This is a genomic window from Micromonospora sp. NPDC005252 (assembly GCF_042872475.1).
Lineage (GTDB): Bacteria > Actinomycetota > Actinomycetes > Mycobacteriales > Micromonosporaceae > Micromonospora.
Window position 1 is genome coordinate 1 of sequence record NZ_JBIAKN010000022.1, and the last position, 50,467, is coordinate 50,467.

The 50,467-nt window shown below is 72.5% G+C and carries 54 protein-coding genes, 2 tRNA genes and 1 pseudogene; 32 read left to right on the plus strand and 25 right to left on the minus strand.

The annotated features are described in order from the left end of the window. Positions 1-135: 135 nt before the first annotated feature. Entirely contained in the window at positions 136-303 is a 168-nt protein-coding gene (locus tag ACFYPH_RS29930; protein ID WP_007464795.1) for a DUF5679 domain-containing protein, read from the minus strand. 515 nt (positions 304-818) lie between these two features. On the opposite strand from ACFYPH_RS29930, the gene ACFYPH_RS29935 reads away from it, so the two are divergent. Both ACFYPH_RS29935 and ACFYPH_RS29940 read left to right on the plus strand, forming a co-directional pair. After that, positions 819-1,349: a M48 family metallopeptidase gene (locus ACFYPH_RS29935; RefSeq protein ID WP_354862708.1), complete on the plus strand. Its 531-nt coding sequence runs from the start codon at positions 819-821 to the stop codon at positions 1,347-1,349. A 156-nt stretch (positions 1,350-1,505) separates the two neighbouring features. Next, a complete protein-coding gene (locus ACFYPH_RS29940; RefSeq protein ID WP_387186443.1) occupies positions 1,506-2,114 on the plus strand; it encodes a hypothetical protein in 609 nt (202 codons plus the stop codon). A 172-nt stretch (positions 2,115-2,286) separates the two neighbouring features. Here the strand turns inward: ACFYPH_RS29940 and ACFYPH_RS29945 are convergent, their stop codons facing one another. Beyond that, a complete protein-coding gene (locus tag ACFYPH_RS29945) occupies positions 2,287-3,588 on the minus strand; it encodes a zinc-dependent metalloprotease (protein WP_354862710.1) in 1,302 nt (433 codons plus the stop codon). Positions 3,589-3,703: 115 nt separating this feature from the next. On the opposite strand from ACFYPH_RS29945, the gene ACFYPH_RS29950 reads away from it, so the two are divergent. The 6 genes from ACFYPH_RS29950 to ACFYPH_RS29975 all read left to right on the plus strand — a co-directional run bounded on the left by ACFYPH_RS29950 (position 3,704) and on the right by ACFYPH_RS29975 (position 9,839). Beyond that, on the plus strand, positions 3,704-4,717 hold the full coding sequence (locus ACFYPH_RS29950; RefSeq protein WP_355063692.1) for a PDZ domain-containing protein: 1,014 nt from the start codon (positions 3,704-3,706) through the stop codon (positions 4,715-4,717). A 96-nt stretch (positions 4,718-4,813) separates the two neighbouring features. After that, positions 4,814-7,813 carry a UPF0182 family protein gene (locus ACFYPH_RS29955; RefSeq protein WP_355063690.1) on the plus strand — a complete coding sequence of 1,000 codons (3,000 nt, stop codon included), beginning with the start codon at positions 4,814-4,816 and terminating at the stop codon, positions 7,811-7,813. A 280-nt stretch (positions 7,814-8,093) separates the two neighbouring features. Continuing rightward, positions 8,094-9,041, plus strand: coding sequence for a hypothetical protein (locus ACFYPH_RS29960; RefSeq protein ID WP_387186446.1), 948 nt, complete (start codon positions 8,094-8,096; stop codon positions 9,039-9,041). Positions 9,042-9,101: 60 nt separating this feature from the next. Further along, positions 9,102-9,175 (plus strand) — tRNA-Met (locus tag ACFYPH_RS29965). A gap of 124 nt (positions 9,176-9,299) precedes the next feature. Next, positions 9,300-9,376 (plus strand) — tRNA-Met (locus ACFYPH_RS29970). A 211-nt stretch (positions 9,377-9,587) separates the two neighbouring features. Continuing rightward, positions 9,588-9,839 (plus strand): hypothetical protein, encoded by a 252-nt coding sequence (locus ACFYPH_RS29975; protein WP_354862718.1) that lies wholly within the window; start codon positions 9,588-9,590, stop codon positions 9,837-9,839. 97 nt (positions 9,840-9,936) lie between these two features. On the opposite strand, the gene ACFYPH_RS29980 is transcribed toward ACFYPH_RS29975, so the two are convergent. After that, positions 9,937-11,268: an extracellular solute-binding protein gene (locus ACFYPH_RS29980; RefSeq protein ID WP_354861369.1), complete on the minus strand. Its 1,332-nt coding sequence runs from the start codon at positions 11,266-11,268 to the stop codon at positions 9,937-9,939. A gap of 145 nt (positions 11,269-11,413) precedes the next feature. Here ACFYPH_RS29980 and ACFYPH_RS29985 point away from each other — a divergent pair, with 145 nt between their 5' ends. Then, positions 11,414-12,247, plus strand: a complete 834-nt coding sequence (locus tag ACFYPH_RS29985) for a phosphoribosylaminoimidazolesuccinocarboxamide synthase (RefSeq protein ID WP_354861367.1) — start codon at positions 11,414-11,416, stop codon at positions 12,245-12,247. A gap of 34 nt (positions 12,248-12,281) precedes the next feature. Here ACFYPH_RS29985 and ACFYPH_RS29990 read toward each other — a convergent pair whose 3' ends face one another. Continuing rightward, positions 12,282-13,178: a hypothetical protein gene (locus ACFYPH_RS29990; RefSeq protein ID WP_355063686.1), complete on the minus strand. Its 897-nt coding sequence runs from the start codon at positions 13,176-13,178 to the stop codon at positions 12,282-12,284. A 17-nt stretch (positions 13,179-13,195) separates the two neighbouring features. Continuing rightward, entirely contained in the window at positions 13,196-13,489 is a 294-nt protein-coding gene (locus tag ACFYPH_RS29995; protein WP_354861363.1) for a hypothetical protein, read from the minus strand. Between the two features lie 104 nt (positions 13,490-13,593). On the opposite strand from ACFYPH_RS29995, the gene ACFYPH_RS30000 reads away from it, so the two are divergent. Next, complete coding sequence (locus ACFYPH_RS30000) at positions 13,594-14,043, plus strand: hypothetical protein (RefSeq protein WP_387186449.1); 450 nt, start codon at positions 13,594-13,596, stop codon at positions 14,041-14,043. 21 nt (positions 14,044-14,064) lie between these two features. Here the strand turns inward: ACFYPH_RS30000 and ACFYPH_RS30005 are convergent, their stop codons facing one another. The 3 genes from ACFYPH_RS30005 to ACFYPH_RS30015 all read right to left on the minus strand — a co-directional run bounded on the left by ACFYPH_RS30005 (position 14,065) and on the right by ACFYPH_RS30015 (position 15,122). After that, the gene (locus ACFYPH_RS30005) at positions 14,065-14,514 is read right to left on the minus strand and encodes a YbaB/EbfC family nucleoid-associated protein (RefSeq protein WP_354861359.1); all 450 of its coding nucleotides are present in this window, start codon (positions 14,512-14,514) and stop codon (positions 14,065-14,067) included. Positions 14,515-14,586: 72 nt separating this feature from the next. After that, a complete protein-coding gene (locus ACFYPH_RS30010; RefSeq protein ID WP_354861357.1) occupies positions 14,587-15,009 on the minus strand; it encodes a DUF3592 domain-containing protein in 423 nt (140 codons plus the stop codon). Further along, positions 14,991-15,122: a hypothetical protein gene (locus tag ACFYPH_RS30015; RefSeq protein ID WP_355063682.1), complete on the minus strand. Its 132-nt coding sequence runs from the start codon at positions 15,120-15,122 to the stop codon at positions 14,991-14,993. Before ACFYPH_RS30015 ends, ACFYPH_RS30010 begins: the two co-directional genes overlap by 19 nt. A 77-nt stretch (positions 15,123-15,199) precedes the next feature. Between ACFYPH_RS30015 and ACFYPH_RS30020 the strand changes: the two genes are divergently transcribed. Then, the gene (locus ACFYPH_RS30020) at positions 15,200-16,138 is read left to right on the plus strand and encodes a ribose-phosphate pyrophosphokinase (RefSeq protein WP_354861355.1); all 939 of its coding nucleotides are present in this window, start codon (positions 15,200-15,202) and stop codon (positions 16,136-16,138) included. Between the two features lie 24 nt (positions 16,139-16,162). Here ACFYPH_RS30020 and ACFYPH_RS30025 read toward each other — a convergent pair whose 3' ends face one another. Then, positions 16,163-16,618: an ATP-binding protein gene (locus tag ACFYPH_RS30025; protein ID WP_354861354.1), complete on the minus strand. Its 456-nt coding sequence runs from the start codon at positions 16,616-16,618 to the stop codon at positions 16,163-16,165. 117 nt (positions 16,619-16,735) lie between these two features. Here ACFYPH_RS30025 and macS point away from each other — a divergent pair, with 117 nt between their 5' ends. Together macS and ACFYPH_RS30035 are read left to right on the plus strand one after the other, a co-directional pair. Further along, the gene (gene macS / locus ACFYPH_RS30030; protein ID WP_387186452.1) at positions 16,736-17,857 is read left to right on the plus strand and encodes a MacS family sensor histidine kinase; all 1,122 of its coding nucleotides are present in this window, start codon (positions 16,736-16,738) and stop codon (positions 17,855-17,857) included. Positions 17,858-17,871: 14 nt separating this feature from the next. Then, on the plus strand, positions 17,872-18,519 hold the full coding sequence (locus tag ACFYPH_RS30035) for a response regulator transcription factor (protein ID WP_355138235.1): 648 nt from the start codon (positions 17,872-17,874) through the stop codon (positions 18,517-18,519). 4 nt (positions 18,520-18,523) lie between these two features. On the opposite strand, the gene ACFYPH_RS30040 is transcribed toward ACFYPH_RS30035, so the two are convergent. The 3 genes from ACFYPH_RS30040 to ACFYPH_RS30050 all read right to left on the minus strand — a co-directional run bounded on the left by ACFYPH_RS30040 (position 18,524) and on the right by ACFYPH_RS30050 (position 20,983). Then, positions 18,524-19,096, minus strand: a complete 573-nt coding sequence (locus tag ACFYPH_RS30040; protein ID WP_354861350.1) for a DUF5709 domain-containing protein — start codon at positions 19,094-19,096, stop codon at positions 18,524-18,526. A gap of 88 nt (positions 19,097-19,184) precedes the next feature. Next, positions 19,185-19,988, minus strand: coding sequence for an ATP-binding protein (locus ACFYPH_RS30045; protein ID WP_354861348.1), 804 nt, complete (start codon positions 19,986-19,988; stop codon positions 19,185-19,187). Then, entirely contained in the window at positions 19,988-20,983 is a 996-nt protein-coding gene (locus ACFYPH_RS30050; protein WP_355138079.1) for an SDR family oxidoreductase, read from the minus strand. The genes ACFYPH_RS30045 and ACFYPH_RS30050 overlap by 1 nt, the downstream gene beginning before the upstream one ends. Before the next feature lie 229 nt (positions 20,984-21,212). Here ACFYPH_RS30050 and ACFYPH_RS30055 point away from each other — a divergent pair, with 229 nt between their 5' ends. Then, positions 21,213-22,412 (plus strand): glycosyltransferase, encoded by a 1,200-nt coding sequence (locus ACFYPH_RS30055; RefSeq protein ID WP_354861345.1) that lies wholly within the window; start codon positions 21,213-21,215, stop codon positions 22,410-22,412. Here the strand turns inward: ACFYPH_RS30055 and ACFYPH_RS30060 are convergent. The 4 genes and pseudogenes from ACFYPH_RS30060 to aroA form a co-directional block, all read right to left on the minus strand. Next, positions 22,370-23,313: pseudogene (locus ACFYPH_RS30060) on the minus strand (hypothetical protein). The gene ACFYPH_RS30055 and the pseudogene ACFYPH_RS30060 overlap by 43 nt on opposite strands. A gap of 59 nt (positions 23,314-23,372) precedes the next feature. Next, entirely contained in the window at positions 23,373-24,191 is an 819-nt protein-coding gene (gene hisN, locus ACFYPH_RS30065) for a histidinol-phosphatase (protein WP_387186456.1), read from the minus strand. A 28-nt stretch (positions 24,192-24,219) separates the two neighbouring features. Beyond that, the gene (gene rsgA / locus ACFYPH_RS30070; RefSeq protein ID WP_387186459.1) at positions 24,220-25,230 is read right to left on the minus strand and encodes a ribosome small subunit-dependent GTPase A; all 1,011 of its coding nucleotides are present in this window, start codon (positions 25,228-25,230) and stop codon (positions 24,220-24,222) included. A gap of 121 nt (positions 25,231-25,351) precedes the next feature. Beyond that, positions 25,352-26,653, minus strand: a complete 1,302-nt coding sequence (aroA, locus tag ACFYPH_RS30075) for a 3-phosphoshikimate 1-carboxyvinyltransferase (RefSeq protein WP_354861339.1) — start codon at positions 26,651-26,653, stop codon at positions 25,352-25,354. A 102-nt stretch (positions 26,654-26,755) separates the two neighbouring features. Between aroA and ACFYPH_RS30080 the strand changes: the two genes are divergently transcribed. The 5 genes from ACFYPH_RS30080 (at position 26,756) to rsrA (ending at position 30,059) form a co-directional block, all read left to right on the plus strand. Then, positions 26,756-27,466, plus strand: coding sequence for an SOS response-associated peptidase (locus tag ACFYPH_RS30080; protein WP_354861336.1), 711 nt, complete (start codon positions 26,756-26,758; stop codon positions 27,464-27,466). Between the two features lie 197 nt (positions 27,467-27,663). Then, on the plus strand, positions 27,664-28,056 hold the full coding sequence (locus tag ACFYPH_RS30085; RefSeq protein ID WP_007464737.1) for a WhiB family transcriptional regulator: 393 nt from the start codon (positions 27,664-27,666) through the stop codon (positions 28,054-28,056). A 52-nt stretch (positions 28,057-28,108) separates the two neighbouring features. Next, positions 28,109-28,726: an alpha/beta family hydrolase gene (locus tag ACFYPH_RS30090; protein WP_387186462.1), complete on the plus strand. Its 618-nt coding sequence runs from the start codon at positions 28,109-28,111 to the stop codon at positions 28,724-28,726. Between the two features lie 216 nt (positions 28,727-28,942). Further along, entirely contained in the window at positions 28,943-29,770 is an 828-nt protein-coding gene (locus tag ACFYPH_RS30095) for a sigma-70 family RNA polymerase sigma factor (RefSeq protein WP_354861333.1), read from the plus strand. A gap of 1 nt (position 29,771) precedes the next feature. Beyond that, positions 29,772-30,059: a mycothiol system anti-sigma-R factor gene (gene rsrA / locus ACFYPH_RS30100; RefSeq protein WP_007464731.1), complete on the plus strand. Its 288-nt coding sequence runs from the start codon at positions 29,772-29,774 to the stop codon at positions 30,057-30,059. Between the two features lie 124 nt (positions 30,060-30,183). Here the strand turns inward: rsrA and ACFYPH_RS30105 are convergent, their stop codons facing one another. Beyond that, positions 30,184-30,258 carry a 50S ribosomal protein bL37 gene (locus ACFYPH_RS30105; RefSeq protein WP_369814844.1) on the minus strand — a complete coding sequence of 25 codons (75 nt, stop codon included), beginning with the start codon at positions 30,256-30,258 and terminating at the stop codon, positions 30,184-30,186. A 223-nt stretch (positions 30,259-30,481) separates the two neighbouring features. On the opposite strand from ACFYPH_RS30105, the gene ACFYPH_RS30110 reads away from it, so the two are divergent. Both ACFYPH_RS30110 and ACFYPH_RS30115 read left to right on the plus strand, forming a co-directional pair. After that, positions 30,482-30,703 carry a biotin/lipoyl-binding carrier protein gene (locus ACFYPH_RS30110; protein ID WP_007464729.1) on the plus strand — a complete coding sequence of 74 codons (222 nt, stop codon included), beginning with the start codon at positions 30,482-30,484 and terminating at the stop codon, positions 30,701-30,703. Next, positions 30,700-31,209 (plus strand): GNAT family N-acetyltransferase, encoded by a 510-nt coding sequence (locus ACFYPH_RS30115; protein WP_354858454.1) that lies wholly within the window; start codon positions 30,700-30,702, stop codon positions 31,207-31,209. Before ACFYPH_RS30110 ends, ACFYPH_RS30115 begins: the two co-directional genes overlap by 4 nt. A gap of 10 nt (positions 31,210-31,219) precedes the next feature. On the opposite strand, the gene ACFYPH_RS30120 is transcribed toward ACFYPH_RS30115, so the two are convergent. Further along, the gene (locus tag ACFYPH_RS30120; RefSeq protein ID WP_354858456.1) at positions 31,220-31,822 is read right to left on the minus strand and encodes a helix-turn-helix domain-containing protein; all 603 of its coding nucleotides are present in this window, start codon (positions 31,820-31,822) and stop codon (positions 31,220-31,222) included. A gap of 112 nt (positions 31,823-31,934) precedes the next feature. Here ACFYPH_RS30120 and ACFYPH_RS30125 point away from each other — a divergent pair, with 112 nt between their 5' ends. Beyond that, a complete protein-coding gene (locus ACFYPH_RS30125; RefSeq protein ID WP_354858458.1) occupies positions 31,935-33,515 on the plus strand; it encodes an MDR family MFS transporter in 1,581 nt (526 codons plus the stop codon). A gap of 58 nt (positions 33,516-33,573) precedes the next feature. On the opposite strand, the gene ACFYPH_RS30130 is transcribed toward ACFYPH_RS30125, so the two are convergent. Next, complete coding sequence (locus ACFYPH_RS30130; RefSeq protein WP_387186466.1) at positions 33,574-35,403, minus strand: tetratricopeptide repeat protein; 1,830 nt, start codon at positions 35,401-35,403, stop codon at positions 33,574-33,576. Between the two features lie 183 nt (positions 35,404-35,586). Here ACFYPH_RS30130 and ACFYPH_RS30135 point away from each other — a divergent pair, with 183 nt between their 5' ends. Beyond that, positions 35,587-36,618 carry an SIS domain-containing protein gene (locus ACFYPH_RS30135; protein WP_355063794.1) on the plus strand — a complete coding sequence of 344 codons (1,032 nt, stop codon included), beginning with the start codon at positions 35,587-35,589 and terminating at the stop codon, positions 36,616-36,618. 30 nt (positions 36,619-36,648) lie between these two features. After that, positions 36,649-38,241: a histidine kinase N-terminal domain-containing protein gene (locus ACFYPH_RS30140; RefSeq protein ID WP_355063659.1), complete on the plus strand. Its 1,593-nt coding sequence runs from the start codon at positions 36,649-36,651 to the stop codon at positions 38,239-38,241. A gap of 286 nt (positions 38,242-38,527) precedes the next feature. Here ACFYPH_RS30140 and ACFYPH_RS30145 read toward each other — a convergent pair whose 3' ends face one another. Further along, positions 38,528-40,123 carry a glycosyltransferase family 39 protein gene (locus ACFYPH_RS30145; RefSeq protein ID WP_387186468.1) on the minus strand — a complete coding sequence of 532 codons (1,596 nt, stop codon included), beginning with the start codon at positions 40,121-40,123 and terminating at the stop codon, positions 38,528-38,530. 311 nt (positions 40,124-40,434) lie between these two features. Between ACFYPH_RS30145 and ACFYPH_RS30150 the strand changes: the two genes are divergently transcribed. Genes ACFYPH_RS30150 through ACFYPH_RS30165 form a run of 4 tightly spaced genes read left to right on the plus strand, consistent with a single transcriptional unit; the run spans position 40,435 to position 43,848 of the window. Beyond that, a complete protein-coding gene (locus tag ACFYPH_RS30150) occupies positions 40,435-42,147 on the plus strand; it encodes a nitrite/sulfite reductase (RefSeq protein ID WP_354858472.1) in 1,713 nt (570 codons plus the stop codon). After that, positions 42,144-42,305, plus strand: a complete 162-nt coding sequence (locus tag ACFYPH_RS30155) for a hypothetical protein (protein ID WP_167517323.1) — start codon at positions 42,144-42,146, stop codon at positions 42,303-42,305. The genes ACFYPH_RS30150 and ACFYPH_RS30155 overlap by 4 nt, the downstream gene beginning before the upstream one ends. After that, entirely contained in the window at positions 42,302-43,063 is a 762-nt protein-coding gene (locus ACFYPH_RS30160; protein ID WP_354858475.1) for a phosphoadenylyl-sulfate reductase, read from the plus strand. Before ACFYPH_RS30155 ends, ACFYPH_RS30160 begins: the two co-directional genes overlap by 4 nt. Next, on the plus strand, positions 43,060-43,848 hold the full coding sequence (locus ACFYPH_RS30165) for a sirohydrochlorin chelatase (RefSeq protein ID WP_387186477.1): 789 nt from the start codon (positions 43,060-43,062) through the stop codon (positions 43,846-43,848). Before ACFYPH_RS30160 ends, ACFYPH_RS30165 begins: the two co-directional genes overlap by 4 nt. A gap of 166 nt (positions 43,849-44,014) precedes the next feature. Here the strand turns inward: ACFYPH_RS30165 and ACFYPH_RS30170 are convergent, their stop codons facing one another. Together ACFYPH_RS30170 and ACFYPH_RS30175 are read right to left on the minus strand one after the other, a co-directional pair. Next, complete coding sequence (locus ACFYPH_RS30170) at positions 44,015-44,272, minus strand: WhiB family transcriptional regulator (RefSeq protein ID WP_007072794.1); 258 nt, start codon at positions 44,270-44,272, stop codon at positions 44,015-44,017. A 447-nt stretch (positions 44,273-44,719) separates the two neighbouring features. Then, positions 44,720-45,670 carry a diacylglycerol kinase family protein gene (locus ACFYPH_RS30175; RefSeq protein WP_363937230.1) on the minus strand — a complete coding sequence of 317 codons (951 nt, stop codon included), beginning with the start codon at positions 45,668-45,670 and terminating at the stop codon, positions 44,720-44,722. Between ACFYPH_RS30175 and ACFYPH_RS30180 the strand changes: the two genes are divergently transcribed. Continuing rightward, positions 45,669-46,103 carry a hypothetical protein gene (locus ACFYPH_RS30180; RefSeq protein ID WP_387186472.1) on the plus strand — a complete coding sequence of 145 codons (435 nt, stop codon included), beginning with the start codon at positions 45,669-45,671 and terminating at the stop codon, positions 46,101-46,103. The two genes, ACFYPH_RS30175 and ACFYPH_RS30180, sit on opposite strands and share 2 nt — an antisense overlap. 72 nt (positions 46,104-46,175) lie before the next feature. Here the strand turns inward: ACFYPH_RS30180 and ACFYPH_RS30185 are convergent, their stop codons facing one another. The 3 genes from ACFYPH_RS30185 to sodN form a co-directional block, all read right to left on the minus strand. Continuing rightward, positions 46,176-46,583, minus strand: a complete 408-nt coding sequence (locus ACFYPH_RS30185; protein WP_266245852.1) for an ATP-binding protein — start codon at positions 46,581-46,583, stop codon at positions 46,176-46,178. Positions 46,584-46,615: 32 nt separating this feature from the next. Continuing rightward, positions 46,616-47,071: a GNAT family N-acetyltransferase gene (locus ACFYPH_RS30190; protein WP_354858530.1), complete on the minus strand. Its 456-nt coding sequence runs from the start codon at positions 47,069-47,071 to the stop codon at positions 46,616-46,618. A gap of 62 nt (positions 47,072-47,133) precedes the next feature. Continuing rightward, positions 47,134-47,538 (minus strand): superoxide dismutase, Ni, encoded by a 405-nt coding sequence (gene sodN, locus ACFYPH_RS30195; RefSeq protein WP_007464694.1) that lies wholly within the window; start codon positions 47,536-47,538, stop codon positions 47,134-47,136. Between the two features lie 84 nt (positions 47,539-47,622). Here sodN and ACFYPH_RS30200 point away from each other — a divergent pair, with 84 nt between their 5' ends. From ACFYPH_RS30200 to ACFYPH_RS30210, 3 genes are all read left to right on the plus strand, one after another. After that, positions 47,623-47,973 carry a S26 family signal peptidase gene (locus tag ACFYPH_RS30200; protein ID WP_355138053.1) on the plus strand — a complete coding sequence of 117 codons (351 nt, stop codon included), beginning with the start codon at positions 47,623-47,625 and terminating at the stop codon, positions 47,971-47,973. A 143-nt stretch (positions 47,974-48,116) separates the two neighbouring features. After that, on the plus strand, positions 48,117-49,295 hold the full coding sequence (locus ACFYPH_RS30205) for an NADP-dependent malic enzyme (protein ID WP_355063651.1): 1,179 nt from the start codon (positions 48,117-48,119) through the stop codon (positions 49,293-49,295). Positions 49,296-49,331: 36 nt separating this feature from the next. Further along, positions 49,332-50,294: a zinc-binding dehydrogenase gene (locus ACFYPH_RS30210; protein ID WP_354858483.1), complete on the plus strand. Its 963-nt coding sequence runs from the start codon at positions 49,332-49,334 to the stop codon at positions 50,292-50,294. Positions 50,295-50,467 lie beyond the last annotated feature (173 nt).

The window sequence follows — 50,467 nt, forward strand, 5'->3', positions numbered from 1 at the left end:
TTAACCACCGGCCGGGGGGGGTTGGGGGGGGGCCCCCCCCCCGCGGGCCGGGGGGGGGGGGGGGGCGGGCCCCCCCCCGGGGGGGGGGGGGGCCCCCCCCCCCCGGCCCCCCCCCCCCCCCGTCGATCCGTACGGTCAGACCTTGGCCTTGCCGAGAATCCGGTTCACTGTTGTGCCGCAAACCGGACACTTGCCCTTGGCCATGTTCATTCCGGTCTTCGAGACCTCGACGTGCCCCTCGAAGTCCCGCTTCTCCTTGCACTTCACGCAGTAACCGTTGTAGGTCTGGGCCTGGTCGGCCACGGTAGCCCTCCTCGTCTCGTCCGCCGGTCAATACGGTCCCGGCGGGGTGCCCGGCGGCGGGCCACACGGGGCGCCGGCGCTGGGTCTCACTCCACGGCCACCCTCGTGACCGCTGGTCCGCGGACCCTACCCAGGTCTGGGCAGTTCCATGTCAGCTGTGCATCGGCCTGTGAGCAAGTCGACGTCGAGAGTGTGCATGGCGAATTAGGTCGGATAAGTCAGTTTGGCGGGGACACGCCGACCAAACCCTCACAGCCACCCGTGCGAGTGCCCCCGCGGCAGCGCCGAGCACGGTGATCACCTACGGTGGAGGGAGCCCGCGCGCTGCCGCGCCGTCGACGTACACGGTGGGTGACGAGACGTCCCGGCGACGACCGGCCCAAGAAATTTTCGGGACGCGGGGCGACCAAACACCATTTTTTGGGCGCGTGTCGTGCGGTTGACTCTTGCGGACTCCTGGTCAGTACGCATTAGCTTTCCTTCGTGACACGTAGCCGAGGCTGCGCGGGCCAGTGATGGCGGGGACGCGTAAGCCGGTCGTCGAGGTGCGGCGCAGCCAGCGTCGGCGACGCACGGTGTCTGCGTACCGTGACGGTGAGCGGGTGGTCGTCCTCATCCCGGACCAGTTCTCCCGGGCCGAGGAGAGCGAGTGGGTCGACCGTATGTTGGCGCGACTCGCCGCCCGCGAGGGCCGGCTCGCCCGCTCGGACGACGAACTGGTCGCCCGGGCCAACCGGCTGATCGACCAATACCTCGGCGGGTACGGCGCGAAGGCGGTGCCCGCCAGTGTCCGCTGGGTCACCAACCAGAACGGCCGCTGGGGCTCCTGCACGCCCGCCGACCGCAGCATCCGCATCTCGCACCGCGTCCAGGACATGCCCGACTGGGTGATCGACTACGTGCTGCTGCACGAGCTGACGCACCTCATCGTGCCCAGCCACAACGCCCGCTTCTGGGCGCTGGTCGGCCGCTACCCCAAGTCGGAGCGCGCCCGCGGCTACCTTGAGGGCGTCGCCGCCGCGTCCTGTGCCCCCGTCCCCACCTGATCGCACCCTGCCCGTGCCCTTGATCGGCACCAGGTCGGCGAGGTGGGGGCATCTCCACGACAGGACAGCGCAACATCGCCGACCTGGTGCCGATCATCAGCCGTGCGGGCTGGCCGCGCCGGGCGAGGGGGCGGGCCGGGGCGTTAGGGTCGGGTCATGGCGCGGCGGGTGGTGGTGGTGATGCTCGGGCCGGTGCGCTGGTCGCCGCCCGGGATCGACCGGGTGCAGTGGCGGGCGGCGCTCGCCGAGGACGTCGTCGACCTGGTCGCCACCCTCAACGAGGTGGACGTCGCCGTCGCGGTGACCCCGGCCGACCGTCCACTGGCGGACGCGCTGGTCTGGCCCGGTACCGCCGTCCACGAGGTGGCCGAGCCGACGCCGAACGCAGTGTTCGCCGCGTTGGACGGCTACGACCAGGCGGCCGTGCTCTGCGCTGACGTGCCCGACCTGCCCGCGCTGACCGTCGGCAAGCTGCTGCGCCCGCTCACCACCCGGTCGGTCGCCGTGGCGCCGGTGGAGGGGGGTGGGCCGGGTCTGCTCGGAGTGGCCGTACGACTGCCCGTGCCGGAGTGGTTGCCCCCGCTCGACCTGGACACGGCGACGCCGGCGGACGCCCGAGCCGGTGCTCCCGCGCCCGGGGACGTCGCCGTCACGGCCGGCTGGCGCCGCCAGCGAGGACCGGCCGACTTCGCCACCCTGGACCCGGCCTTCGAGGGTTGGGAGGCCACCCGCGCGCTGCTGTCGGGCTCGGGTCGCCCCGCCTGACCAGGCAATCCTGCGTCCCGCCCGATCAGCCGCTCCGCCGCAACGGCAACGTTCGTCCCGCCGCACCGGCAAGGTTCGCCGCAACGGCAACGTTCGTCCCGCCGCAACGGTGAGGTGGCGCGGACGCGTGCCGGGTGCCCGCCGCCCAGTGGCGCGGGCACCCGGGCTCGCGTCAGGCCTTGGTGTCGCCGTCGGTGTTGGTGTCGCCCTCGGTGTCGTCGGACTGGCCCGGGGCCTTCTCCTCCACCCCACCAGGCGCGGTAAAGTCGAAGCTGTCCAGCTCGCTCAGGTCCGTGTCGTTCATCGCGAAGGCCACCGGGTCGGCGAAGTCGTCGTCCGACGGGAGCAGGTCCGGGTGGCCCCAGACGGCGTCCCGGCCTTCGATGCCGCGGTGCTGGGTGAGTGCCGCCCACAGGGCCGCCGCCTCGCGCAGCCGGCGCGGGCGCAGCTCCAGGCCGACGAGCGCGGCGAAGGTCTGCTCGGCGGGGCCGCCGGCGGCCCGGCGGCGGCGGAACGCCTCGCCCAACCGGACGACGTTGGGCAGGCGGTCACTGGCCGCGCTGTCCACGACGTGGCACACCCAGCCCTCGACCAGGGCCAGCGCGGTCTCCAACCGGGCCAGCGAGGCCTTCTGCGCCGGGCTGTCCTCCGGGGTGAAGATGCCTTCCAGGGCGATCGCCTGCATCGACTCCGGGTCGGTCGGGTCGACCCGGCCCATCGCCTCCTCGATCGCCTCGCGGTTGACCCGGATGCCCGAGGCGTACATCTCCACGGCGCTGAGCACGTGCCCGCGCAACCACGGGACGTGCTGGAACAGCCGCTGGTGGGCGGCCTCGCGCAGCGCCACGTAGAGGCGGACCTCGTCCTCGGGCAGCTCCAGGCCCTCGCCGTACGCGCGGATGTTGGCCGGGATCAGCGCGGCCGTGCCAGCCGGGCCGAGCGGCAGCCCGATGTCACCGGCGGAGAGCACCTCCGCGGCGAGCGAGCCGAGGGCCTGCCCCAGCTGACCGCCGAAGAGCGCGCCACCGAGGGTGGCCACCATCGACTGCATCGGGCCGAGCTGGGCGCGCGCCTCCGGCGGCACCAGGTCGCCCATCGCGCCGACCATGCGGCTGGCCACCGGGTCGCAGAGCTTGCGCCACACGTCGAGCGTCTTGAAGATCCACTCATTGCGGTTCCAGGCGACCGGGGACTGGATGCCCGACGGCCAGGACGAGGCCGGCTCCAACCACAGGTCGGCCAGGCGCAACGCCTCCTCTACCGCGTTGCGCTCGTACGGCGACACCGCCGGGTCGCCGGCGGCGGCGAGCTGGCTGGCCGCCACCTGCCGGGCCAGGTCCCAGTTGACCGGCCCGCTGCCCGGCGCGGAGAGCAGGTGCTGCAACTGCGACATGAACTGCTGCATCTGCGCGGGATCGTTGGGGTCTGGTGGTTGCCCACCCGGGAGCGCGAAACCGAACGGAATATCAGGCACGACGTCTACGGTACGCGGGCCGCGCCCCAGGTAGCCGCCGCTGGCGTTGCGCTGAGGGCGAAGTCGCGCGGCGCATCCGTCGGGTGGGCCCGGAGCAATCGGTACGCTCTGGCGCATGAGACGTCGTGGCCTGACGGTCCTGCTCGGTGCCCTGTTCACCGCCCTGCTGAGCATCGGGGTGCTCCGGGTGCCGATCCCGTACGTGGTGCTCGGCCCGGGCCCGACGGTCAACACCCTCGGCACGGCCGACGGTAAGGAGGTCATCCAGGTCACCGGCCGGGAGACCTCCACCTCCGCCGGCCAGCTCCGGCTGACGACGGTGGGGGTGCAGCCCACGGTGCGGCTCCGCTCGGCGATCGCCGGCTGGTTCTCCCACGACGAGGCCGTGGTGCCGCGCGAGCTGGTCTACCCGCCGGGGGAGTCGACGGAGCAGGTCGAGCAGCGCAACGCCGAGGACTTCAAGGTGTCGCAGACCAGCGCCGAGACCGCCGCGCTGCGTGAGCTGGGCTTCCCCGTGCAGGTGGTGATCAAGACGGTGGCCGCGGACGGCCCGTCCGCCGGCGCGCTCCGGGTCGGCGACGTGGTCACCTCGGTCGACGGTAAGCCGGTGCCGGTGGCCGCCAAGGTCACCGAGCTGATCCGGGCCAAGCCGGCCGGTACGGCCCTGAGCATCGGTTACACGCGCGACGGCACGGCGTCCACCGCGACGGTGACGAGCCGCGAGCAGGACGGCCGGCCGCGGATCGGCGTCGAGATCGACCAGCAGCAGCCGCATCCGTTCACGCTCGGCATCGACCTGGGGGACATTGGTGGCCCGAGCGCCGGCCTGATGTTCGCGCTGGGCATCGTGGACAAGCTGACGCCGGCCGACCTCACCGGCGGAAAGGTCATCGCGGGCACCGGCACCATCGACGACGAGGGCACGGTCGGCCCGATCGGCGGGATCGCCCAGAAGCTGGTGGGCGCGAAGCGTGCGGGGGCCAAGGTCTTCCTGGTGCCGGCGGACAACTGCGCCGAGGCGGTCCGCAATCCGCAGCCCGACCTGCCGTTGCTGAAGGTGGGCTCGCTGGACGAGGCGCTTACCGCTCTGGAGACGTTGCGCGCGGGTGGTCAGCCGACCCGCTGCTGACCGGTGTGACCGTGCCCCGACACGTTCAGAAACACCCCGTACTCTGGGTGCCTGATCGGAGCCGATCACATCGAGCGTGCGGAGCCAACCGTGGTAATGCGTAGCAGCAGCCCCCTGCCGAGGATGAGCCGGCGCGGCCGCGTCACCATCGCTGTCCTGGTCGGGGTGTTCGTGCTCTTCACCCTGCTCGGCTGGGGTGTCCAGGCCTGGACGGACTGGCTCTGGTTCGACGAGGTCCGCTACACCGAGGTCTTCACCGGTGTGCTGGTCACCCGGCTGATGCTGTTCCTCGTCATCGGGCTCGGCATGGCGCTGGTCGTCGGCGGCAACCTGTGGCTGGCCCACCGGCTGCGTCCGCGGCTGCGGCCGCACTCGGTGGAGCAGGCCACCCTGGAGCGTTACCGGATGGTGCTCAGCCCGCGCCTCGGCACCTGGATCGCGCTGACCGCCGCCGTGGTCGGGCTCTTCGCCGGCCTGTCCGCGCAGAGCCGGTGGAACCAGTGGCTGCTCTTTCGCAACGGTGGTGACTTCGGGGTCAAGGACCCGGAGTTCGGGGTGGACATCGGCTTCTACGTCTTCCAGCTGCCGTTCTGGCGCTACCTGCTCGGTGTCGGCTTCACCGCCGTGGTGCTGGCCCTGATCGGCGCGCTGGCGGTGCACTACCTCTTCGGCGGGGTCCGCCTGCAGGGCATCGGCGACCGGATGAGCAACGCGGCCCGCGCTCACCTGAGCACCCTGGTCGCGGTGTTCGTGCTGCTCAAGGCCCTGGCGTACGTGCTGGACCGCCGGGCGATGCTGCTGGAGTACAACGAGGGCGCCAAGTTGTACGGCGCCGGCTACGCCGACGTCAACGCGTTGCTGCCGGCGAAGGAGATCCTGGCGTACATCTCGATCGTCGTGGCGATCGCGATCATCGTGTTCTCCAACGCCTGGATGCGGAACCTGGTGTGGCCGGGCATCTCGCTCGCTCTGCTCGGCGTCTCCGCCGTGGCGATCGGCGGCATCTACCCCTGGGCGGTGCAGACCTTCGAGGTGAAGCCGAGCGCCAAGGACAAGGAGGCGCCGTACATCCAGCGCAGCATCGACGCGACGCGGGCGGCGTTCGGGCTGGGCGCCACCGACACCACCGCGTACGCGGCGAGCAACCTCAAGCCACCGGCGAACCTGGCCACCGACACGTCCGTCGTGTCGAACGTGCGGCTGCTCGACCCGCAGCTGGTCAGCGAGACGTACACCCAGCTCCAGCAGGTGCGGGGCTTCTACGACTTCGGCCCCAAGCTGGACATCGACCGGTACGGGGTGAACGGCAAGACCTCCGACTACGTCGTCGGCGTCCGGGAGATCAACTACGGCGAGCTGACCGACCAGCAGAACACCTGGATCAACCGGCACACCGTCTACACCCACGGGTACGGCCTGGTGGCCGCCCCGGCGAACCAGGTGGTGTGCGGCGGGCAGCCGTTCTTCGTCTCGGGCTTCCTCGGCGAGCGGACGCAGGAGGCGTGCTCCTCGCAGACCGAGCAGATCCCGGCCAAGCAGCCCCGTATCTACTACGGCGAGCGGATGGCACCCGACGACTACGCGATCGTGGGGCAGTCCGACCCGAACAAGAAGGCCGAGTTCGACAGGCCGGTCGGTGAGGGCGGCGGCGAGTCCTACACCTACACCGGCGAGGGCGGCGTCAAGATCGGCTCCTTCACCCGGCGGCTGCTGTACGCCATCAAGGAGCAGGAGTCGAACTTCCTGCTCTCCGAGGCGGTCAACAAGGACTCCAAGCTGCTGTACGTGCGCAACCCGCGGGACCGGGTGGAGAAGGTCGCGCCCTTCCTCACCCTGGACGGCGACCCGTACCCGGCGGTGGTCGACGGCCGGGTGCAGTGGATCGTCGACGGCTACACGACGGCGGCGACCTACCCGTACGCCGAGCGGGTCAACCTCCAGGTCGAGACGACCGACGAGCTGACCAACCGGGGCACCTTCCAGCTGGCCCGGGAGAACGTCAACTACATGCGCAACTCGGTGAAGGCCACCGTCGACGCGTACGACGGCACCGTGACGCTCTACGAGTACGACGACACCGACCCGGTGCTCAAGGCGTGGAACAAGGCGTTCGGCGGGGACCTGATCAAGCCGAAGGCGGACATCCCGGTCGAGCTGACGGAGCATCTGCGCTACCCGGCGGACATGTTCAAGGTGCAGCGCAACCTGCTCACCAAGTTCCACGTGACCAACCCGGGTGACTTCTACTCCGCGCAGGACTTCTGGCAGGTGCCGAACGTGCCGGACGCGCCGGACAGCGGCCAGAAGCAGCCGCCGTACTACCTGTTCACCCAGTTCCCGGGGCAGGAGGGTCCGCGGTTCCAGCTCACCTCGGCGGTCACCCCGAACGGCCGGCAGAACCTGGCCGCGCTGATCTCCGGGTCGTACGTCGACGGGAAGCCGCGGCTGGAGGTGCTGGAGCTGCCGGACCAGACCCGGATCTCCGGGCCGGTGCAGGTGCACCAGCAGATGACCAACAACGCGAACATCCGCCAGCAGCTCAACCTGCTCTCCAGCAACCAGGCGCAGGTGCAGTACGGCAACCTGCTCTCGCTGCCCTTCGCCGACGGCATGCTCTACGTCGAGCCGGTCTACGTGAAGAGCAACCAGCAGGACGCGTACCCGCTGTTGCAGAAGGTGCTGCTCTCCTACGGTGACGGCGGCTCGTTCGTGGCGCTCGCCGACAACATCAACGACGGCATCAAGCAGTTGGTCGAGCAGGGTAAAAAGGCCGGGCAGGGCACCTCGCCGCCGCCGACCACGGGTGGTAACCCGACCAACCCGTCGCCGAGCGCGACGCCGACGCCGGGCAGCACGACTCCGCCGCCGGCCGGCGAGCTGGCCACCGCCGCGGACCGGGTGCAGGCCGCCATCACCGAGGTTCGCGCCGCGCAGACCTCCGGCGACTTCGAGCGGTACGGTCGCGCGCTCAAGGCGTTGGACGAGGCGCTCACCGCGTTCCAGCAGGCGCAGCAGGGCGCCAACCCGACCGGCGCGCCGAGCGGCGGTGCGTCGCCGGCGCCGACCGCCACCCCGAGCGCCGGCACGGGCGGCTGACCGGCCGCCCGAGGAGCACCACGGAGCCCTCGTCGTCGGACCTGTCCGGTCCTGGCGGCGGGGGCTCCGTCGCGTCCGTACGTTATGCCGGCCTGTCGCCTCTCCGACACGCTTTGTCCCGCTGAACCGCAACCCACGACCGCCTCCCGCCGTCCTTGATGCAACGGGGCGCGGACAAGGGGGCAGGCGTGAGGGACGCACAGAGCTTCGACGAGTTCTACCGCAGCACCGCCCGGCGGACTGCTGCCCGACGTCCACATCGAGGAGCTGGAGGCGAACGATGTCAGCTGAACTCTCCGACCTGTACCGGTCGCTCACCGTCGTGGCCGACGGTGTCGAGGTGGCCCACCCCGAGCTGGTCCGTCGGCACGCCGACCGGCGGGCCCGGGTCCGGGTGGCCGGCAGTGCGCTGGCGGTGGCGGTGCTGCTCGGCGGGGTGGCCGTCGGGGGGCGGCTGGCGTTCTCCGCCGACGGGTCCGCGCCGCTGCCACCACCGGCCGGCACGCCGGCCTCCCAGCTGCCCACCGGGTCGGCTCTTCCACCCTCCCCGTCGCCGTCCGCGCCGCCGTCGGCATCCACGGCGCCCTCGTCCCCGACGCCGTCGCGCGCCACGCCGAGCGGTACGCCCTCGGCCGAGCCCACCGGCGCGGCGACCGCCCACCCACCGACCTCGATCCCGGACCGCGCCTTCTTCGTCCTGGCGGCCGCCAACCGGACGGGCCTGGAATCGACCGCGCCGGGCCCGGTCCTGCCGGCGCTGTGCGGGACCCGGTATCCCAGCGACTCGGCCGTGGTGCAGCGCCGCGCCCGGTCGATGGCCTACAAGCGACCGGAGACCCCGACGGGGAGCGTGCCGGACGGCAGTTACCGGCACAGCATCACGATCTACCGTTCCGGCCGCGCCGACGACGCGCTGCGGGAGCTGCGGCAGGCCGTCCGCGCCTGCCCGGAGCAGCGGATGCCCGACGACACCAGGACCTGGCGGCAGCGACTGCTGGACCCGGGGGCGTACGGCGACGAGTCGGTGCTGTTCGAGCTGCGGGCCCCGTACCCGCAGGGCATGGGCGATCCGGGCGCGTACGAGGTGCGACTGGTCCGGGCGGTCCGGGTCGACGACGTGGTGACGGTGCTCTGGGAGCAGGGTTGGGAGTACACCGCCGCCGAGCGCGCGCAGGTCGACGCCGACAGCCGGCGGGCGGTGGCGGCGATCGAGAAATGGCTCGGCTGACGGCGGTATCGGAGTCGTTTTGCGGTGCCCGGGGTCGGTGCGCTACGGTTAACGAGCCGACGCGGGGTGGAGCAGCTCGGTAGCTCGCTGGGCTCATAACCCAGAGGTCGCAGGTTCAAATCCTGTCCCCGCTACGACTGAAAGCCCGTCTCCGGATCTCCGGAGGCGGGCTTTCGCCATCTCCGGGACCCGTGTCCCGGGCCGCCGAGGCCCCCGCTGATCATCGTCGGGGCGGATGGGTTAGGGTTAACCAGTCGACGCGGGGTGGAGCAGCTCGGTAGCTCGCTGGGCTCATAACCCAGAGGTCGCAGGTTCAAATCCTGTCCCCGCTACCACGGAAAGTGCACACCGGAACCCGGTCCCAGATGATGGGGCCGGGTTTTCTGTTTCCCGGCCGGGTGCGGTGCGCGTGGGGGGTCGGCCGGTGGGCGCTGCCGACAAGGGGCAGGGTGCAGAAGGGCGGCGGGCCTGCTCCGGTCGCCCGAACGGCGTGAATTCGGCGTGGACCGACGTGCTGAGGTTGCGTCGTTCGGCGAGGATGGGCGCATGTCTTCATTCGGGAAGTGGTGGGGCCGGCTCAGCGCGGTCCTCGGTGCGGTCGTCCTGGCGGTCTTCGTGCCGGTCGCGGCCTGGGCGTCCACGGGGACCGGCGAGTTGGTGGTGGAGGCCGCCCGGCGGCGCTCCCGTGGCGGCGGCTTCGGTTTCCTCGGTCTGCTCTGCTGCCTCGTGGTGGTGGCGATCATCGTGTTCCTGGTGCTGCGTCTGACGCGCAGCCGACGCGGTGGCCCCCCGCGCTGACCGTGGCCCATCCGGCCGGCCGCCGACGACCACCGGTCGACGGCGGCCGGCCGGGGCGGACGGCGGGCGTGGCTGGCGGCGGTGGGCCGCCGGTGGGTCAGGCCGCCAGGGCGGCGTTGGCCTGGGCGAGGAAACGTGAGGTCGCCGCCCGCGTGCCGGCACGCCGGGCGCGGAGGCTCTCCGCTGCGGTGACCAGCAGGGAACGCACCTTGGGATGGCCCTTCGGCGGTGGCGCGGGGGCCGGCCCCAGCTGGTCGGCGATGCTGGCACCGAACGCGGCGGCGCGCTGCTGAGCCGGGTCGGTGATGCTGCCCTCGGTGTAGCGGCGGACGGCGAGGCTGGCGTTGAGGCCCCGCTCGTGGCCGAGGACGGTGCCCGCCTCCCCGTTCGTGGTCAGGAAGTTGATCACGTCAGCCACCGTGTCCGCGTGGCGGGTGCCCCGGAACCCCGCCCAGTACATCGACGCCCGCGCCCACTGGGCGCCCGGGGGGCCGGGGAAGCCCACCACACCCAGCTCGGAATCGGTGAGTCGTTGCAGCTCCGGCAGCTGGTGGGACCAGGCGAAGGACGCGGCGGTCAACCCGGTGACCACCAACTGCCGGGCCGGCTCCCCGCTGTCGGCCTGGTCGACGAGGGCCGCGCCCGGCGTGGCCCGCCCGGTGCGGGCGCGCTGCCACAGCTCGAACCAGGCGATCAGCTCCTCGGCGCCAAAGCCGAGCTGCCGCCCGCGGTAGAACTCGCCGCCCTGGGACCGTAGCCAGAGCCAGAGGGCGCGGTAGTCGCCGGACGCGTCCATCGTGCCGGCCACCTGGCCGTCGCTCGCCTCGGTGACCTGCTGCGCCCAGGCGAGGTAGTCCACCCAGGACATCCCGCCGCGCGGCTCGGGCACCCGCAGCTCGCGCAGCAGGTCACGGTTGAAGACCACGGCCGCGAGAGTCTGCCCGGCGGCCACCGCCATCGTCCGCCCGTCCACGGTGCCGTAGCGGATCAGACCCTCCGGCAGGCCACGCAGGTCCAACCGGTGATCGGCGGTCGCTTCGGTGAGGTCGAGGGCGATCTGGCGTTCGGTGTACTCGGTCAGCATGGCGTCGTCGAGCTGGATCAGGTCCGGAACGTTGCCGCCGGCCGCCTGGGTGGCCAGCCGCTCGTAGTAACCGTCGGCGCCCTGCCAGGTGATCCGGAAGCTGACCCGCGGGTTGCGCTGCGAATACAGCCGAAGGACCTTTTCCGTCAACTCGGCCCGCTTCGTCCCGCCCCACCAGAAGACCGACAGCTCGATCGGCCCGTCCTGGGTTGAGGTGTCGGCGCCATCGCTGCATCCGGCCAGCCCACCGGTGGCCAGCAGGGGAGCGCCGAGCAGCGCGGTGAGCACTCGACGTCGGCCCGGGTCGGCGCCGAAACGGGCGATCGGGGGACGGACAACGGGCACGGGGTCTCCTGGCACGTACGGACGGGTCGGACCATTCACGCAGGCGGCGCAGGAGGGTGTCAACGTCCGTCCGGTCACCCGGCAGCCCGAGGGCGGTACGGGTGCCGGAACGGGCCCGGCGTCGCCGCGTGGTGTACTAGGGCGCGTGGAACTTCTGCACTCGGGCAAGGTCCGGGACGTGTACGCCGACGGCGACGACCTGATCCTGGTCGCGTCGGACCGCATCTCGATCTACGACGTGGCCCTCCCGACACCGATCCCGGACAAGGGTCGACTGCTCACCGCCCTCTCGCTGTGGTGGTTCGAGCAGCTCGCCGACCTGGTGCCGAACCACGTCATCTCGGCCACCGACGTGCCGGCCGAGTTCGCCGGGCGGGCCATCCGCTGCCAGCGGCTGGACATGGTCCCGGTCGAGTGCGTCGCCCGGGGTTACCTCACCGGCGGCGGCCTGCGGGAGTACGAGCGCACCGGCGCGGTCTCCGGCGTACCGCTGCCGCGCGGGCTCGGCGAGGCGTCGATCCTGCCCGAGCCGATCTTCACGCCGTCGAGCAAGGCGCCGGCGGGCGAGCACGACGAGCCGATCACGTACACCGACGTGGTGGACAAGGTGGGCGAGGCGACCGCCGAGCGGCTGCGACAGATCACCATCGACGTCTACCGGCGTGGCGCCGAGCTGGCCGCCGACCGGGGCATCCTGGTCGCCGACACCAAGATCGAGCTGGGCTGGGCGCCGGACGGCACCCTGGTGCTCGCCGACGAGCTGCTCACCTCCGACTCGTCGCGGTTCTGGCCGGCCGAGTCGTACCAGCCGGGCCGGGTGCAGTTCTCCTACGACAAGCAGTACGTCCGGGACTGGGCCACCGGCAGCGGTTGGAACAAGCTGCCTCCGGCGCCGGACGTGCCCGCCGAGGTCGTCGAGGCGACCCGCGCCCGCTACGTCGAGGTCTACGAGAAGCTCACCGGCAACCGCTGGGAGTGAACGCGGCGCCGGGACGGGTGTCGTCCCGGCTCGCTCAGTGGTTCCAGGCGTCGCCCCCGAACAGCCGTGCCCACAGGTTGTCCACCACGCCCGAGGTGCCCCAGACGGTGTCCCCGTCGCCGTCCGAACCGGCCGGCGCGACCTGGGTCCCACCGCCGTAGATGAGGTAGCCCGGCCCGGTCGGTGAACCCACGGCGTGCCGGGCGCCGCTGTGGATGCCGTAGCCGACGAAGTCGCGCTCCCACTTCGACAGGAACCCGGCGGCCACGTTGTCGAGCCCGTCGACGGTGGCCTGGACCAGATCCTTGAGCACCTCGGTGTCGCCGGTGCCGAGCTGGGTGCCGACGTCGAACGAGGCGGCGCCCGCGATGGCCGCCGCTCCGCCGGTGGCGATCGCCTCGGCCATCGCCTCGATCCCCTTCAGGAAGCTGAGCGCCGAGGCGGCGAACGAGGTCGCCGTCGCCTCGGCGGACGCCGCGGCGGGCGCTCCGACGACGGTCGCCGAGGCCGCCGCGATGAAGGTGGCGAAGACCGCCAGGATGGTGGACACCACCGCGTACGCCACGACGAGGCAGAGCAGGGCGGCGCCGACGCAGAGCATGGTGACGCCCACGGTGATCGCCAGCACCTGGGTGCCGACGACCTGCGCGCCGTAGGCGTTGATGTGCACCCCGAACGCGTCGCGGTCCTGGCCGCTCCACTGGGCCGGTGTCAGGGTCGCGACGGCGTCGTCGAGGTTGTCGTGGGCGGTGCCGAGTTGGTCGTACATGGCGAGCCAGTCGCCGCCCTTGCGCATGATCGTCTCTGGGTCGCACTGGTTGAAGTAGACGATCTGGGCGATGGGCCAGGCGGCGGGGATGACCGCGGCGGCCAGGCTGATCTCCACCAGCGCGATCTTCGCGGCTGCCGCGGGGTAGGTAGGGTCTGCCATGTCGGTCTCCGGCGTCTTCAGCGGGGGACGATGGTGCTGGCGGTCTCCGCGGCCTCCCAGTTGTCCGCGGTGCGGACCAACCGGGACCGGACCTCGGTGAGATGCTCGCGCTTGGTGCGCAGTTGCTCCTCGACGAACTCGACGGCGCCGACGTAGGCGACCGCGAGTTGCGGCACCACCGAGGTGAAGTTGCTGTGTTCGATGGCGCGGGCGGACGTCAGCAGCTCGGCGCAGGCGTCCAGGGGCGGCCCGACCTGACGTTCGATCGTGTCGCCGAGCGCACGGATCGCCGGCGGATCAACCTCGATCATCGACTCTCCCCGTGTACGTGATCGATGTTCATGGTGCCGGAGCGCGGACAGCCTAACAGGATCATGGATGGGCGGGGGTGCCCGTCGCTGGTAGCCTGCGACCCATGGCATCCGGACGGTCCGCGTCGACGCCCCCCGATGACTACGTGACCCGGATGGCCCGCCGGCCGCGCTGGCAGCGGATCCTGGTGCCGATCCTCATGGTCCTGGTCCTCCTGGTGTTGCCCGTCGGCCTCGGCCGCAACCTGATCGGCGCCGAGCGGGTGAGCATCCAGGTCGAGTCGTGCGACCTCGGCGGTCCGAAGGCGACCGAGCGGTGCCGCGGCACCTGGAGCATGGCCGACGGCCGGGTGGTCACCGGCCCGGTGGGCGGCGGCTCCCCGCGCGCGGGGGAGCAGGTCGACGGCTGGGCCAACGGCGAGCGGGCCACCGTCAACCTGATGAGTTGGCTCATCGCCCCGCTGATGGTGGGCTCGGTCCTGTTGGCGGTGATGGTGGCGCTCGCCGTCGTGTTCGTGCGGGCGGCCGCGAAGCGGGCGCGGCAGGGCCGCTGACCCGCTTCGGGCCGGCTCGGGTCAGACCCCCAGTTGACGCCGCAGGCGTTCCAACATCTCCGTGCTCTCCCGGATCGGCCCGCTGACCATGTCGTTGAGCTGCGCCAGCTTGGCCTGCGCCGCCGCCGGGTCGTGCAGGACCGCCGCGGGCCCGGCCGGACCACCGAACTCGCGCATCACCTCGGCGGTGGCCCGCTGGAGGTCGGCCCGCGCCGCCCGAAGGAGGCCGGAGATCAGCTCCGCCAGCTCGGCTGCGGGCATGCGCAGCGCCCGCGGATCGATGTGCAGCTCCTGGGCGGGATCCTCGGCCGTGCAGGTGACCCGCACCAACCCGTTCTCGCTCTCCGCGTGACCGGTCAGGCCGGTCAACCGGCCGCGCAGCTCCTCGCCGCGGCCCAACTGCTCCCGCATCCGCGCCGTTAGCTGCGCCATCACGTCCGGAGTTGGTGTGGTGCCGATCGGCCCGGTCATCGTGCCCCTCCCGCTGTCGTCTGCCTGCGCGGCCGACGGTACCCACCGCGGCCAACCACTGTGGAGGGCGGATCAGCTCAGGACCGAGAAGACCACGATGCCGACGGCCAGCACGGTCGCGCTCACGCCGAACAGCGAGACGAACGGCACGACCACTGAGGACGTTCCCCCCAGAGCCGGCGACTCGACCAGGATCCGGGTCGGACGGGAGGGCTCGTGCACCACGGTGACCGGCCCGGGCGCCGTCGACAGCGGGGTCTGCCGCCAACGCCCCGGCGTCGCGGTGACCACGGAACGGTCGACGGTCTGGTACCGAACGACGGGGTAGTAGGTGCGCGGGCCGTGGCCGAAGGTGACCGGACGGAGCTCCACCACCTCGCCCGGCACCCGGACGCCCCGCCGCAGCAGGCCGAGGTCCCGCCAGAAACGGACGGCCGCGTACGCCATGCCGGCCAGACCGAGGCTCGCCATGATCGTCAGGACCAGGTACGGCATCTCGTCATCCTCTCGGATCGCGCAGCGAGCCCGGCCGCGTCGGTGGAGTCGAAGACGATGCACCGCGAGGAGGTGGTGCCCTGGTCGATGGCGGCGACGTACTCGGGGGTCACGGCAGCACCGTACCCAAAGCGGCGGCGCGGAGCGACCGCCGTCACGTTGGCCTCCTCGTCGCCTACGATGTGCGAACGTGCGCGACATCGCCGTTTTCAGTGGAACCGCCCATCCCGACCTGGCTGCCGAGATCTGCGCCCACCTGGGGGTGCCGCTGCATCCGGTGCGGGTCTCCCGGTTCGCCAACGACTGCCTGGAAGTGCAGTTGCAGGCCAACTGCCGGGAGCGGGACGTCTTCCTGATCCAGCCGCTGGTGCCCCCGGTGCAGGAGAACCTCGTCGAGCTGTTGTTGATGATCGACGCGGCGCGGGGCGCGTCCGCCGGCCGGATCACTGTGGTGCTGCCGCACTACGCGTACGCCCGCTCGGACAAGAAGGACGCGCCGCGGATCTCGATCGGCGCCCGGCTCGTCGCCGACCTGCTCACCTCGGCGGGGGCGGACCGGGTGCTCGCGATGACCCTGCACTCGCCGCAGGTGCACGGCTTCTTCAGCGTCCCGGTGGATCATCTGCACGCGCTGCGCGAGTTGGCCACCCACTTCCGGCGCTACGACCTCAGCAACACCGTGGTGGTCTCGCCCGATCTGGGCAACGCCAAGGAGGCCGCCGCCTTCGCCCGGCTGCTCGGCACGCCGGTGGCGGCCGGTGCGAAGCAGCGGTTCAGCGACGACCTGGTCAAGATCAGCGCGGTGATCGGCGAGGTCGCCGATCGGGACGTCATCGTGCTGGACGACGAGATCGCCAAGGGCAGCACGGTGGTCGAGCTGATGGAGCACCTGCGTGGCCTGAAGGTGCGCTCGATCCGGCTGGCCTGCACGCACGGCCTGTTCTCCGGCGACGCGCTGCGGCGGCTCAGCGAGCAGGACGGCGTGTTGGAGATCGTCTGCACCAACACGGTCCCCATTCCGGCCGCGAAGCGGGTCGGGAAACTCCAGGTCCTCTCGGTGGCTCCCGCCCTGGCCGAGGCCATGCGCCGGATCCACAACGGGGAATCGGTCTCGGCCCTCTTCGGCTGAGCCCGCCCGCGCCCCGGCCCGGTCTCAGCGCTGGGTGCGGTCGGTGGCGGCGAGGGTGGCGGTGATGCGGACGGTGGTCCCGGCGGCGCTGGTGGCGATCTCCATGGCGTCGGTCAGCTCCCGGGCCAGCCAGAGACCCCACCCGCCGGCCGTGTCCGGGGCGGGCCGACTCCGGTCGCCCAGCCGCTGCGGGGTGATGCCCTGCCCGTGGTCCGCCACCTCGCAGAACAGCGCGCTTGGCTCCCGCCAGAGCCGCAGCCACCCGCGCCCACCGCCGTGCCGCACCGCGTTGGTGATCAACTCGTTGACCGCCAGCACGAAGTCGTCCAGCCGTTGGCCGTCGAGGCCGGAGGCGTGCGCGCAAGAGGTGACCGAGTGTCGAATCTCGGTCACCTGGGCCTGCTCGAAGGCCTCGGCGATCAGGAGGGAGGGTTCGATGGGCACAACCGTACGCGGTGCGTGCGGATCTGCATTCGTCATGGCCCGTCCCGACAGCGGATCTCGGAGTATTCGCGGCTTTTCAACCGTACGTCAGGGTTACGTGAGGCGCACTCCGTGACCCCGCGCCGTCGGCCCGGCTGTGGCATCCTGACCGCCATGCCGTCGCCGCCGGGTGGTTTCGAGGTGCCGCTCTGGCGGGCGCTCACGGTGTTCCGGGTGGCCTCCCTCGGGTACGTCTGCGCGCTCGCCGTGCGCGACGCCGACCGGTACGACCACCCGTTCGCCGTCGGCGCCCTGATCCTGGCGATGATCCTCTGGACCGGGGCGACCGCCGTCGGGTACGCCCGGCCCGCCTGGCGCCGCTGGCCGCTGCTGCTGGCCGACCTCGGGGTGGTGGTCGCCATCGTGCTGTCCACCCCCTGGGTGATCGGACGGGAGGCGCTCGCCCACGGCGTACCCACCCTGGGGGTTGCCTGGATGGCCGGCCCGGTGCTGGCCTGGGCCGTCTCCCGCGGCCGGCGGCGGGGCACGGTGGCCGCGCTGCTGGTGGCCGGCGCGGACGTGGCCACCCGGGAACGGATCAGCCAGTCCTCCTTCACCGGGGTGATCCTGCTGCTGCTCGCCGGGGTGGTGGTCGGCCATGTCGCCCGGCTCGCCGTGACCGCCGAGGAACGCCTGCAACACGCGGTGGAGCTGGAGGCGGCCACCCGGGAGCGGGAACGACTGGCACGCGACATCCACGACTCGGTGCTCCAGGTGCTGGCGCTGGTGCAGCGGCGCGGCGCGCACCTGCCCGGCGAGGCCGGCGAACTGGCCCGGCTCGCCGGTGAGCAGGAGGCCGCCCTGCGGGCACTGATCACGGGCATCGCACCGGCCGCCGCCGGGGCGGAAGTGGTGGACCTGCGGAGCCTGCTCGGCCGGTACGCCTCGGCGGCGGTGTCGCTCTCGGCCCCCGCCACGCCGGTGACCCTGCCCCGGCAGGTGGCCGGCGAGTTGGCGGCGGCGGCCGGCGCGGCCCTGGACAACGTGGGCCGCCACGCCGGCGGGCGGGCCTGGGTGTTGATCGAGGATGAGGGGGAGACCGTGACCGTGTCGATCCGCGACGAGGGGCCGGGCATCCCGGACGGCAGACTGGTCGAGGCCGCCGCGCAGGGGCGGCTCGGCGTGGCCCAGTCGATCCGCGGTCGGGTGACCGACCTCGGGGGTACGGTCCGGATCATGTCGACCCCCGACGCGGGCACCGAGATCGAGCTGATCGTGCCGAGGGTGCAGCGGTGACGGCGGTGCGGGTGATGGTGGTCGACGACCATCCGATGTGGCGCGAGGGCGTGGCCCGAGATCTGGCCGAGGCTGGCTTCCTGGTGGTGGCGACCAGCGGCGAGGGGCGGCAGGCGATCCGGGTCGCCGCCGCCGCCCGACCCGACGTGGTGGTCCTCGACCTGCAACTACCGGACATCTCCGGGGTCGAGGTGGTCGTCGGGCTGCGCGCCGCGCTGCCCGAGGTCCGGGTGCTGATGCTCAGCGCCAGCGGCGAGGAGCAGAGCGTGCTCGACGCGGTCAAGGCGGGCGCCACCGGCTACCTGGTGAAGTCGACGGCGCCCGCCGCGTTCCTCGACGCGGTCCGCCGCACCGCCGCCGGTGACCCGGTCTTCACGCCCGGCCTGGCGGGGTTGGTGCTGGGGGAGTACCGGCGGATGGCCGCCGGGCCGGGACAGGGCACGAGCGGGGACGCGGAGCCGGGAATGCCCCGCCTCACCGACCGGGAGACGGAGGTGCTGCGCCTGGTGGCCAAGGGAATGTCGTACAAGCAGATCGCGCAGCGGCTCGGCCTGTCCCACCGCACCGTGCAGAACCACGTGCAGAACACGCTGGGCAAGCTGCAGCTGCACAACCGGGTCGAGTTGACCCGTTACGCGATCGAGCGTGGCCTGGACGACTGATCGTTCAGACCGAGCGCGGCGGCTCGGTCTCGTGGATGGCCAGCTCCTCCGCGGTCGCCCCGCCACCCGCCGACCCGGCGTCGTACGCCACGGAGTCGGTCTCCTGGTCGGTGTGCGCCCCCTCGTCCGGTTCCACGAGCCGGCCCACGGTGGCGTCGGCGACCGTGCCGAGCTGGCCGTGGTCGTAGAGGGAGACCGGCGAGTTGGGATCCGAGGTGGGCCCCGGGTCCATCACGTCGGCGTCCAGCTGGGCCTCCGCCGCGGCGGCCTCGTTCTCCGCCTCGAAGGCGATCTTCGGGTCGACCGGGCCGGCCAGGGGGTCGTCCACCGGGCGCTCGTAGACCTCTCGGTCGAGCTTGTAGTCCAACGACTCCCCGTCCAGTTGCTCCTCGGCGGTCGTCCCGAAGCGGTCCACCGCCACCGGCGTCCGGTCGCCGGGCAGCTGGGCCGGCTCCGGGCCGTCCGCCTCGCGCCCGGTGAGCACGTCGTCGTTGGCGCTCGAGTCGTCATCGGCGGTGTCGGGCAGCCCCTCCGCCTCGGTGTCGGACACGGGGGTCGGGTACTCGTTGTCGCGCATGTCTGATCACTACCCGCTGCCCTCCCGCCGTAACCGGAGCACCGCCGGTCATGCGGCGGCGAACCGGACACCGGGTGCGGGAAGCCCGTCAGCCGTGCGCCGCCTCGTCGTCCGGATGCAGCACGCACCAGACGACCTTGCCGTCCGGCACCATGCTGGTGCCCCACCGGCGGGCCACGGTGTCGATCAGCAGCAGACCCCGGCCACCCACCCGGTTCGGCGGGGACAGACCGGCGAACGTGGGCCGGCGCGACGAGTGGTCACGAACCGCCAGGCGCAGGGTGTGGTCCTGCGGCGCCAACCGGACGCTCATCGGGGTCCGGGCGTGCGTGACCACGTTGTTGACCATCTCGGTGACCGCGATCTGCGCCGGCTCGGTCAGGGCCGGCATGCCCCAGCGCGCACAACCGGTGGCGACCAGCTCGCGGGCCTGCCGGGCGGACTCCGCGGTCGGCGGCAGCTCGGCGGTCAGCACCGCCGCCAGCGCCGCGGCGACCGCGGCCAGCGCGGCGTCGAGGGTGGGCCAGGCCGGCACACCCGCCAGGACGGCGTCGGGGCGACCGGGCCCGGAGACCGCCGGGTCGCACAGCAGCAGGTCCGCGGCCGGCCAGTCGGCGATCTCCCGGCGGACCTCGGCGAAGACGCTCCGTCCGGCCGGGTCGGTGACCCGCAGCCCGGTCACGTCGGCGACCACCGGGCCGGGCCGGTCGCTGAGCCGTGCGAGCAACGCGTCGTGGACCCGGTCGGCCTCGGCGGTGTCGAGCACCCCGCTCAACCGGATGACCGGGGACGACTCGTCGACCTCCACCCGGCAGCGCTCGTCCACCGGGATGGTCGCCTCGGGGCGTGGCCCGCGGACGAACGGCGCGTCCGGTCGATCGACGCCAGCCATCAGTGATCCGACCGGGAGCGGCGGTTGATGGCCATCGTGCCGACGGCGGTGCCGGCCGCGGCGAGACCGAACGCGGCGGTCATCCGCACCAGCTGACGCCGCCGACCGTGCCAGCCACCGCCGCGGCTGGCCTGCCCGTCGGCGTGGAACACGTTTCCGGTGCTGTCCAGCCGCGCACCCGGACCGAACTGGGTGCGGTGGACGTACCAGCCGAGGGTGCGCTCGACCAGCGCCGGCGCCAGCCGCCACTGCAGGCCGAGCAGCCGCGCGGCGCCACCGGCGTACGCCTCGCGACGCGGCCGGCGCAGCAACCGCACGATCGTCTCGGCGACCACCTCCGGCGGGTAGATCGGCGGGGGTGGCACCAGCTCGCGACCGCTGTGGTTGGCCGCGTGCCGGAAGAAGGGGGTGTCGATGGTGGCCGGCAGCACGGTGCAGACGGAGATCTGCCCCCGACCGGTGACCCGCAGCTCCTGCCGGACGGTGTCGGTCAGCCCGCGGATGCCGTGCTTGGCCGCGTTGTACGCCGACTGGTAGGGCATCGCCACCTCGGCCAGCACCGACGCGTTGTTGACCAGCACGCCGCCGCCGGCCGCGCCGAGGTACGGCAACGCGGCCTTGATGCCGTGCACCGTGCCCAGCAGGTTGACCTCCAGCACGCGCCGGAACTCGGCGACGGGGATCTCGTCGAACAGGCCCACCGCGCTCACCGCGGCGTTGTTCACCCAGGCGTCGATGCGGCCGAATTCGCCCACCGCGCGGTCGGCCAGCCGCTGCACCGACTCCAGGTCGGTCACGTCGGTCGGGACGGCCACCGCCCGGCCGCCCAGCTCCCGGCAGCGCTGCGCGACCTGTCGCAGCGCGGGCTCGCTGCGGGCGGCGAGCACCACGGCGGCACCCCGGCGAGCCAGCGCGTACGCGGTGGCGGTGCCGATCCCGCTGGACGCGCCGGTGATCACCACGGTCGAATCGTCGAGGGTGCGGGTCAGCGGCATTCTCCAGCGGTACCCCCGGGCGGGCCCGGTCATACCAGCAGCCGCCCGACGATCATCGGCGATCCGTCCGATACGTCGTCGAATCGGGGCTCATGTGGTTGCCGTGGCGCAAGTGTCGGCGGCACTCGCGGTGACTGTTCCCGATCTGCCAGGTTTCGGCTCGGGGCTCCGAGGTTAATGGGACGCTCTGACCGGGACCGCCGAGGAAAAGATCGCAGGGAGGTGACCCATGCGCGTCGGCCTCGTCTGCGCGCACACCAGCTCGTACCGGCACGCCGACGGCCCGCCGGTCGGCACCCAACAACACATCGCGCGGGTCGCCGCCGAGCTGGCTGGCAGAGGCCACGATGTCCGCATCTACGAGCGCCGGGACGACCCGGACCTGCCGGCGACTGTGGACGTCGGCGGCTACCGGGTGCACCGGGTGCCTGTCGGCCCGGCGACCGCCCTGCCCACCGCCGGTCTGATCCCGCACGTCACCGAGTTCGGGCGCTGGCTGACCGACGAGTGGGGCGGCGCCTGGCGCCCCGAGGTGGTGCACGGGCACTACTGGATCGGTGGCCTGGCCGCCGCGCACGCCGTCCGGGAGACCGACATCCCGGTCGTGCAGACCTTTCATTCGCTCGGTGTGGAGCAGCTGCGCCACCTGGGCGGCGAGTACGACGGCCCGGGGGAGCGGATCCCGCTGGAGCGGGCGCTGACCCGGGCGGTGGACATCGCCGTCGCCCAGTGCAACGACGAGGTGGACGAGCTGACCCGGATGGGTCTGCAACGTACCTCCGTGGCGATGGTGCCGGCCGGGGTGGACACCGCGCAGTTCCACCCCGACGGTGAGGCGGCCCCGCGCGAACAGCGGGCCCGGATCCTCTCCGTCGGCGGACTGTCCCCGGGGCATGGCCAGGACGACCTGATCCGGGCGATGCGGCTGGTCGGCGACGCCGAACTGGTGATCGCCGGTGGCCCACCGGCCGGCCAGCTGGCCAACCACGCGGAGGCGCGTCGCCTCCGCGAGCTGGCCGAGCGGGCCGGGGTGGCCGAGCAGGTGCGCCTGGTCGGGGCGGTGCCGCACGACCAGATGGCCACCTGGTACCGGTCGGCCGACGTGGTGGCCTGCACGCCGCACTACTCCTCGGCGGGACGGGTCTCCCTGGAGGCCATGGCCTGCGGGGTGCCGGTGGTCGGTTACGCGATGGGCGGCCTGGCGGACGCGGTGGTCGACGAGGTAACCGGCCGTCTGGTGCCCCCCGGCGACGTGCGGACGCTCGGGGTCTCCCTGCGCCGGCTGCTCGCCGACAACGCCGGCCGGTTCGCCTACGGTCACGCCGCCGTGGACCGGGTCCGCAGCAGCTACACGTGGGAGCGGACCGCCGGGGCGTTGGAACGTCTCTACGAGCGGGTGGTGAGCCGCCGCAAGCCCGTCGAAGCCTGAGCCGAGAAACCCACGCCGCTCCCTTCGGTGCGGCGTGGGTTTGCGGTCAGACGGGCCGGCCGGCGCCGACCATGGCCCGGTCGTGGCGGTGCGCCACCGAGCGGTGCTGCTGCGGCTGCGCGTAGCGGGTCAGGCCGATCACGGCGGCCAGGGTGACCAGGAAACCGGTGGCGGCCAGCCACTCCCGACCCGGCCAGATCTTGTCGTTGAGCAGCAGCAGGCCGACGATCGCCGCCGGCACCGCTCCGGCGGCGTCCATGGCGGCGACCGCAGCGGTCGTCGAACCGCGCTGCATGGCCAGGCCGAGCAGCAGTTGGCCGACGATCGAGTGGGCGATCAGCAGGTAGAACAGCGGGTTGGCGAGGAACGCCTCGGCCGACGGCGCGGAGGCCAGCGGCCGGGCCGCGACGGCCGCCGAGGAGAACGCCAGCCCGGCCAGCGAGCCCAGGGCCACCGACCCGGGCGCCCCGTGCAGTCGGACGGCGAAGAAACCGAGCACCGCGATGACCCCGAGCGCCACCAGCAGGGCCACCGAGCCGGCGGTGCCGAGCTGCTTCGACGGCGCCGGCCGCGCGGCCAGCACCAGCGCGGTGATCCCGGCGAAGAGCAGCGCCAGCAGGGCCACCTCCGCCACCGGCAACCGCCACTTCAGCACCAGCACGCCGATGATGGCGGTCACCCCGAGCCCGGCCGCAACGCTCGCCTGCACCAGGAACAGGGGCAGGTCCCGCCGGGCCAGGAAGGCGAGCACGAACCCGCCGATCTGGCAGCTCAGCCCCACCAGGTACGTCCGGTGCCCGGCCAGTCGCAGCAGCAGACCCGGATCGAAGGTGTGGTGGACGGTGGTGCGCGCCGCGGCCACCGACTGGAGCAGGTTGGCGAAGCCGTACGCGACGATCATCGCCGCGAGGAAGCACCAGCCGGAGGAGACCACCTGGCGAGGATAGAGGTTGCCGGGGGTCAGCGCTCGGCTGGTCGATCCAGCCGGGCGAGGATGTCGGCGTGCAGCACACCGTTGGTGGCCACCACACTGCTCTCGGTGCCCGGCTCGCCGGTCGGGGACGGTCGACCGCCCAGATCCGTGACCGTCCCACCCGCCTCCGTGATGATCGGCACCAGCGCCGCCACATCCCACAGTGACAACTCCGGCTCGGCCATCACGTCCAGTGCGCCCTCGGCCAACAGCATGTAGCCGTAGAAGTCGCCGTACGCCCGGCTGCGCCAACCGGCCCGCAGCAGGTCGAGCATCGCGTCGAGTCGCCCGGCGTTCTCCCACCCGGTCAGCGAGGAGTAGCAGACGCTCGCGTCGGCGACCCGGCGCACCGCCGAGACCTCGATCCGGTCGCCCGCGGCCGGGCCCCGCCCGGCGTACGCGCCCGCGCCGGCGCTCGCCCACCAGCGTCGGTCCAACGCCGGCGCCGACACCACGCCGACGGCCGGTCGGTCGCCGTCGTACAGCGCGATCAGGCTGGCCCAGATCGGCACCCCACGGACGAAGTTCTTGGTGCCGTCGATCGGGTCGACGATCCACCGCCGGCCGTTCGGATCGGTGGCCGGCTCGGCGCCGTACTCCTCGCCGAGCAGCCCGTCGGCGGGCCGGTGCTCGGCCAGCAGCGCGCGGATCTCCCGTTCCACGGCCGTGTCCGCGTCGGAGACCGGGGTCAGGTCGGGCTTCGTCTCCACCCGCAGGTCGAGCGCCCGGAACCGGGTCATGGCGATGGCGTCGGCCCGGTCGGCGAGCAGGTGGGCGAGGGCGAGGTCGTCGGCGTAGCCGGTCATGCCGGCAACCTAGCCGACGCCTCGCGGGTCACTCGTCGGGCCCGCGCCGGTCACCCTCGCCGGGCCCGCGCTGGTCGCTGTCGCCGCGCGCGTCGCCCTCGCCGGCCCGCGAGGCGAGCAACCGGCGGTACGACGCCAGCCGGCGCGGGTCGGCCTTGCCGGCGGCCACCCAGGCGTCCAGCGCGCAGTCGGTCTCGTCGGCCGTGTGCTGACAGTTGGGCGGGCAGTCGACGGTGCCCTCGACCAGGTCCGGGAAGCCGTGCAGCAGGCTGTCGGCGGAGACGTGCGCCAGCCCGAAGCTGCGGATACCGGGGGTGTCGATGATCCAGCCCGGGTCGGTGTCGACGCCCGGCACCGGTGGCAGCCGCAGCGCCACGGCGCTGGTCGAGGTGTGCCGGCCCCGGCCGATCGCGCTGACCACGCCGACCGCGCGCAGCGCCTCCGGGACGAGGCGGTTGACAAGCGTCGACTTGCCCACCCCGGAGTGCCCGACCAGTACCGACACCTTGCCGCTCAGCAGCGCACGGAGCGCGGCGAGGTCGGAGTCGGGGCGGTTGAGCACGTACGGCAGCTCCAGCTCGGTGTAGTAGCCCAGCACCTCCTCCGGCCCGGCCAGGTCGGCCTTCGTGAGGCAGAGCAGCGGCTCGACGTCCGCGTCGTACGCGGCCACCAGGCAGCGGTCGATGAACCCGGTGCGCGGCGGCGGGTCGGCCAACGCGCTGACGATCACCAACTGGTCGGCGTTCGCCACCACCACCCGTTCCAGCCGACCCTCGGCGGTGGTCTCGTCGTCGTCGGCGGTGCGGCGCAGCACCGAGCGGCGTTCGGCGATCCGGACGATCCGGGCGAGAGCACCCTCCGCGCCGGAGGTGTCGCCGACCAGGCTGACGCGGTCACCCACGACCACCGACTTGCGGCCCAGCTCCCGGGCCCGCATCGCGGTCACCGTGGGCAGCTCGGCCCCCACCGCGCCGCGTTCGGCCCCGGCCAGCACGCACTGGTAGCGCCCCCGGTCGACGGCGATGACGAAGCCGTCCACCGCGTCGGCGTGCTGCGGGCGGGTGCGCGTACGCGGGCGCGACGACTTTCCGGGTCGGACGCGTACGTCGTCCTCGTCGTACTCCCGCCGTTTGGTCGCCAGGACCTGTCCCCTTCTCGCGTCAGTTCTTGCCGGTCACCATCGCTGACCATAGTGCCGGGAACTCGGGCATGGTCTTGGAGGTACACCCCACGTCGTCCACCTCGATGCCCGGAACGGCGAGCCCGGCCACCGCGGCGGCGTGGGCCATCCGGTGGTCGTGGTAGGTGCGGAACATCCCGCCGCGCAGCGGGCGAGGCCGGATCTCCAGCCCGTCCGGTGTCTCCGTGATGTCCGCCCCGAGGGCGGCGAACTCCCGCGCCAGCGCGGCCAGCCGGTCGGTCTCGTGGCCGCGGATGTGCCCGACACCGGTGAAGACCGACGGCGAGTCGGCAAGCATGGCCAGCGCGGTCAGCGCGGGGGTCAGCTCGCTGACGTCGGACAGATCGGCGGTCAGGCCGTGCACCACCCCGGTGCCGCGCACGGTCAGCCCGTTGGTGGAGAGGGTGACCTCGCCGCCCATCCGCTGCAGCAGCGAGCGGAGTTGCTCGACCGGCTGGGCGCTGCTGTGCGGCCAACCCTGCAGGGTCACCTCACCACCGGTGACCAGGGCGGCGGCGAAGAACGGCACCGCGCCGGAGAGGTCCGGCTCGATCTCCCAACCACGCCCGGTGAGCGGGCCGGGCTCGACGGTCCAGACGTCGGGGGTGGTGTCGTCGACGGCGGCGCCGGCGGCCCGCAGCATCTGCACGGTCATCCGCAGGTGCGGCGCGGAGGGCACCGGCGCACCGACGTGGCGCACCACGAGGCCCCGGTCGAAGCGCGGGGCGGCCAGCAGCAGACCGGAGACCAGCTGGCTGGACGCGGACGCGTCGATCACCACCTCGCCGCCGGTGACCCCACCGGTGCCGAGCACGGTCAGCGGGAGGCTGCCCGTCCCGGTGGCGTCGATCCGGACGCCCAGCGAGCGCAGCGCGTCGACCAGCGGGCCGAGCGGGCGGGTGCGGGCGTACGGGTCGCCGTCGAAGGTGACCTGCCCGTCGGTCAGCCCTGCCACCGGCGGCAGGAACCGCATCACGGTGCCGGCCAGCCCCACGTCCACGTGGGCGGGGCCGACCAGCGGGTGCGGCCGGACCAGCCAACGCTCGTCGTCGTTGATCGACACGTAGGTGCCCATCGCGCGCAGGCCGGCGGCCATCAGCTCGGTGTCACGGGCGCGCAGCGGCTCGGCCAGGGTCGACGGCCCGGCGGCCACGGCGCTGAGCACCAGGGCGCGGGCGGTCATCGACTTGGAGCCGGGCAGGCGCAGTGTCGCCGACACCGGGTCGGACGCGGTCGGTGCGCTCCACGGCTGCGGCGGCCGGGTCGCGGTCAGATTCCCCACGGTTACATTCTGCCGTGTCGGCCGGTGAGTGACGCCGACCGGCGGTCGTACTCCCGGTTGGCGGGACAGCAGGCCGGGCCCCCGGCGGGTTAGCGTGAGCGCATGTGCGGCAGGTACGCGACGACCCGTGGCTCCGGCGAGTTGAGCGCGCTGTTCGAGTCGTCCGACGACACCGACGGCGCAATCCGGCCGGATCACAACGTCGCGCCCACCGATCGCGTGCCGCTGGTCCGGCTCACCCCGGAAGGGCACCGCAGCCTCTGTGTCGCCCGCTGGGGGTTTCTGCCGCACTGGTCCCGTTCCGCCGCCGGCGCGGCCCGCATGATCAACGCGCGGGCCGAGACGGTGGCCACCAGTCGGGCGTACGCCGGCGCGTTCACCCGCCGCCGCTGCCTGGTCCCGGCCGACGGCTGGTACGAGTGGGTCCGCCAGCCCGACGGCGGCCGGCAGGCGTACTTCATGACCCCGGCCGACGGCTCGGTGCTCGCCCTGGCCGGCATCTGGTCGGTCTGGGAGTCCGGCGCCGAGAGTCGGCTCACCTTCAGCGTGCTGACCACCGCGGCGCTCGGCGAGCTGGCCGAGGTGCACGACCGGATGCCGGTGCTGCTGCCGCCCGATCAGTGGTCGTCCTGGCTGGGGCCGTGCGACGAGCCCGAACGCCTGCTCGCGCCCGCGTCGCCCGATCGGCTGGCCGGGTTGGAGATCCGCCCGGTCGGGCCGGCGGTGGGTGACGTCCGCAACGACGGCCCGGAGTTGACCGCCCGAGTGTCCGTTCCGCCGCTGCCGGCCCCATCGGAGCTGACCCTGTTCTGAAGATGACAGGCATCGTCGGGCACCGATTTGCCAGGGTTCTGCTCGATTCGTCGCCTGGCCGTTCAGCCATGTTCTCCGTAGCCCCTTGTCCCGGTGTCCAGAAGTGCGATACAACACAGCGCCGGTAGTGGCTGTCGATTCGCACGGGGCGGACGACATCCACCGATCTTGCCGGTCCCACGGGGGAGGTGGGTGGAATGACACGGGCGCGTATGCCCCGTCCGCACGAGGTGGCTGCGGCACGGAGAGATCCGCGGCTGCTGCGGGCCTTGCGAGAACGCCGACAGGACGACGCGTGGCGCACCAGAGGGACGTGCCAGAGCGTCGATCCGGAGACGTTCTTTCCGGCGCCGAACGAACCGGCGGACGCCGCCGTCGCGCTGTGCCGCAGTTGTGACGTGCAGGGTTCCTGCCTGGCATGGGCGCTGGAGGTCGGCGACTGCCACGGCGTGTGGGGCGCGACCACACCCCGCGAGCGGCGGGCGATGCTGGTCGCCTGGCGCGGCGAGGTGGAGCCCGATCCGGACGCGGCCGACGACGCCGGCCCTCCGGTACGCGACCGCCTGCTCACCCTGGTGCCGCTGAGCTGACCGCCGGGGCGAACCATCCCGGTGATCGGCGAGGGCGGCGCAGAATGGGTCGGTGCTGCCCAGCGAAGAGATCAACACGCCCCGCGGTCCGGCGCGGATCGACACCGACCTGCCGGCCCGGTCGGCGACCGCCCTGCTGGTGCTCGGGCACGGGGCGGGCGGCAGCGTCGACGCGCCCGACCTGCTCGCGGTACGGGACACGGCGGTCGAGGCCGGCCTGACGGTGATCCGGGTGACCCAGCCCTACCGGGTCGCCGGCCGTCGCGCGCCGGCCCCCGCCGGGCACCTCGACGAGGCGTGGACGGCAGTGCTCGCCGCGCTGCGCGCTCGCCACGACGAGGTGCCCACGTTGCTGGTCGGAGGTCGTTCCAGCGGCGCGCGGGTGGCCTGCCGGACGGCCCGCGCGGTGGGCGCCGCCGGCGTCGTCGCGCTGGCCTTCCCGCTGCACCCGCCCGGCCGGCCGGAACGCTCCCGGGCCGCCGAACTGGCCACCGGCCTGCCGACGCTGGTGGTCAACGGCGACCGGGACCCGTTCGGGGTGCCGGCGTCGGGGCCGGGCGTGCAGGTCGTGACCCGGCCGGGTGAGACGCACGACCTACGGCGGGATCCGGCCGGCACCGCGGACGTGGTGCGGGACTGGCTGCGCCGGCACCGCTGGACGGCCGACTGAACCGTCCGACCGTTTCCGCTGCCGGCCGCGGGTCGTTGCATCCGTTGGTGCCGCCGGCCCGATTCGGACGGACGGCGCCAGTCCTCCCAGGCCCTTCCTGGTCCCAGCGCCGGTGCCACCGGGGCCGGGACCAGGAACGGGAGAGCCGGGCGGAATGCCCCACCGGTCATCTCGCGTTACTAACCCCGGACGACTTTTCTGCGAGGGGGGTGACCGGTGCCGACCGAGACACGAAGCCTGGAACGGGACGAGCGGGACGCCCGGCAGCTACAGCGGCTGCTGGATGGTCCGGACTGGCCCGTGACAGCGGGACCGGGCGGGGTGGGTGCGGTGAGCACGGGCACACCAGCCGGAAGTGAATCTGTGGGCAGGTCCGTGCGCGTATCCTCGGCGGGAAAGCATCCGACGCGAGGGGATGTGCGGTTGACCACCGAGAAGACGGACGAGCGCAGGGCCCGGTTCGAGCGGGACGCGATGCCATTCGTCGATCAGCTCTACGCTGCTGGGCTGCGCATGACGCGCAACCCGGCGGATGCCGAAGACCTGGTCCAGGAGACCTACCTGAAGGCGTACGCGGCCTTCCACCAGTTCGAGCAGGGCACGAACCTGAAGGCCTGGCTCTACCGGATCCTGACCAACACCTACATCAACTCCTACCGCAAGCGGCAGCGCCAACCGATCCAGGCGCCCACGGAGGAGATCACCGACTGGCAGCTCGCCGAGGCCGAGTCGCACACCTCCAGCGGGCTGCGCTCGGCCGAGACCGAGGCTCTGGACCGGCTGCCGGACAGCGACGTGAAGGAGGCCCTCCAGCAGTTGCCGGAGGAGTTCCGCCTGGCCGTCTACCTGACCGACGTGGAGGGCTTCTCCTACAAGGAGGTCGCCGACATCATGGGCACGCCGATCGGCACCGTGATGTCGCGTCTGCACCGCGGCCGTCGTAATCTGCGCAAGCTGCTCGAGCAGTACGCCGCGGAGCGGGGCTTCAGCCCCGCCCGGTCCGCGAAGGGCTCTGCCGCTGCCGCTGCCGGCCGGGAGGTGTGACGTGAGCTGTGGAAAGCCGCACGAGACGGACTGCCGCGAGGTGCTCGCGGAGGTCTACCTCTACCTGGATCTCGAGTGCGCCGACGAGCGGCGCTCGCTGATCCGGCACCACCTCGACGAGTGCGGGCCGTGCCTGCGCGAGTACGGGCTCGAACAGGAGGTGCGGGCACTGGTCGCCCGTTGCTGCGGCAACGAGACCGCACCCGATCAGCTGCGCGAGCGGCTGCGGGTCAAGCTCACCGAGCTGGTGGTCTTCGAGACCAGCGATTCCCGTGAGCTGGCCGACTGAGCGTCGGCGTACCGAAACGGCGAAACACCGGTGGCCCGGGTCGATCTTCGACCCGGGCCACCGGCGTACCCGGCCTGCGCCGGGTCGGACTGACCGGTGACGGGCGCATCGCCCGTCGGCGCGTTCAGGAGTTGGGACGCTTGCCGTGGTTGGCGGCGCTCTTCTTGCGGGCCTTCTTCTTGCGGGACTTCTTCGCCATGCTGACCTCCTCGTGATGGGTCGGATCCGTGCTGCGCGCGGCCTCGCGCCGGTGCACCCACCGGCCGCCCGGCGTCGGGTCCGACCCGCTGATGGTAGTGCGCTCGGCACCCGGTGCCTTCCCCCGGGGCCGCCCCGGCCGGCGGGCCGCACCGCTCCGCTCCCGCGTCCCACCCTCGCGTGATTGGATACGTCGGCAGGCACATCGCGAAAAAGGGAGGGCCGTGGACATGGCCGAGGAGATCCGCGCCGAGATGGTGGCGAACGTCTGGAAGGTCGTCGCGTCGGCGGGCGACACCGTGTCCGAGGGCGACACTCTGGTGATCCTTGAGTCGATGAAGATGGAGATCCCGGTCGTCGCCGAGGCCGATGGCGTGGTCCAGCAGCTCGCCGTGCACGAGGGCGACGTCGTGCAGGACGGCGACCTGATCGCGGTGATCGGTTGAGCGGGCTGCTGGTCCGGCTCGCCGACAGCGCCGACTTCCCGGCGGTCGCCCGGCTGACAGTGGCCGCGTACGAGGCGGACGGTCAGCTCAAGGGCGAGCACGGGTACGGGGCGGTGCTGGCCGACGTCTCGACCCGGGCCGCCAGCGGCGAGGTGCTGGTCGCGGTGGACGAGGCGACCGGCGCGGTGCTCGGCTCGGTCACCTTCGTGCTGCCGGGCACCCCGTTCGCCGAGCTGTCCGGGCCGGGCGAGGCGGAATTCCGCATGCTGGCAGTCGACCCGGCCGCCCAGGGGCGGGGTGTGGGCGCGGCGCTGGCCCAGGCGTGCGTCGACCGGGCAGCCGAGTTGGGCTGTACGGCGGTCGTCATCTGCGTCCGCGCGGGGATGGCCGTTTCGGCCCACCGGCTCTACGAGCGCCTCGGGTTCGTCCGCATGCCGGAGAAGGACTGGTCGCCGGTTGCGGGCGTGGCCCTGCTGGGCCTGCGGCTGGAGCTGCCCCGCGCCTGAGGCCGGCTCGTCAGCCCCGACCGCTGGCCAAGGCCGCGTCCTCGTCGGGCTCCGTGCCGATCGCGGCCAGCAACTCGTCGGCCACCTCCAGCGCCAGCCGGCGGCGTTCGGCGTCGGTGATGCCCGGCGCCCGCACGGCGAACCAGCTGGTGTGCACGGCGAACAGGGACAGGGTGGCGCGCAGTTGGGCGGCGGGGGAGTCGTCGCCCCGGCAGAGGGCGCTGGCGAGCCGCATCATCCGGCCACGCATCTGCTGGCCGGAGGAGAGGCTCTTGAGCACTGTCTGGTTCTGCTCGAAGAAGCGCATCACCGACGGCATGTCGCCGCCGAACATCGTGTCGGCGTAGCGGGAGATGAGGGCGCGGCGGGTGGCCAGGGTCGCGGGCTGTGAGTCGGCCCAGGCGGTCAGCGCGTCCATCTGATCCAGCCGATCCTCCACGAAGCTGGCGACGATGTCGTCCTTGCTCTTGAAGTGGTAGTAGAGCGCCGCCTTGGTGACGTTGAGGCGTTCGGCGATCTCCCGCAGCGAGGTCTTCTCGTAGCCCTGCTCGGTGAAGAGCTCCAACGCGACGGCCTTGATCCGCTCTCGGGTGCCGCCTGTGCTCTCCCTCACCTACGCCCCCCAATTCACTTGACCGTCAGTTGGTACCCAACTTACCGTGCGGCTAGTAAGGTGACTAGCCGGGCGGCAAGTAAGTAAGGCAATCTTTGGGGGGAGCTTACCCATGACACAGGCAACCCAGGCCGGCGCACGACCCAACGTACGGGTCGTGCTGTTCGGGCTGATGATCGCGATGATGCTCGCGATGCTCGACAACATGATCGTGAGCACCGCGCTGCCGCGGATCACCTTCGAGTTCGGCGGTGCCGGCCACTTCACGTGGATCGTCACGGCGTACATCCTCGGCACGACTGTCTCCACGCCCATCTGGGGCAAGCTCGGCGACCTCTACGGTCGCAAGACGGTCTTCCTGACCTCGGTGGTCATCTTCCTGATCGGATCGGCGCTCTGCGGCATGGCCGGCTCGGCGATGTTCGGCGGTGTCGACAAGGGCATGATGGAGCTGATCGCCTTCCGGGCCGTGCAGGGCCTGGGCGCCGGCGGCCTGATGGTCGGCGTGATGGCGATCATCGGCGATCTGGTGCCGCCGCGCGAGCGCGGGCGCTACCAGGGCATGATCGCCGGCATCATGGCCATCGCCATGGTGGCCGGCCCGCTGGTCGGCGGCTTCATCACCGACAATCTCTCCTGGCGCTGGGCGTTCTACGTGAACCTGCCGCTGGGCGGCGTCGCGCTGCTCGTGCTGATCACCACGATGCACCTGCCGAAGTACCGCACCGAGCACCGGATCGACTGGCTCGGCGCCGGCCTGCTCTCGGTGGGCATCACCGCGATCGTGCTGCTCACCACCTGGGGCGGCAACGAGTACGACTGGGTCTCGCCGCAGATCGTCGGCCTGGCCGTGCTGGCGCTCGTGGCGCTGGTGGCGTTCGGCCTGGTGGAGCGCCGGGTACCGGAGCCGATCCTGCCGCTGGCGCTGTTCGCCAACCGCAACTTCGCGCTGATCTCGGTGATCGGCTTCCTGCTCGGCTTCGCGATGTTCGGCGCGATGAACTTCCTGCCGCTCTACCAGCAGACCGTGCAGGGGGCCTCGGCCACCAACAGCGGCCTGCTGCTGCTGCCGTTGATGTTCGGCATGCTGGTGGTCTCGCTGGTCATCGGCCGGGCGATCACCAAGAACGGTAGGTACCGGGCGTACCCGATCATCGGCGGCGTGGTGATGACCGGGGGCATGGCGCTGCTCTCCATGCTCGCCCTCGACACCAGCAAGCTGCAGTCCTCGCTCTACATGGTCGTGCTGGGCGTCGGCATGGGCTTCCTCATGCAGACCTCCATGCTGATCGCGCAGAACAGCGTGGAGCAGAAGGACCTGGGCGCGGCGAGCGGCGCGGCCACCTTCTTCCGGTCGATCGGCGGCTCGTTCGGTGTCTCGCTCTTCGGCGCGATCTTCGCCAACCAGCTCGCCGGCTCCGCCGCCGGCAAGGCGTTCAGCGGCGGCGGCGAGGGCGGGATGGACCTGGAGAAGCTCAAGCAGCTGCCCGCCCAGACGCGTGAGCTGGTCCTCACCGGCCTCTCGGACGCGATCTCGCACGTGTTCCTCTGGGCTGTGCTGTTCACCATCGTGATCCCGGTGCTCGCCTGGTTCATCAAGGAGATCCCGCTGCGCACCGCCAACGAGGCGCCGCCGCAGGCCACCCCGGAGGAGGAGGCCGAGGTCGCCCTCGGCAAGGCCCCGGTCGCCTGAGCCCACCCGGCACCCGCGCGCCGCGTCGTCCCCCGGTGGGGAGGGCGCGGCGCGCGGGTCAGGAGCGGCGGGTCAGCCGTTGCCAGAGGCGGCGCAGCGGGTTGCGGGGGCGGGGGATTCGGGGGGCCAGCTCGCCGAGCATCCGGGTGGCCAGTGCCGCGGTGTCCGGGTCCAGGGCGGGGGCGGCCAGCGCGAGGTGGGCCAGCGAGACCGCGATCGGCACCGGCCGGGCCTGGGCCACCGCCGCCGCGTCGGCCAACCGGTCCGCCACCACGCGGGCCACGTCCGGCCGCACCGCCGGGTCCACCCAGGCGGCGGTGATCAGGGCGAACAGCGCCGCCTCGGTGACCCAGTCCTCCACACCCCAGACCAGGTCCACCAGCACCCGGCGTCGGGTCGAGTCCGCCCAGGGCTCGTCGGTGCGCTGGTGCAGCAGCCCCAGACAGGCCCAGACCTGCACCCCGCGGACCCAGATCGACGGATCCTGGGCGGCCAGCAGTCGTCCCAGCCCGCTCGCCGGTGCCGCGGGCGGGTGCACCAGCAGCCCGAGCAGGTCGTCGACGTCGAGGCCGGCCAGGCCCACCGCCGCGTCGTAGGCCGCTGGCGGGTGCGGCCACGCCGGGTGGGCCACCTGTCCGATCCGTTCGACCGCCGCCGCCGAGGGCGCCGGCAGCGCCGGCGTCGGCACGTTCTCCGCGAAATGCCACAGCCGCTGCGCGGACGGGCGTCGGGGCTCGCGCGGGTCCGGCTCCGCGGCGCCGGCGACCTCGATCCGCAGTCCGGGCGCCACCGCCGTCGCCGTCCGTAGGGCGCTCGGTGGGGCTGCCGCCGCGAGGCGTACGGCGCCACCGATGCCGTTGTCGTCGTCGGCGACCGCCCGGCGGAGCGCGTCGACCAGGGGGCCGCCGGCCGGCGTCAGTTGCCCGAGCCAGGGCCGTCCCCGGCAGCACTGGGCCAGATCGCCGTGCTCGTGGCTGTCGTCCGGGTGGTCACGGATGAAGTCGGCGAGCGCGACCAGGTGGGACAGGTCGCCGTCGCGCAGGTGCCGCAGCCGGTGGGCGGTGTGCACCGCGCAGTCGAACGACGGGTCCCGGGCCAGCGCCCGCTCGGTCCACTCCAACGCCTCGTCGAGTCGGCCGGTCTCGGCCAGGGTGCCGGCGATGTCGGCGTAGATGGCCAGGTCGTCGGGGTCCAGGTCGACGGCCCGACCGAGCGCCGCGAGGGCGTCGCGGGTCCGACCCGCGCTGCGGTACGCGTACCCGAGCCAGACCTCGCCCATCTTCGACGGCTGGCACCGTACTCCTCGGCTGGCCCAGCGGATCGCCAGCGCGACCTCGCCGAGCCGCCGGGCCAGCGCGGACGCCGCGCCCAGCAGGAGACCGTGTTCGGGGTGCACGGTGGCGGCGTTGCGGGCCAGCGTGAGGTACGGCGTGAGGGCGTTCCGCCCGGCCCTCGGCACCGGGTCGGTCAGCGCCGCGCACACCTGCATGAGGACGCGGGCGATGTGTTCCGGTTCCAGCCGTTCGGCCAGCTCGGAGGCGGTCACCCACGGCACGCCCGCCCACTGGGTGCCGGGGGTGTGACCGGTCGCCGCCGCCAGCAGCTCCAGACCCTCGGCGGGGCGACCGGCGGCGGCCAGCAGGTGGGCGCGGGCGACGACCGCGCCCACGAAGGTGTGGTGGTTGATCGGGAAGAGGTCGAGCCCTCCTCCGTCGGCCGCGGCGAGGCGGGCCAGCGTCTCGTGCACCTCAGGCAGGGTGGGTGCCCGCGCCAGCGCGCCGGCCAGGTGGCCGGCGGCGTGGTGGAGGTCACCCTCGTCCAGTGCCAGCCGGGCCAGGGCCAGCTCCTCCGTCGCGGAGAGCGCGGGCTCGTCCCTTCCCTCTGGCACGGTGTCCTCTCGTCGCAGCTACAGACAGCGGGGCCAGCGTAGTTGATATTGAGATGATCAAGTGATCAACTGCGCACTGCTGCTCGAACAATTGCTCCTGCCAACTCTAACGTGCAAGACTGAGCAGGAAACGCGCGGCAATCGCGCAGGAGGGGAGCGTTCGTGACACGTGCAGGGTCCGGAATGGCGGCCGACATCGACGAGCAGCCCGCCGGCTACGCGCGCCTGCTCGACAGCGCCAACGCCGCGGCGATCGCCCGGGTGGCGGCTGTCGTGGCCGAGCGGCGACCGCGACACGTGGTCTTCACCGCCCGGGGCACGTCCGACCACGCTGCCCTCTACGGCGCGTACCTGACCGAGATCCGGCTCGGCCTGCCCGCCGGGCTCGCCTCGCCGAGTGTGGTCACCCTGTTCGGCGCCCGCCCCGACCTGTCCGACGCGCTCGTCGTCGGGGTCAGCCAGAGCGGTGGCTCACCCGACCTCGCCGAGGTGCTGCGCGCCGCGCGGGCCTCCGGCGCGCTCACCCTCGCGGTGACCAACGCCCCCGGCTCCCCGCTGGCCGAGACGGCCGAGCTGAGCATCGACATCGCCGCCGGGCACGAGCGGGCGGTGGCGGCGACGAAGACGTACACCGCCGAACTGCTCGCCCTGCTCATGCTGGTCGAGGGGATCCGGGCCGGCGACGGCGTGCTCCCGGCGGCCGAGCGGGAGGCGCTCGCCGCGCTGCCCGACCTGGCCACCAGGACGCTCGCCGACGACACCCCGGCCCAGCTCGCGCCGCGCTACCGCTTCGCCCGCCAACTGGTCACCACCGGCCGTGGGTACGCCTACCCGACCGCCCGCGAGGCCGCGCTGAAGCTGATGGAGACCTCGTACCTGCCGGCGCTCGCCTTCTCCGGCGCCGACCTGCTGCACGGCCCGCTCGCGATGACCGACCCGGAGGTCCCGGTGCTCGCCGTCGTCGGCTCCGGTCCGGGTGGCCGGTCGATGGGCGAGGTGCTGCCCCGCCTCGGCGAGCGCCGCGCCGACGTGGTGGTCGTCGGCTCCGCCGACGTGCCGGGCGCCACCCGGCTCGCCGTCCCCGAGGTCGACGAGCGGTACGCGCCACTGCTGGACATCCTCCCGTTGCAGCGTCTGGCGCTGGCGTTGGCCCTGACCCGTGGCGAGGACCCGGACGCGCCGCGCGGCCTGAAGAAGGTCACCGCGACGATGTGAGGCGCCGCGCGGCGTGGCACCCTGGTCACCGTGTCCACGCTGCGCGACCTCGCCGAGGAGCACACCCATCTCCGTCCGGCCGACATCGACCACCTGCACCGGATCGCCGGCGACTGGCAGCTGCTCTCCGATCTGTCCTTCGCCGACCTGCTGCTCTGGGTGCCGGTCGACGCCGAGGGCACGTTCCTCTGTGTCGCCCAGGTCCGCCCGACGACCGCGCCCACCGCGTACCAGGACGACCAGGTGGGCCGGATCATCGGCGGCTCGGAGGTGGCCCACCTGGGGGTCGCCTACTCCCAGGGGCGGATCTGGCGGGAGGGCGACCCGGTCTGGTACGGCGACGTGCCGGCCCGACACGAGGCGATCCCGGTCCGGCTACGCACCGCCGACGGCGAGGCCGGCGAAGTGATCGCGGTGGTCGGCCGCGACACCAACCTCTCCACCGCGCGTACGCCCAGCCAGCTGGAACTCAACTATCTGACCACGGCCGACGACCTGGCCCAGATGATCGCGGACGGCACCTTCCCGCCACCGCGGCACCCGGGCGAGACCACCTCCGCCCCCCGCGTCGGCGACGGCCTGGTCCGGCTGGACGCCGGTGGCAAGGTCACCTACGCGAGCCCGAACGCGCAGTCCGCGTACCGCCGGTTGGGCTACGCCTCCCACCTGGTGGGGGAGGATCTGGCCGCGCTGCACCGCCGGCTGGCGGGCGACCCGCTGGACGGCACCGAGGCGGCGAACGGCATCCTGGCGGCGTTGCGCGGCGAGGCGCCGCCCCGGCGGGAGATCGACGCACGCGGGGCCACGATGCTCACCCGCGCCCTGCCGCTGATGCCGGCCGGGGTGCCGATCGGCGCGCTCGTGCTGGTGCGCGACATCACCGAGGTCCGTCGTCGCGACCGGGCACTGATCACCAAGGACGCCACCATCCGGGAAATCCATCACCGGGTGAAGAACAACCTCCAGACGGTGGCCGCCCTGCTGCGGTTGCAGGCCCGCCGGGTGGCCATGCCGGAGGCCCGGGTCGCCCTGGAGGAGTCCGTCCGCCGGGTCGCTTCGATCGCTCTCGTGCACGAGACGCTCTCGATGTCCAGCGACGAGGCGGTCGAGTTCGACGGCATCGTCGACCGGGTCGCCAGCGCGGCGACCGAGGTCGCGGCGACCGAGGTGAGCGTCGGCATGCGCCGCAAGGGCAGCTTCGGCGTACTGCCCGCGGAGATCGCCACGTCGCTGGTGATGGTCCTCAACGAACTGCTGCTCAACGCCGTCGAACACGGCTTCCCCCCAGCCGACGAGACGGACGACGCACCCGTGCCGCCGACCTCGGGCGTGGTGCCGGCCGTCGTCGCCGAGGTTGATCCGTCGGCGCGACCGGAGGTGGTGGTCTCGGCGCACCGGTTCCGCAAGATGCTGCACGTCTCGGTGACCGACAACGGGCGCGGGCTGCCACCCGAGTTCGACGCCGAGCGCGGCAGCCGACTCGGTCTCCAGATCGTGCGGGCCCTGGTCACCGGCGAGCTGCGCGGCACCATCGAGCTGCGCGCGGGCGCCAAGGGCGGCACCGAGGCGCTGCTCGTCGTCCCGCTGGCCCGCAACGCCCCGGAAGGCCGCTCACAAGCCTGACCCCCCGCCCGGTTACGCCTCCGTCGGCCGCTGGGGCTCTGGCGTTGGTGACGCGTTCGCGGTCCGGCGTTGGTGGCGCGTTTACCGTCCCGGCTTGCCGGCGCGGCGCGGCCGGGCAGTCATGTCGTTTGGAGCCCTATACCTGTGAGTCATAAATATGACTCACAGGTATATCGCCTACTGAGGTGTGACGGGCGACGGCTGGCGGGGTGTCCAGGCTGTCGCGCCGAGCCCCCCGACCCTGGGCGGCATCGGCCCGAGGCGACGACCGGGCTGGGCCGGTGGGTCAGCGATCGGGGCGGCTGGTCAGCAGCGCGACGGTCAGGCCGGCACGCTGCCAGACCTGCGTGACGGTGAAGTCGGTGCGCAGCGCGTCGCCCTTGGCGCCGGGCACGGCAGCCAGCGGCTCGGCGTGCCGGCCGGAGACGACGAGCCACACTCGTGTCGTACCGGCCAGGCACTGTGCCGGTTGCGGGCACTCGGCGGCCCACAGGTCGCCCCGGCGGACCTCGTCCTCGGTGACCAGCACATTCCGTGGGGGGTCGCCGAGGTGGTACTCGATGCCGAGGTCGAGGAAGAGCCAACTGTGCCGGGGCGAGTAGACCACCGCGTCCCCCGGGCGTTGGCCGTCGGCGATCACCTGAGCCGCGCCCGCGTAGTCCACCGGCGCGCTGCGCGGCCACTCGTGGGTCCGGCGCAGCGCGGCCTGGTCGGGTAGGCCGAGCAGCGCGGCCAGGACCACCACGACGAGAGCGGCCGGTGGGGCCACGGCGGCCAGCGCCGCGCCCGCCAGCAGACACGCGAACGGCACCACGAAGACCAGGTACCGAGGAACCCACAGGGGTACGACCGTGCCGACGGCGAAGAGCAGCAGCACGGGCAGCAGCATCGCGCTCACCGGCAGCAGGGCGCGCCGCCCGAGCCGGGCAGCGCCCAGAGCGGCGACCCCGACCAGCAGACCGCCCACCACGCTGCTCTGGGCCACGCCGCCGGGCAGCGCGCTCAGGTCGTCCAGCCGGGCCGGATCGACCCAGCTCAACTGCTGGGAGCGCTGGGCGCGGGCGCGCAGCAGCAACGGGGTCACCACCAGCGCGGCCGGCACCAGGGCGATCACCCACCGCCAAATCCGCCCGTCCCGGCCGCCGGGACGACCGACGGGCGCATTGTCGTGGACCGGCGCGCTGTCGTGGGTCGGGGTGGTGTGGTGGACCGGCGCGGTGTGGTGGGTCGGCGTGGTCCCGGCGACCGGCGAGGCGATGCCGGCGGCGGCCGGGCCACGCCACCAGGTGATGACGACGACCAGCGCATGCGCGGCGAGCAGGGTGAGCGCGATCAGATGGATGAGCCCGAGCGCGGCGACGGCGACGGCGTAACCGGCCCAACGGGCCCAGCTCGGTCGACGCAGCGCGGTCACCAGCAGCAGGGTGGCGAGCACCGCGAGCATGGTGGCCAGCGCGTACGGGCGGGCCTCCTGGCCGTAGCGGGAGGTGCCGGGGAGCACCGCGAACAGCAGCCCCGCGAAGAGGCCGGCACGCCGGTCGACGAGTCGCGCGCCGAGCACGGCGAGCAACCCGGCGGCCGCGGTCATCGCCAACACGGCCGGTACCCGCAGGGCGATGGTGGAGTCGCCGAAGACTCTGGTCCAGCCGTGCATCAGCAGGTAGTACGGCCCGGTGGCGGCGTCGATGGTGCCGGCCAGGCGGGCCAGGTCGCGGGGCGACCGGGTGGCCGCGCTCCAGGTCGCCAGCTCGTCGCGCCAGAGCTGGGCGGAGCCCAGCCCGGTCACCGTCACCGCCAGGGTGAGCAGCGCCGGGGCGAGCCAGACCGGCAGGCGACGCAGGTGTTCCCACGCCGCCCCGGTCGACTCGGACAATCCGCCCACGGTCCGAGCCTGCCACGACCAGGCGGGCCCGTGATGTGGGATCCAGCACGCGGACATTGGCCGGCCCCCATGGGGTGTGGCAGCATGGGCCCATGACCGCCGCAGTCGTCCGCCGCTTCGTGGCTCGTCGCCACGTTGATTACGGCCGCGTGCGCAGCGCGATCTGTCCGGCCTACTGACGACGCCCGACCAATCCGTCTCGGGCGCGCTCCGCGCCGGCTGTCTGAAGACACCGTTGTCCCGCCCGCTACGCGGGCCGGCCGCCGCGCCCCGCGTAGCCCGAGGCACAGCAGACAACGGAGGACGCCGCGATGGCGGTCAGCAGCATCCCGGCCCGTTCCGAGGACCCGACGGCCCGCCCGGCCCGGGCGCCACGCCGGCCCCGGGGTGAGGGTCAGTGGGCGCTCGGCCACCGCGAGCCCCTCAACCCCAACGAGCGGATCAAGAAGGACGACGACCCGCTCAACGTCCGGGCCCGCATCGAGAACATCTACGCGCACCGCGGCTTCGCCTCCATCGACCCGCAGGATCTGCGCGGCCGTTTCCGCTGGTGGGGCCTCTACACCCAGCGCAAGGCGGGCATCGACGGCGGGCGCACCGCCGTGCTGGAGCCGCACGAGCTGGAGGACGAGTTCTTCATGCTCCGGGTCCGCATCGACGGCGGCCAGCTCAGCCTGGCTCAGCTGCGCGTGATCGCGGACATCTCGCGGGAGTTCGCCCGGGACACCGCCGACATCACCGACCGGCAGAACATCCAGTACCACTGGATCCGCGTCGAGGACATGCCGGAGATCTGGCGTCGGCTGGAGTCGGTCGGCCTGCAGACGACCGAGGCCTGCGGCGACTGCCCACGGATCGTGCTGGGCAGCCCGGTCGCCGGGGTGGCCCGCGACGAGCTGCTCGACCCGACCCCGGCGATCGACGAGATCGTCTCCCGGTACGTGGGGGACAAGCAGTTCTCCAACCTGCCCCGCAAGTTCAAGACCTCCATCTCCTGGCTGGTCGACACCCCGTACGAGTCGAACGACATCGCCTTCCTCGGCGTCGACCACCCCGAGCACGGGCCGGGCTTCGACGTCTGGGTCGGTGGCGGGCTCTCCACCAACCCGATGCTCGCCCAGCGGCTCGGCGTCTGGGTGCCGCTGGCCGAGGTGCCGGACGTGTGGGCCGGCGTGGTCGGGATCTTCCGCGACTACGGCTACCGCCGGCTGCGTAACCGGGCCCGGCTGAAGTTCCTGGTGGCCGACTGGGGCGTGGAGCGTTTCCGGGAGGTCCTGGAGAAGGAGTACCTGGGCCGTACGCTGCTCGACGGTCCCGCCCCGGAGCTGCCGGCGAAGCCGGTCGACCACGTGGGCGTGCACGAGCAGGCCGACGGGCGGCACTACGTGGGGGCCGCCCCGGTGGTCGGGCGGGTCTCCGGTGGGCAGCTCGCCCAGCTGGCCGACGTGGTCGAGGCGCACGGCAGCGACCGGGTGCGGCTCACCCCGTACCAGAAGCTGCTGGTGCTCGACGTGCCGTCGGAGCGGACGGAGTCGCTTGTCGACGCGCTGCGCGGGATCGGGCTGGAGGCCCGGCCGTCGGCCTGGCGACGCGGCACGATGGCGTGCACCGGCATCGAGTACTGCAAGCTGGCCATCGTCGAGACGAAGGCCCGCGGCGAGGAGCTGGTGGCCCGGCTGGAGCAGCGGCTGCGCGACTTCGACGCGGACATCTCGATCCACATCAACGGCTGCCCGAACGCCTGTGCCCGCACGCAGGTCGCCGACATCGGCCTCAAGGGCCAGCTGGTGGTCGGCCCGGACGGCCGCCAGGTGGAGGGCTTCCAGGTGCACCTGGGCGGCGGGCTGGGCATGGCGCAGGGGCAGAAGGCTGGTTTCGGCCGCAAGCTGCGCGGTCTGAAGACCACCGCCGACGAGCTTCCGGAGTACGTGGAACGGCTGGCCCGTCGCTACCTGGCCGGGCGGAGCGAGGGCGAGACGTTCGCCAACTGGGTGATCAGAGTCGACGAGGAGGAACTGCGATGAGCAGCGAGAACCGAGCGGCACCCCTGTACTGCCCGTACTGCGGCGAGGAGGACCTACGGCCGCACGAGGCGGGGCACGGCGCCTGGGAGTGCCACGCCTGCGCACGGGTCTTCTCGGTGAAGTTCACCGGGCTGCTCTCCCGGGCGGTGACCCGATGAGTCTCGTCTCCGCCGCGAGCCTGCGCCTGGTCGGTCCGGGCGCTCAGACCTCGACCGACCCGGCCGGGCGCAGCCCGGACGAGCTGCGGACGCTGGCCGAGCAGGCGGCTCAGGACCTGGAGGGCGCCCCCGCCCTGGAGATCGCCCGCTGGGCGGCGCAGACCTTCGGTGACCGCTTCTGCGTCACCAGCTCGATGGCCGACGCCGTCCTGGCCCACCTGGTGTCCCGGGTCGCCCCGGGGGTGGACGTGGTCTTCCTCGACACCGGTCTGCACTTCCCGGAGACACTGCGGGTGCGCGACGAGGTCGCCCGGACGCTGCCGGTGAACGTCCGGTCGATCCGGCCCCGGCTCACCGTGGGGCAGCAGGACGGCCAGTACGGCCCGCGACTGTTCAACAAGTCGCCGGACGACTGCTGCCAGCTGCGCAAGGTGGAGCCGCTGGAGCGGGCGCTGTCCGGGTACGATGCCTGGGCCGCTGGCCTGCGCCGGGACGAGTCGCCGACCCGTGCCAACACGCCGGTGGTGACGTTCGACGCGCGGCGCGGCAAGGTCAAGGTCAACCCGATCGCGGCCTGGTCGCAGGGGGACGTGGACGCCTACATCGCCCGCTGGAACGTCCCGGTCAACGAGCTGTTCAAGCAGGGCTACGGCTCGATCGGCTGCTGGCCGTGCACCCGACGGACGAAGGCCGGCGAGGACCCGCGGGCCGGGCGGTGGGCCATGTTCGAGAAGACCGAGTGCGGGCTGCACGTCTGACCCCGTCACCGACGACCCCGACCGGCCCGGTTGCGGCCGGCGGGGCGGCCCCGGTGGTGCTTGTCGCACACGGCAGCCGGGATCCACGAGCGGCCGAGGCCACCCGGGCGCTGGCCCGGGCGGTGTCGGCCGCCCGGCCCGGCCTGTCGGTGTGGGCGAGCTGGCTGGACCACACCGAGCCGGGACCGACCGAGGTGCTGCGCAAGCTGGCCCAGGCCGGGCATCCGCGTGCGGTGGTCGTGCCACTGCTGCTGACCGCCGCGTACCACCACCGGGTGGACATTCCGGCGGCCGTCGCCGCCGCGACGGAGGCCGGGCCCCCACTGGCGGTACGGGTGACCGACGTGCTCGGTCCGGCGGACGGAACGGTGTCGCCGGCGTTGCTGGCGGGGCTGCGCCGTCGGCTCGTCGAGGTTGGCCCGGGGCGCTTCGACGCGCTGGTGCTGGCCGCCGCGGGCACCCGGGACGCCCGGGCGCGCGGTTCGGTGGGCCGGGTGGCGGACGCGCTCGGCGCGGAGTTCGGGGTGCCCTGCCGAGTGTCGTACGCCTCGGCGGCCCCACCGGCGACCGGTGTGGCCGTGGCCCGGCTGCGGGCGGCCGGCGCGCGCCGGGTGGCGGTGTCCGCGTACTTCCTCGCGCCGGGCCTGTTCCACGACGCGGTGGCCGACGCGGCTCGGGCGGCCGGTGCGGTGGCGGTGGCGGCCCCGCTGACGGATGCGCCGGAGTTGGCCGAGCTGGTGCTGCGCCGGGTCGACGACCGGGGCGCGCTGGCGCCGACGGGTTGACGGCTCAGCGGCTCGGGCGGCTCTGCCGCTGACGGGTCAGGCGGCTCAGCCGGGTTGGCGCAGACGGCGGCGGAGCCGCTGACGGCTCAGGCGGGTTCGCGGGCACGGGACAGCAGTACGCCCCGGCAGGCGGACCTGCCGGGGCGTGCAGCTGTGTCGTTGGGGATCAGGCGGAGTGAGCGCGCAGCACCCGGAGGCCGCCGCGCCGCTTCACAGCGCGCCGCTCCTCCTCGCTCATCCCGCCCCAGACGCCGGCGTCCTGACCCGACTCGAGCGCCCACTGGAGGCACTGGTCGGTCACGGAGCAGCGCCGGCAGACGGCCTTGGCCTGCTCGACCTGCAGGAGAGCCGGTCCGGACGTCCCAATCGGGAAGAACAGTTCCGGGTCCTCGTCGCGGCAGACAGCATGGTGACGCCAGTCCATGGCGGCAACACTCCTCATTCTGGATGGGTGGCAATTTATTGCGGGTAGTGCTTTTCCTATATGCATCAGCAGTGCCTAAGGTGACCGTTCGCGTCTGACCATTCGGCAGTGCGTGAGCAGGCGGTTAGCCTCGGAGACCTGCTGGAACAGCTCAACCTGACGAGCATATCCAGGCAATGTCCCGGTAACTCAAGTTCGCTTGTGAATACTTTCACGAACGCTCGTGATGTCAAGGGTGACGCTCGGAAAAACTCCAAGCGGTGAGCAAGCCCACAACCCATTTGTCCGGGTTCCAGTGCGTTCCTGGTTACCCGCCGTGCCACAGCCGAGGATCAATATAGTACAGTCCGCGTGACATTGCTGACATTTCCGGCACCTGCCCCTCGGTGTGGCGGTGCCCGCCGGTGCGGTTGCGGTGCCGCGTCGACCAAGGGCAGTACCCGAGACCTAGCAGATTACTCTGAGTGCGGCCGGAATGGATGTGAATCTGACTTTCTCCCGCTCGCCAAGATAGTCGCCGTCCAGCTGGAACGCCTGCGGGCGGCTGGAGAGCAGGGTGAACTCCGCTGTGTCATGGAGTCGTAACACCTGACGACCGCTCGGATCCGGCCGCCGGGACAGGAACTGGGTGACTGTCCGTGTTGTGCTAGCCACCCGGAGCTGACGCAGTGCCAGCACGTCGAGGCCGAGATCGAACGACGCCTCCGGGTTCGGGTTGACCTCGCGGTCGCCCAGGTACGTCCACGGAGCGGTGTTCTGGATGATGACGGTGGCCAGCTCGTCCTCCGCCGGCTCACCCGGTCGCTCCAGGCTGATCGCCGGATGCCGCCGGTCCGAGGCGAAGAAGTACTGGTTCATGATCGAGCGCAGGTAGAGCCCCGGAGTCGAGACCCGCCCCTTCCGCCGCGCCTGCTCCACCCGGTGGATCACCGCAGCGTCCAGGCCGAACCCGGCGCAGAAGGTGAAGTAGCGGTCGTCCGCGCGGCCCAGCCCGACCGTGCGGTGCCGGCCCAGGCGCAACCCTTCGAGGATCATGCTGGTCGCCTCCGGCCATTCCCGGGGCAGGCCCAACGCGCGGGCGAACACGTTTGTCGAACCGCCCGGAACGGTGGCCAACGCGGGCAGTCGCTCCGCCATCGAGGCGCCCTCGACGCCGGCCGGCGGTTCGGCCGCCATCAGGCCGTTCACCACCTCGTTCACAGTGCCGTCACCACCCAGGGTGACGACGAGATCGACCCCCTCCACGGCGGCCTCCCGGGCCAGCGCCATGGCGTGCCCCCGGCGACGGGTGTAGCGCACACTGAGATCGACTTCGCTGCGCAGCGCCCGGACAAGCACGTCCCGGCTGCGTTCGCTGGTGGTGGTGGCCTTCGGATTGACCACCAGGACGGCCCGCATGGGCGGCACTGTACCTCTCGATAGCCCGGGTATCGTGGCGCGCGTGACCATCGACTCGGCCCCGGTTCCCGTCACACTCCGCTGGGCGGTGCGGCTGCTCTGGGCGGAGGCGGTCGCCGTCGGGCTGATCGCGGTCTGGCTGGTCTGGGCCGACCTCACCGCCACCACCACCGACCTGGCGTCGGCGTTGCTGGTGACCGCGTTCGCCGTCGGGGCGGCCGTCGCGCTCTGGGCGTTGGGCCGCGCGCTGCTGCGCCGACAGGCCGGCGCGCGGGCCCCCGCGATCGTCCTTCAGCTCATGCTGCTGCCGATCGGCTGGTTCATGATCCAGGCCGGGCTGGGCTGGCTGGGCGTACCGCTGATGGCGCTCGGCCTGGGCGTTGGCTGGCTGCTCGTCAGCCCGCCCACGACGAAGGCCCTCGGCTTCGAGTGACCCCGCCGCACGGGCGGGAGGCAACGGATTCGCCCGCGGCCCCGGCTGGGCGGGGTCGGCGGGGTGCGTCGGTCAGTAGCCGCCGGAGCGGCGGGTGAGCAACGAGATGGTCGCCCGGCCGTCGGTGGCCGTGGCGGACGCCGACGTGGTCAGCGCGGTGAGCACCTTCCAGGCGAAGGACGACTCGGCCGGCAACGTTGCCCCGCGTACGGTCGGCACGGTCACCTCGACGGTCAGCGCGTCGTTGGTGACCGAGAACCGGCACTCCAACTCGGCGTCGCGGGTGGCGATGGCGAGCAGCATGGCGCACGCCTCGTCGACGGCGATCCGCAGATCCTCGATCTCGTCGAGCGCGAACTGCAACCGGGCCGCGAGGCCGGCGGTGGCGGTGCGGAGCACGCCGAGGTAACCGCCGTCGGCGGGCACCGTGAGGTGCACCACGTCGTCGTCGGTCGCTGGCTGGCCGGTCAGTTGAGTCACGCCTCATCCCCCCGGTCGGGGACTCTACCCGGTCAGTCGTTCGGGCGCGTGTCGGCGGCCTCCGCCTGAGCGGCCAGGTCGCGCAACGCGTCACCGCTGAGCCGGTAGGGGACCCACTCGCTCATCTGCTCGGCGCCGATGGAGGCGTAGAAACCGGCAGCCGGATTCCACTCGATCATCCACCACTCCAGCCGCCGGTAACCCCGTCGTACGCAGATGTCGGCGAGCGTGGCGAGCAGCAGCCGGCCCGCGCCGGTGCCCCGGGCGGCCGGGGATACGTAGAGATCCTCCAGGTAGATGCCGTGCACGCCAGCCCAGGTGGAGAAGTTGAGAAACCACAGGGCGAAGCCGACCGGCTGGTCGCGCTCGTCGACCGCGACGTGGCCGAAGAGCGCCGGAGCAGTCGCGAACAGCGCCGAGGTGAGCTGCTCGGTGGTGAGGTGGCACTGGTCGGGAGCGCGTTCGTACTCCGCCAACTCGTGCACCATGGCGACGACGGCCGGCACGTCCTCGGGACGTACCGGCCGGATCGTCGGGATGACCGCGTTGGTCACGCCTTCTTGGTCTCCCAGAAGATCTTCGCGATCTCGTCGATCTTCGCGAGGAGCTTGTCGGCGGTGGCCGGGTCGAGGCTGCCCTTGACGCCACCGGCGCCGGCGAGCTTGGTGGCCTCGTTGAACAGGGTGTGCAGGTTCGGGTACTTCTCGAAGTGCGGCGCCTTGAAGTAGTCGGTCCAGAGCACCCACAGGTGGTGCTTGACCAGCTCGGCGCGCTGCTCCTTGATGATGACCGCCCGGGTGCGGAACTCCGGGTCGGTGTTCGCCTGGTACTTCTCGCAGATCATTTTGACCGACTCGGCCTCGATCCGGGCCTGGGCCGGGTCGTAGACGCCGCACGGCAGGTCGCAGTGAGCGCTCGCGGTGACGCGGGGCGCAAGGATGCGTGGAAGTCGCATCGGGATCCTCCATGGGAAGTTTGCGATGATCAAAGGCGACATTACTCCTGGGAATGCTCCCCGAACCGGGTGGAGGTGAAACCAGTGCGAGCCGATCACCCGGCGGAGGTGCCGCACCTGCGCGGGCCGCTGACGCCCGTTTCGGTGACCGGCCCGTCCATGGCGCCGACGCTGCGGCACGGCGACGCGGTGCTGGTCCGCTCGGGGGGGCGCCCGATCCGACCCGGTGACGTGGTGGTCGCCGTCTTCCGGACGCGTCCCGAGCTGCTGGTCGTGAAGCGGGCGGTACGACCGCAGGACGGCGGCTGGTGGCTGCGCGGCGACAACGATCTGGTCACCGACGACTCCCGGGCGTACGGGGTGGCCGACGTGCGCGGGAGGGTGCTGTTCCGCTACTGGCCCCGCCCCGGACGGGTGCACCGTCGGACGTTATGACCCTGCTCACATCCGAGTGACGGTACCGACACTATGCTCGGAAAGTGCCCGGGTGACCCCCCGCACCGCGTGCCACTGCTCGCCGCCCACCTCGCGGCCGGGCCGGCCGCCCCGTCTGCTCGACAGATCCTGGAGTCACCATCATGTCTTCGTCCACCGTGGACCCTGCTGATCCCGTCTTCCAACTGCACCTGGGCGGCAAGATGGCCGTCGCCTCGACGGTCCCGCTCACCAGCCGCGAGGACCTCTCCCTCGCGTACACCCCGGGTGTGGCCCGGGTGTGTGAGGCGATCGCCGCCGACCCCGACCTGGCCGACGACTACACCTGGGCGTCGCACGCCGTCGCGGTGGTCACGGACGGTTCGGCGGTGCTCGGGCTCGGCAACATCGGCCCGCGCGCCGCGTTGCCGGTGATGGAGGGCAAGGCGGTGCTGTTCAAGCAGTTCGCGGGGGTGGACGCGGTTCCGGTCTGCCTGGACACCCAGGACGTGGACGAGATCGTCGCGGTGGTGCGGGCACTGGCCCCGTCGTTCGGCGGGATCAACCTGGAGGACATCAGCGCGCCACGCTGCTTCGAGGTGGAGCGCCGACTCGACGAGGCGCTGGACATCCCGGTCTTCCACGACGACCAGCACGGCACCGCCATCGTGGTGCTCGCCGCGCTGCGCAACGCCGCCACCCTGCTCAACCGCAAGCTCGGTGACCTGCGGGTGGCGGTGAGTGGCGCGGGCGCGGCCGGCGTGGCCGTGACGAAGATGCTGGTCGCCGGTGGGGTCAACCCCGACCAGGTGGTGGTCTGCGACTCCAAGGGGATCATCGGCCGGCACCGCACCGAGTTGACCGGCACCAAGGCCGAGTTGGCGGCGAGCACCAACGCCGACGGCCGCCAGGGCGACATCACCGAGGCGCTGCGTGGTGCGGACGTGCTGATCGGCGTCTCCGGCGGGCAGATCCCCGAGGCGGCCGTCGCCCAGATGGCACCCGGCGGGATCGTGTTCGCGCTGGCCAACCCGACCCCGGAGGTGCACCCCGAGGTGGCCACCCGGCACGTCGCGGTGGTCGCCACCGGCCGCAGCGACTTTCCCAATCAGATCAACAACGTGCTGGCCTTCCCCGGGGTGTTCCGGGGCGCGTTGGACGCGCGGGCCACCCGGATCACCGAGGGGATGAAGGTCGCCGCCGCCGACGCCATCGCCGGCGTGGTGGCCGAGTCGCTCACCGCCGACGCGATCGTCCCGTCGCCGCTCGACCCGCGCGTCGCCCCGGCCGTCGCCGAGGCCGTCGCCGAAGCGGCCCGTCGCGACGGAGTCGCCCGCCGGTAGGCGGGGCCCTTCTTAACGGGCGCTCAGCTTGTTACCGTGCCGATCATGCGTGCCGCCTTCGCCTCCCGCTTCGACGATGCCGATCCGCTCGCCGCCCTCACCGTCGGTGAGCGGCCCGAGCCGACCCACCCGGAGGACGACTGGGTGACCGTGCAGGTACGGGCCACCTCGCTCAACCACCACGACCTCTGGTCGCTGCGCGGCGTCGGTCTCACCGAGGCCCAGCTGCCGATGATCCTCGGCTGCGACGCGGTCGGCGTGGACGCCGACGGCAACGAGATGGTCGTCTACCCGGTCGTCGTCACCCCGGGTGACCCGCGCGGGGTCTCGATCCTGTCCGAGCACTTCGCCGGGACCCTCGCCGAGCGGGTCGCCGTACCCCGGTCGAACCTGATCCCACTGCCCGACGGCATGGCCGCGACCGACGCGGCGTGCCTGCCCACGGCCTGGCTGACCGCGTGGCGGATGCTGACCACCAAGGGCCGCGTCGCGGACGCCGACAGCGTGCTGGTGCAGGGCGCGGGCGGCGGCGTCGCGACCGCGGCCGTCGCGCTCGCTGTCGCGATGGGCAAGCGGGTGTACGCGACCAGCCGTGACGCCGCCAAGCGGGAACGGATCACCGCCCTCGGGGCGACTGCCCTGGAGTCCGGTGCCCGGCTGCCGGAGCGGGTCGACGTGGTGATCGAGACGGTCGGCGCGGCGACGTTCGACCACTCGTTGAAGTCGGCCGCGCCGATGGCCCGGATCGTGGTCTCCGGCGCGACCGCCGGGCACCAGCCGTCGGTCAACCTGCGCCGGGTCTTCGCCATGCAGCTGGAGATCCTGGGGACCTCGATGGGCACGCCGGAGGAGCTGTACGAGCTGCTGGCGTTCTGCGCCGAGAACGAGGTCCGCCCGGTGATCGACACCGTGGTCCCGTTCAGCCGGGTCGAGGACGCCTTCGCCCGCCTGCACTCCGGCGACACCTTCGGCAAGATCGTCATCGACCACACCGCCTGACGCACGTCGTGCCCCCGCCGGACGCCGCCCGGCCGGCCCAGCCCCGCCCCGCCCCAAGATCGCGCAACATCATGGAAATCAACGCCGTTGCGTTTAGCGCCGTGAGCGGGAGGCAAGTCCTTTCTCGAAGAGTGTGATTTCGGCGTGGAAGCTGTAGGTCTGTGTGGTTGTTG

Excerpts from the sequence above, each read along its gene's own strand:
- ACFYPH_RS29935 (WP_354862708.1), top strand. The coding sequence starts at position 819 with ATGGCGGGGACGCGTAAGCCGGTCGTCGAGGTGCGGCGCAGCCAGCGT.
- ACFYPH_RS29940 (WP_387186443.1), top strand. The coding sequence starts at position 1,506 with ATGGCGCGGCGGGTGGTGGTGGTGATGCTCGGGCCGGTGCGCTGGTCG.
- ACFYPH_RS29950 (WP_355063692.1), top strand. The coding sequence starts at position 3,704 with ATGAGACGTCGTGGCCTGACGGTCCTGCTCGGTGCCCTGTTCACCGCC.
- ACFYPH_RS29955 (WP_355063690.1), top strand. The coding sequence starts at position 4,814 with ATGCGTAGCAGCAGCCCCCTGCCGAGGATGAGCCGGCGCGGCCGCGTC.
- ACFYPH_RS29960 (WP_387186446.1), top strand. The coding sequence starts at position 8,094 with ATGTCAGCTGAACTCTCCGACCTGTACCGGTCGCTCACCGTCGTGGCC.
- ACFYPH_RS29975 (WP_354862718.1), top strand. The coding sequence starts at position 9,588 with ATGTCTTCATTCGGGAAGTGGTGGGGCCGGCTCAGCGCGGTCCTCGGT.
- ACFYPH_RS29990 (WP_355063686.1), bottom strand. The coding sequence starts at position 13,178 with ATGGCAGACCCTACCTACCCCGCGGCAGCCGCGAAGATCGCGCTGGTG.
- ACFYPH_RS29995 (WP_354861363.1), bottom strand. The coding sequence starts at position 13,489 with ATGATCGAGGTTGATCCGCCGGCGATCCGTGCGCTCGGCGACACGATC.
- ACFYPH_RS30000 (WP_387186449.1), top strand. The coding sequence starts at position 13,594 with ATGGCATCCGGACGGTCCGCGTCGACGCCCCCCGATGACTACGTGACC.
- ACFYPH_RS30005 (WP_354861359.1), bottom strand. The coding sequence starts at position 14,514 with ATGACCGGGCCGATCGGCACCACACCAACTCCGGACGTGATGGCGCAG.
- ACFYPH_RS30010 (WP_354861357.1), bottom strand. The coding sequence starts at position 15,009 with ATGCCGTACCTGGTCCTGACGATCATGGCGAGCCTCGGTCTGGCCGGC.
- ACFYPH_RS30025 (WP_354861354.1), bottom strand. The coding sequence starts at position 16,618 with ATGACGAATGCAGATCCGCACGCACCGCGTACGGTTGTGCCCATCGAA.
- macS (WP_387186452.1), top strand. The coding sequence starts at position 16,736 with ATGCCGTCGCCGCCGGGTGGTTTCGAGGTGCCGCTCTGGCGGGCGCTC.
- ACFYPH_RS30035 (WP_355138235.1), top strand. The coding sequence starts at position 17,872 with ATGGTGGTCGACGACCATCCGATGTGGCGCGAGGGCGTGGCCCGAGAT.
- ACFYPH_RS30040 (WP_354861350.1), bottom strand. The coding sequence starts at position 19,096 with ATGCGCGACAACGAGTACCCGACCCCCGTGTCCGACACCGAGGCGGAG.
- ACFYPH_RS30045 (WP_354861348.1), bottom strand. The coding sequence starts at position 19,988 with ATGGCTGGCGTCGATCGACCGGACGCGCCGTTCGTCCGCGGGCCACGC.
- ACFYPH_RS30050 (WP_355138079.1), bottom strand. The coding sequence starts at position 20,983 with ATGCCGCTGACCCGCACCCTCGACGATTCGACCGTGGTGATCACCGGC.
- ACFYPH_RS30055 (WP_354861345.1), top strand. The coding sequence starts at position 21,213 with ATGCGCGTCGGCCTCGTCTGCGCGCACACCAGCTCGTACCGGCACGCC.
- hisN (WP_387186456.1), bottom strand. The coding sequence starts at position 24,191 with ATGACCGGCTACGCCGACGACCTCGCCCTCGCCCACCTGCTCGCCGAC.
- ACFYPH_RS30080 (WP_354861336.1), top strand. The coding sequence starts at position 26,756 with ATGTGCGGCAGGTACGCGACGACCCGTGGCTCCGGCGAGTTGAGCGCG.
- ACFYPH_RS30085 (WP_007464737.1), top strand. The coding sequence starts at position 27,664 with ATGACACGGGCGCGTATGCCCCGTCCGCACGAGGTGGCTGCGGCACGG.
- ACFYPH_RS30125 (WP_354858458.1), top strand. The coding sequence starts at position 31,935 with ATGACACAGGCAACCCAGGCCGGCGCACGACCCAACGTACGGGTCGTG.
- ACFYPH_RS30135 (WP_355063794.1), top strand. The coding sequence starts at position 35,587 with ATGGCGGCCGACATCGACGAGCAGCCCGCCGGCTACGCGCGCCTGCTC.
- ACFYPH_RS30150 (WP_354858472.1), top strand. The coding sequence starts at position 40,435 with ATGGCGGTCAGCAGCATCCCGGCCCGTTCCGAGGACCCGACGGCCCGC.
- ACFYPH_RS30155 (WP_167517323.1), top strand. The coding sequence starts at position 42,144 with ATGAGCAGCGAGAACCGAGCGGCACCCCTGTACTGCCCGTACTGCGGC.
- ACFYPH_RS30160 (WP_354858475.1), top strand. The coding sequence starts at position 42,302 with ATGAGTCTCGTCTCCGCCGCGAGCCTGCGCCTGGTCGGTCCGGGCGCT.
- ACFYPH_RS30170 (WP_007072794.1), bottom strand. The coding sequence starts at position 44,272 with ATGGACTGGCGTCACCATGCTGTCTGCCGCGACGAGGACCCGGAACTG.
- ACFYPH_RS30180 (WP_387186472.1), top strand. The coding sequence starts at position 45,669 with ATGGGCGGCACTGTACCTCTCGATAGCCCGGGTATCGTGGCGCGCGTG.
- ACFYPH_RS30175 (WP_363937230.1), bottom strand. The coding sequence starts at position 45,670 with ATGCGGGCCGTCCTGGTGGTCAATCCGAAGGCCACCACCACCAGCGAA.
- ACFYPH_RS30190 (WP_354858530.1), bottom strand. The coding sequence starts at position 47,071 with ATGGTGCACGAGTTGGCGGAGTACGAACGCGCTCCCGACCAGTGCCAC.
- sodN (WP_007464694.1), bottom strand. The coding sequence starts at position 47,538 with ATGCGACTTCCACGCATCCTTGCGCCCCGCGTCACCGCGAGCGCTCAC.
- ACFYPH_RS30205 (WP_355063651.1), top strand. The coding sequence starts at position 48,117 with ATGTCTTCGTCCACCGTGGACCCTGCTGATCCCGTCTTCCAACTGCAC.